We start from the raw sequence: 55,284 nt of genomic DNA, 5'->3' as shown, positions 1-55,284 counted from the left end.
GATTTTGACGAATACTTCAAAGCCGACAGCCAAACCGAGATGTACCACTTCATCGGTAAAGACATCCTCTATTTCCACGCCCTGTTCTGGCCCGCCATGCTGCATTTCTCCGGCCACCGCGCCCCGACCGGCGTGTACGCACACGGCTTCCTGACCGTCGACGGACAAAAAATGTCCAAATCGCGCGGCACGTTCATCACCGCCAAATCCTATCTGGAACAAGGTCTGAACCCCGAGTGGATGCGCTACTACATCGCCGCCAAACTCAACAGCAAAATCGAAGACATCGATTTGAACCTGCAAGACTTTATCAGCCGCGTAAACAGCGACCTCGTCGGCAAATACGTCAACATCGCCGCACGCGCATCAGGTTTCATCGCCAAACGCTTTGAAGGTCGTCTGAAAAACGTTTCAGGCAGCGCATTGCTGGCAAAACTCGCTGCCGAAAGCGACAACATAGCCGAGCAATACGAAAACCGCGAATACGCCCGCGCCCTGCGCGACATCATGGCATTGGCAGACGCCGTGAACGAATACGTCGATGCCAACAAACCGTGGGAACTCGCCAAACAAGAAGGTCAAGACGAACGCCTGCACGAAGTATGCAGCGAACTCATCAACGCCTTCACCATGCTGACCGCCTACCTCGCCCCCGTATTGCCGCAAACCGCCGCAAACGCCGCGCGTTTCCTCAATCTGGACGCGATTACCTGGGCGAACACGCGTGAAACCTTGGGCGAATACGCCATCAACAAATACGAACATTTAATGCAACGAGTGGAGCAAAAACAAGTGGACGATTTAATCGAAGCCAACAAACAAAGCATTCAGACGACCCCCGCGCCTGCCGCCGAAGAAAGTCAATACGAAAAAGTCGCCGAACAGGCAAGCTTCGACGACTTCATGAAAATCGACATGCGCGTCGCCAAAGTATTGAATTGCGAAGCCGTCGAAGGCAGCACCAAACTCCTGAAATTCGACCTCGATTTCGGTTTTGAAAAACGCATCATCTTCTCCGGCATCGCCGCGTCTTATCCCAACCCCGCCGAATTGAACGGCCGCATGGTCATCGCCGTCGCCAACTTCGCCCCGCGCAAAATGGCAAAATTCGGCGTATCCGAAGGCATGATTTTGAGTGCCGCCACGGCGGATGGGAAACTGAAGCTCCTCGATGTGGATGCAGGCGCACAGCCGGGCGACAAAGTGGGCTAAATGCTAAAAAGGCTACCTGAAATTTCAGGTAGCCTTTTTCTGATACGCTCCCCACTACTTCATTCTCCAACAAGCTCCCAAAGGCATAAACATGACAAACCAAACCTTCGCCCTCCCGCTGTTACTGGCCGCCCTCGCCATGTCTGCCTGCGTTCACACCCCACCCAATCCCAACCATGCCTCGCTGGCCGATGAGTGTGAGCAGCTCACCAAAGACATCAGTACCTTGGCCAACGGTTCGCTCTGCTATCAGGATAATGCGGAAGCATCTCGTTATTTCAACGACTTATCCAGAATACTGCAATTTAACCACCCAAAAACGGACCAATGCCGCCAGCAAGCCAGGCGCTCTCCCAACCCCAACCGCACAGTCCGTCCGCACAACAGCGACCTAGGCAAGCTCTGTGCCGACACGCGCGACGAACGCAACCGCCTGCGCCGCCAAGTGGAAGCCTTTGCCGACAGCAAAATGGCCGAATACGCTGCCGCAGAAGCGCCCAAACGCGGCATCTCCGCCGCAGAACTGCTGCGCCAAACCCGCGCCGAGGAAGCCGCACGCCGTGCCAGAGTGGATGCCGCCATCCGCCGGATAGAAGGCCGCTAAGCAGCATCCGCCCCAAGCAAAAAGCTACCTGAAATTTTCAGGTAGCCTTTCTCTATGCTCCAGCAACGATTTATTTTTGCTGCTGCGGTGTGGTTATCTGCTGCCAGCGCTGCATATTCTGCTCCAGCTGCGTTTGATTGATGATGCCGGCTGCAGCAAACAATACCATAATCGCCATGGCCGTTACCACCAGGGCGCAGAAACTGGCAATATAGCCCAGCAACACCTGCCACAGGCGCACGCCGCAGAGGCGGGCATAGCCCATCACGCCCACGGCAAACGCCCAAGCCATCCAAACTTGCAGCAACAGTGCCAGACTGGGTACGTACAGAATCAACAAAGCAGGCAAAGAGAGCACTTCAGTAAGCAGCGTGTAGCCCCACAAAGATTGCCGACGGCCGCCGAGCGCACCCATCAGCCGGGTCATCACTCCGGCAAACACCGGCCATTTCACCAAATTTAGGCTCAATACAAACGCTATCATGCCATATTGCCCGTTCAACACGGGCGAGAGCATCGCAGTATTCACCGCAGCCACCATCACCAGCGCCCCTAAGCAATCCAGCAACGGGTAGGTATATTCTTCGGCAGGGCGCAATCGCAGCCGCATCAGGTTGGCGGCATCACTCATCAATCGGTACATGGCAAGCAATCGTTGGTTGTGAAAAGGTGGCATTATATAGTGAATTAAATTTAAACCAGTACAGCGTTGCCTCGCCTTGCCGTAACGTGTGTACTGTCTGCGGCTCGTCGCCTTGTCCTGATTTTTGTTAATTCACTATAACGCCAAAGCCAGAGGCTACCTGAAAGCGGCAACGAAGTTAACCGTTTTTCAGGTAGCCTCTTCATCGCCCTACCCTAGCGCGCCCGATAATCCACTACCGGCGCCGGGTAGCCGTTGGTGTTCACTTCCGCCGCGGCCAGCCACGGGGCGTGGATACGGCGGCTGTCGAGGTGTGCCAACTGTGGCAGATGGCGGCGGATGAATTGGCCGTCGGGATCGAGCTTTTGCGACCACACCACGGGGTTGAAGGGCTGCCGCTCAACCTGCTTGCCACCCAAGCCGGCAGCCAGCTGCCAGTTGCCGCTGTTGGCAGCTGGCTCGAAATCCAACAACTGGCGGGCAAACCAGCCAGCACCATCCTGCCAGCGGCCGCCCAGCACGCGGCAGAAAAAGGCAGCGCAGAAACGGCGCAGGCTGTGTGGCAGCCAGCCGGTGTCGCGCAGCAGGCGCATGGCGGCATCGGCCAGCGGGTAGCCGGTTATGCCTTGCTGCCAAGCGGCCAGCAGCGTTTGGTTGGCCTGCCCGGCGGCGCGGTGTTCGGGCAGGTCTTGCCGCAGCACATCGGGATATTGGCGGAAATAATGCCGCCAAAATTCTCGCCGTGCCAAAGCTTCTTGCCAGGCAGCGGCATCGGGCGTATTGCTAGCGGCCGCCCACGCCCGGCGCACCGACAGCGTACCGAACACCAGATGCGGCGAGAGCTGCGAACTACCGTGTTGGGCGGGCAGACTGCGCAATACGGGGTAATACGGCAGGCGCGGCAAAAATTCGGCCAACTGCCGCCGGGCGGCGGTTTCGCCGCCGGGAATGGTAAGCACGGCGCGGGGCACAACTGGCAGCCCGGCGGTTTTCAGATTTTCAGGTAGCCTTTGCTGCTGCGCGGCCAAATCCGGCGGCGGCCAGGCCGATGCTTGCCAAGCGGCATATTGTTCAACACACGCGGCCTGCCAGGCTACCTGAAACGCGGCAAAGGCCGGCTCGTTAAAATACGGCGCACGGATAAATTGGAAGGGCGGCTGCAATAAGCCGTCGGCCACGCTGTGTAGCCGGCAGCCCTGCTTTTCCAGCACGGCGCGTAATGCGCCCTGCCCCGCCCCATCGCTTGCGCACACTACTTCCGCCGCGCGGCAATGTGCCGCCGTTTCGACCACCGCCTGCACGGGGTTGCCTTCGCGCACATGCAGCGGAATACCGCATTCGGCCAGCCGCGCCTGCAAATCGCGCAGGCTCTGCCAAATAAAATAGCGCCGCCGCGCCGTGAGCATGCCTTCGTTCGGCCACACATACAAGCCAAGCAGCGGGCGGCCACTACGGGCGGCAGCTTGCAGAGCGGGCTGATCGTCGGTGCGCAGGTCTTGGCGGAACCAGACTAAAGTGGTGGGCACACTCATTTTGCGGGAGTTTCAGATATTTGTTCGGGGAAGCGGGAGCAGATGGCACGGCAGCCTGCTTGGTGCACCAATTCCGGCTCGAGTTTGTTGAGGCAGTCGGTGTGGCCGAGCGGGCATTCGCGCTTGAAGCAGGGGCTGCACTCAAGATGCAGGCTCACCACCTGCGCATGCAGGCTCAGGGGCGGGGTATGCTCGGGGCTGGACGAGCCGTACACGGCAGCCAACGGGCGGCTCAGCGCGGCAGCCAGGTGCATCAGGCCGCTGTCGTTGCACACCACGATTTGCGCTAGGGCGAGCAAATCGATGGCTTCGGATAAGCTGGTTCGCCCGCACAGATTGGTGCAGAGGCTGCCTGAAAGCCGCTGTACTTCTTCGGCGGTTTCATGGTCTTTGGCCGAGCCAAACAACCAAATCTGATAGTCTTCGGCAGCATAGCGTTTGGCCAGCGCCGCAAAATGGCGCGGCGGCCAGCGTTTGGCCGGGCCGTATTCCGCACCAGGGCAGAAGGCGGCGATCGGCCGAGCGTTGTCCAAACCGTGCGCCTGCATGGCGGCTTCGCTGGCGGCAGCGGAAACGGCGAGGCGGGGGAAATCGCCGGGGCGCGGTTCGAACGGCACGCCTTTCGGATAGGCCAAGGCGGTGTAACGATCCGCCATCAGCAGCAGTGCTGCCTTATCCAGCTTGCGGATGTCGTTGAGCAGCGGATAGCGGCTCTCGCCCACATAGCCGGTGCGCTGCGCGATGCCACCGGCGCGGGCAATCAGCGCTGATTTAAACGAGCCGGGCAACACGATCACTTGGTCATAGCCGCGCCGCGCCAGCTCTTTGCCCAGCCGCCAGCGCTCGCGCAGCCGCAATGCGCCATGGGCGAAGGGGTTTTCCAAAATCTGGTTGATTTCGGGCATGCGCTCGAACACAGCCATCGACCACTTGGGCGCGAATACGTCGATCCGGCAGCCGGGGTGCAGTTCGTGCAGGCGGCGGTAGAGCGGCTGCGTCATCACACAGTCGCCGATCCAAGAAGGGGAAATAATGAGGATATTTTTGGACATGGCAAGGAGTCGGCAGGATATAGCGAATGAATCGACCTTTCGCTATCTAGCCAGCCAAATTGACTTTCAATGCAAGGCAGTAAGCCGTAAACAATACAGGAGTACGACCAAGCGAACCAACGCCGTAGCGAAAGTTAAGTTGGTTTGCTAGAGAACAATAGGCAGGCATTTTTCAGGTAGCCTCCGGCGGCTTTGATTTGCCGCAACAGAGAATTCCTGTGGAGAAGCTTAAGAGGGCACGAGCGGTAGCCATATATAGTGGATTAAATTTAAATCAGGACAAGGCGGCAATCCGCAGACAGTACACACGTTACGGCAAGGCGAGTCAACGCTGTACTGGTTTAAATTTAATTCACTATAGAAGCCCCGCTATACTAAAACTGTGCGTTAGTGATGCCGATCTACTTCACCATTGAGCTGATAAATGCTGCCACAATACGGGCATTCGATACTGCCGTTGGAAGTAATCGGCAAAAATACGCGCGGGTGGCCACTCCAGGCTTCGTGCGTGGGGCCGCTGCAGTGCAGAGGCAGGTCGGCAGGAGTAATAACGATGGGAGGCTGTGTTTGGTAGGGCATGGAGATTGTCCTTATTGGGCAGTTGGCGTGGTGGCTGGCACTTTCGGCAGCAGCCAAGCCGCCTCGGTTGCATACTATCGGCTTGATATATTGCCGTGCCGCCTTATGCCTTATGATGGAAATGTATTTGACTGGCTTACTGATTCAGCCAACATAACGGGATTATACCGATGCTTGAATGGGAGGTGTAGCATGCAGCTATGGTGGAGCACGTCCGTGTTGGTGGAAAGGCTACCTGAAAATAGGGGGCAATCAGACGGGCTTAGCGGAAACTTTCAGGTAGCCTCATCCTGCCATCAGCCAGCCCAGCAAACCGCTGCTGGCTACGGCAATCAGCACGGTGGGCAATATCGGCAGACGGCTAGCCGCCAATAGCGTGATGGCCAAAGCCACTAATTCATGCGGTTTGTTAGATACAAAATGGGGCGCGATGACTGAAATCAGCACGCAGCCGGGTGCTGCTGTCATCACACGCTTGGCCCTTGCCGACAACACGCGGTTGCGGAAGGCGAAAAAACCGATCAGCCGGGTGGAATAGGTTACGGCCAGCATGCCTAAAACGGCCAGCAGGGAGGCGCGGCTAATCATGCTGCGCCCCTTGGTCGAAAAACGCCCACGCCAAGCCGACAAACGTACCGGCCAGCACATACCAGCCGTTGTGCGGCAATAAGAGGTAAACACCGGCAGCACTTATCAGGCTGGCCAGCCACGGCAAGGCTGCCCGCCAAGTGCGCCACATTCCCCGTATCAGCACTAGAAACACGGCCGGGAAAGCCATACCGAAACCTAAGTTTTCCACATTTCCAAGCAAATAGCCAAATCGAGCACCGATGAAGCCGCAAGTTATCCACAGCAAATACAATGCAGCAGCCGTGCCGAAATAGTAAGGCAGACTAAACGCAGGCAACCCTGCCTGCTGCCGCTTCCCGGCATCGGCCAGGCTCATCGCCCAACTTTCATCGGTCATAAAGAACAATACCGGCAACAGCTTCTTCAATGGCAAATGCCGGATAAACGGGATAAATGCCACGCCCATCAAAATATGCCGGCTGTTAATGAGAAAAGTAGTGCCAATAATCAGCAGAACGGGCAGCGGACTTTGCCACAAACTGACTGCGGCAAATTCGGAACCGCCCGCAAAGTTCAGCCCCATCATCAATACCACCTCCAACCAACTCATTCCTTGCTGCGCAGCCCGAGTACCCAAAATCAATCCAAATGGCATCACCCCTATCAAGATAGGGGTAGCTTCAATAATACCGCGCCGGAATTCAGCAAAAGTGGAGGAATGGTGCATAATAATAAAACTTGATTAGATTAGGTGCATTAGATAAGTGCTATGAAAACTAGCGCTATTTTGATACAAGTATCCCTCTCTGCAATACAAGTGAGTACATAAAGAAGAATGACCGACTTTTGCTCTGCAACTATATTCACCAACAGCAACGACTCATCTATCGCTATACTTTATATACCGCATTCAGCTCGTCAGCTTGTATGAAAATAATTGCTCCAGCTATAACCAACTAAATTGGCTCTCAAACACAAGGCAGCGAGCTACAAACAGTACCGTAGTAAAAGTTCAGTTGACTTGCGCTATATACGTCAACTACAAAACCTAAACCCATATAAATTAAAGCTGAATCCCATGCAATCACACATAGGATCCAGCTTTTAACTTAATTATGCAGTTATGCTGCTTCAGTATTTGAGTCTTCAGCGGCCAAATCGGTCAACTGCACCAATGCTAACGGCGCATTATCGCCCTTACGGAAGCCATATTTCAAAATACGCACATAACCACCATTACGGTTGGCAAAACGAGTACCCAACTCATCGAATAGTTTAACTACAACATCTCTGTCGCGAGTTCTATTGAAGGCGGTACGGCGATTAGCCAAAGAAGGCTTCTTACCCAAAGTAATCAAAGGCTCTACTACTCGTCTCAACTCTTTAGCTTTAGGCAAAGTAGTCACGATAGTTTCATGGGTTAAAAGCGAGTTAGCCATATTACGCAACATCGCTGCACGATGGCTGCTTGTACGGTTTAATTTGCGGTTGGCATTACCATGACGCATAATTTTATTATCCTTTTCAATTAAATATTAAGGCTTATCCAAACCAACAGGTGGCCACACATCTAGTTTCGAACCCAAGGTCAAGCCTTTTGAAGCCAATACTTCTTTAATCTCGTTCAAAGATTTTCTGCCCAAATTCGGAGTCTTCAGCAATTCAGTTTCGGTTCGCTGAATCAAATCACCAATATAGTAGATGTCTTCAGCTTTCAAGCAATTCGCTGAGCGAACTGTCAATTCCAAATCATCTACTGGGCGTAGCAGAATCGGGTCGATAGGCGGTGCTTCTTCTTTCGACTCCTCGACCGGCGTCCCTTCCAAGTCAGCAAATACTGACATCTGATCAATCAGTATACGAGCTGCCCGACGCACAGCCTCCTCTGGATCAATTGCACCATTGGTTTCAATATCTAAAACCAAGCAATCTAAGTCCGTCCGCTGCTCCACACGAGCAGCCTGAACCTCAAAGCTAACACGATGAACTGGAGAAAAGTTGGCATCCAAATGAATAGCGCCAATTTGTTTGTGGTCATCATTCCTGCTGCTAACAGTTTGATAGCCACGGCCTTTTTCCACAGTAATTGTCAGTTCAATCTTGCCATTATCAGACAAGCGGCAAATAACATGTTCTGGATTAATTACTTCCACATCATGCGGCAATTCTAAATCAGCAGCAGTTACCACACCACTACCTGATTTATTTAAGCTAACCTGAACCGAATCACGACCCTGAAGCTTGAATACCACACCTTTAATATTCAGCAAGATATCTACAACATCTTCCTGAACACCATCTAAAGTAGAATATTCATGCAGTGCGCCATCAATTACTACCTCTGTAGGTGCAAAACCATTCATTGATGACAGCAATATACGACGCAATGCATTGCCTAATGTATAACCAAAACCCCGCTCAAATGGCTCCATAAAAACTTTTGCACGCGTTGCAGACAAGGCATCTACATCAATCTGTCGCGGCTTCAGAAATTCATAGGTGCTGTTTTGCATTTAACTGCCCCTTTTTTGAGCCAATGAAATTATTTTGAGTAAAACTCAACCACTAACTGTTCGTTAATATCGCTATACAAGTCAACACGATCAGGCATATTTCTAAATACGCCCTCTTGTTTATCGACATCTACAGAAACCCAACTTGGCAAGCCAATCTGAGTAGCCAACTGCAATGATTCCTGGATACGAACCTGCTTCTTAGCTTTTTCCCTCACAGAAACAGTATCTCCAGCTTTCACTTGGAAAGATGGGATATTAACTACTTCACCATTTACCAAAATTGCTTTATGAGACACCAACTGACGAGCTTCGGCACGAGTAGAACCAAAACCCATGCGATATACTACGTTATCCAACCGTGACTCAAGCAGTTGCAACAACAACTCACCAGTAGCACCCTTACGGCGTGAGGCTTCAGCAAAATAACGGCGGAACTGTCTCTCTAGCACGCCATATAATCTGCGGATTTTTTGTTTCTCACGCAGCTGGATACCATAATCAGATAAACGGCCTCTTCTTGCACCATGCTGACCAGGGGCATTTTCGAGTTTACATTTTGATTCAATAGAACGGCGCGCACTTTTCAAAAAAAGATCGCTACCTTCACGACGAGCTAATTTGCATTTAGGGCCAATATAACGTGCCATAAGTTAATTACTCCAGATTAAATACGACGTTTTTTAGGTGGACGACATCCATTATGAGGCAATGGAGTAACATCAGTAATACTTACAATCTTAAAACCAATAGCATTTAGAGAGCGAACAGAAGACTCTCGACCAGGCCCAGGCCCTTTAATGCGAACTTCCAAATTCTTCACACCATACTCCTGTGCGGCCTTACCAGCTGCTTCTGCAGCCACTTGAGCAGCAAAGGGAGTACTTTTGCGAGAACCTTTAAATCCTGCACCACCAGATGTAGCCCAAGACAAAACATTACCCTGTCGATCAGTGATAGTAATAATAGTATTATTAAAAGAAGCATGAATATGGACGATACCATCATTCACTACTTTCCGTACTTTTTTACGCGTACGCGCAGCTGTAGTTGCTTTAGCCATTTAACTTAATCTCCTAACCTTTTTTGCCTGCAATTGCCTTACGAGGACCTTTTCTAGTACGTGCATTAGTCCTAGTACGCTGCCCACGACACGGCAAACCACGACGGTGACGAAAGCCACGGTAGCAACCCATATCAATCAATCGCTTGATATTCATAGTAATTTCGCGACGCAAATCACCTTCAACCTCATACTGCGCAACCTGTTCACGCAAAGCATCCAACTGTCCCTCTGTCAAATCCTTTACCTTAGTATCAGGGGCAATAGCTGCATTATTACAAATCAATTTTGCACGACTTGCACCAATACCATAAATTGCCTGCAACCCAATTACAACATGGGCATTATTAGGAATATTCACTCCTGCAACACGAGCCATTCTTCGTTTCCTTTAAGACGAAAAGCTACACAAACATAGCATATTTTTATTTTAAAACAAATTAGCCTTGTCGCTGTTTATGACGCGGATCTGTACAGATCACCCTCACAACGCGATTGCGACGAATAACCTTGCAATTGCGACAAATCTTCTTTACCGATGGTTGAACACGCATTTATTTTCCTTTTTCATGATTTAACGAGCTCGAAAAACGATACGAGCACGGGATAAGTCATAAGGTGTCATTTCTACAGTAACCTTATCACCAGGTGAAATCCGGATATAGTGCATCCGCATCTTCCCAGAAATATGCCCTAATACTTCATGGCCATTTTCTAGTTTAATCTTAAAAGTTGCATTAGGCAAAGTTTCCAACACCTCACCCTGCATTTGTATAGTATCTTCTTTAGCCATAATCTCTTTTACTTACAGAGTACAATTACTTCTTAGCTGAACTCTTTCTCATTAAATGCTCATACTGTTGGTTCATACGGTAGGAGGCAACTTGAGTACCAAAGTCCATAGTAACAACAACTAAAATAAGAAGAGATGTCCCACCCAAATGAAATGGGATGCCTAGCACTCCTGTAACAAACTCTGGAATCAAGCAAATAATAGTTATATACAACGCACCAAAGAAGGTAAGACGCATAACTACTTTTTCCAAATAATTTGAAGTTTGCTCACCCGGCCGGATACCTGGGACAAAAGCCCCACTCTTCTTTAAATTCTCAGCCATTTCTCTTGGACTAAATACTAGTGCAGTATAAAAATAGCAGAAGAAAATTATGGCTGCTGTAAATACTACCAAATATAAAGATTTACCTGGGGAAAGGTTAGCAGAGATAAAATCAACAAACGCATTACCATCCACTCTTTTATCCAGCCATCCAATAATCTGTGATGGGAACAAAATTACGCTAGATGCAAAAATCGGAGGAATCACGCCTGCCATGTTTATTTTAAATGGCAAATGGGTTTTTTGCCCTTGTACAATTCGGTTCCCGATTTGTCGACGCGCATAATGAATAGGAATCTTACGCTGGCCACTCTCAATATAAACAACGATATAAATCAGGCACAACCCACCAAACAATACAAAAAGAATTGTCCCATAGCCACTAGCACCGGTAATTGCCAAATTTAACAAGTTACTAACCGCACTAGGGAGGGCCGCCACGATGCCTGCTGTAATTAATAGTGAAACCCCATTACCAATACCACGTTCAGTCATCTGCTCCCCAAGCCACATCAAGAACATGGTACCAGTCACCAGACATGTAATTGCAGAAATATAGAACTCTGTCCGCCCAATCACTACAAGATCTGGCCGCTGGTAAACAACTGCTGCCGCTGCAAATGCCTGTACGACCGCAACAAGCAAAGTTCCCCAACGAGTATATTTGGTTAAAGTTCGACGACCGGCTTCACCCTCCTTTTTTAAGGCCTTTAACGATGGAAGCACCTCAGCAACCAATTGAATAATAATAGATGCTGAAATATATGGCATAATTCCTATGGCAAAAATACTAAACCTCTCTAAAGAACCTCCCGAAAAGAGATTAAGCATTCCCAAAATACCAGCGTTACCTTCCTTAAAACTATTAGCTAGTGCTGCAGCATTGACTCCAGGCACAGGAATATGAGCCCCTACCCTAAAGACGATAAGAGCCCCGAGCAAAAATAACAGGCGTCTTCTTAAATCATTCATTCTTGCTAAATTCCTAATTATAGCCGCCGCTTGATATTTTTAAGAAATATCAAGACGGCTCTACAACTCCACCAACAGCTTCAATAGCTGCCTGAGCACCTTTTGTAACCTTAATGTCGCTACGGACAGTCAGCGCTTTAGAGATAGACCCAGTGGCAACCACCTTAACTGCGTTCACCCTAGAGTTTAATAAACCATTTTGTTTTAACGTTAGGATATCAACCTCTTTACCACTCACTTTATTTAAGTCAGACAAGGTAATAACTGCAACCTGTAAAGAAGAGATTGGCTTAAAGCCTCTCTTGGGAAGACGGCGCTGGAGAGGCATCTGCCCACCTTCGAAACCAACCTTATGGAATCCCCCAGCACGGCTTTTTTGCCCCTTATGTCCACGACCACATGTCTTACCAAGACCACTACCAATGCCGCGCCCAACACGACGCTTAGCATGAGAAGAGCCTACAGATGGTTGAATTGTATTCAAAAACATAATCAGCCCCCAACCTTCAAGAGATAACTTACTTTATTAATCATTCCACGATTTTCAGGAGTATCTAGCACTTCAACTGAATGATGCCGATGGCGCAAACCCAAACCACGGACACACTGCCGATGAGATTCAACCGTACCAATTAAGCTCTTAGTAAGCGTTACAGTAATTGTCTTTTGTGTACTCATCATTAAACCCCTAACTCTTCCACAGATATACCGCGCTTAGCTGCTACCTCACTTGGGGTATATAATTTTGCCAAGCCGTCCAAAGTGGCTCGAACGATATTATATGGATTAGTAGAACCATGTACTTTTGCTGAAATATTATGAACACCCATTGCTTCAAAAATTAGTCGCATTGGGCCGCCAGCCTTTACACCACTACCTTCTTTGGCAGGCTGCATAAACACCTTTGTAGCACCATGTTTACCAACCACCTCATGGTGAATAGTTCCATTATTCAATGACACCTTAATCATTGAACGTCTAGCCTGATCCATAGCTTTCTGAACCGCAACGGGTACTTCTTTAGATTTACCCTTCCCCATTCCAATGCGGCCATCACCATCGCCAACCACTGTCAGCGCTGAAAACGCCATAATTCGACCACCCTTAACTACCTTGGTGACACGATTAACGGCAACCATTTTTTCAATCAATCCATCATTACGCTCTTCAATATCTTGCTTTGCCATAATCTGATCCTCAACTCTGTAACTATTATTCTAAAAATTCAAGCCATTTTCACGAGCAGCCTCTGCCAACGCTTTGACACGCCCATGATACTGAAAACCAGATCTATCAAAAGCAACTCTCTCAATACCCAATGCTTTAGCTTTTTCTGCAATTCTTTTACCCACTAAAGATGCAGCTTGAACATTACTGCATGAGTCTAAGCTTTTCCTTACCTCTGACTCTAGCGTGGAAGCCTGAGACAAAACGACACCTCCACTCGCATCAATTATCTGCGCGTAAATATGGTTATTGCTTCGAAATACACACAGCCTAATCTCTCCAAGCTGCTTTATGCGTGCACGTGCTTTATGTGCACGACGAGCTCTTCTAGTATACTTATCCATGAATGCAATTCCTTAGCTATTTTTTCTTTGCTTCTTTCAAAACTACCACTTCATCCAAATAGCGTACACCCTTGCCTTTATAAGGCTCAGGAGGTCGAAAACCACGAATTTCAGCTGCTACCTGCCCTACAATTTGCTTATTGGCTCCCTTTAACACTATCTCTGTAGGAGTCGGTGTTTGAACAGAAACACCTTCTGGCATATCATAAACAACAGGGTGTGAGAATCCCAAAGAAAGATTCAAGGTAGAACCTTGAGCCTGCGCACGATACCCTACGCCAACCAACTGCAATCTTTTCTCAAACCCTTCAGCCAACCCTTTAACCATATTAGCTGCAATAGCCCGAATAGTACCTGACATTGCATCTGCTTCTTTAGTATTAGCAACAGCAGAAAATGCTAACTGCCCATCAGCAAACTGAACAGATATACTGCTAGGCACTGCAACACTCAACTTGTCACTCTTATTCTTTATTACCAACTTACCAGCCCCAAGCTCAACATCAAGACCAGTAGGGACATGCACTGGATTTTTTGCTATACGAGACATTTTAAATAAAGCTCCTTAATTGGCTACTTAAAGTTAAGCCACAACGCACAACAACTCGCCACCCACACCTGCGGCAAGAGCCTTATGCCCAGTCATCACACCCTTGGATGTACTAACGATAGCAATACCCAACCCATTCATAACTCGCGGAATTGAATCTGCACCCTTATATACTCTTAAGCCGGGACGAGAAACTCTCTTAATTTGCTCAATTACCGGCTTTCCTAGGTAATATTTCAACTGAATTTCCAAAATGGGCTTCACACCTGAAGACACCGAAAAGCTATCAATATACCCTTCCTCCTGCAGAACTTTAGCAATTGCACATTTCACCTTAGAAGAAGGCATAGCAACGGAAGCTTTATTTGCACGCTGCGCATTACGAATGCGAGTCAGCATATCAGAAATAGGATCATGCATACTCATTACTATTTATCCTTAAATTTACCAGCTGGCCTTAATAACACCAGGAATCTCACCACGCATCGCAATTTCGCGAATCTTAGTACGCCCTAAACCAAACTTACGGAAGGTGCCACGTGGTCGACCCGTTAAAGCACAGCGTCTTCTTTGACGAATAGGTGATGCATTTCGAGGAATAGCTTGGAGCTTTAAACGAGCCTCAAATCGCTCTTTATCACTTACCCCTGCATCATTAATTACTGCAAAAATTGCAGCCCTCTTCGCAGCATACTTTTTTGCAAGCGCAACGCGTTTAGCCTCTCGATTAATAAGAGCTTTTTTTGCCATGATTATCCCTTAAATGGAAATTTAAAAAGCGAAAGCAATGCTCTTGCCTCTTCATCTGTTTTCGCAGTAGTGGTAATTGTAATATTCAACCCACGAAGTGTATCAATCTTGTCGTACTCAATCTCAGGGAAAATAATCTGCTCACGAACACCCATATTATAATTACCTTGACCATCAAAAGATTTACCATTAACCCCTCGAAAGTCTCTAACACGCGGCAAAGCTACAGAAATCAATCTATCCAAGAATTCAAACATCCTCTCCTTACGGAGAGTAACCTTACAACCAACCGGATAGTCATCACGAATCTTAAACCCAGCAATTGATTTCCTAGCCAAAGTAACAACAGGTTTTTGCCCAGCAATTTTCTCCAAATCGCTAACAGCATGCTCCATCACTTTTTTATCAACAACTGCCTCACCAACCCCCATATTTAATGTTATCTTTTCAATACGAGGAACCTCCATGATGGACTTATATCCAAACTGCGACATCAACGCAGGAACAACCGTCTCAATATAAAACTCTCTCAACCGTGCCATACCTAAATTCCTTAGCTCAACTTAAGCCAACTCAGCACCGTTAGACTTAAACACTCTCACACGTCTAACCTTGCCATCATCATCAATCAACTTGACACCAACTCGATCCGCTTTCTGCGTCTCTTTGTTATAAATAGCGACGTTTGAAATGTGAATAGGCATATTTTTGATAACCACACCACCCTCAACATTACGCATAGGATTAGGCTTTTGGTGCCTCTTAACAAGATTCACACCCTCAACAACCACCTTATCACCTAACAAACGGGTAACTTGCCCCTGCTTGCCTTTATCTCTACCCGAGATAACAACAACATGATCGCCCTTAATAATTTTACTCATAATCTTATCTCTCAGATCACCTCAGGAGCCAACGAAACAATCTTCATGAACCGCTCAGTACGCAATTCACGCGTTACCGGCCCAAAAATTCGCGTACCCATAGGCTCAAGCTTAGCATTTAGCAGTACAGCAGCATTATTATCAAATTTAATTAACGCACCATCTGCACGGCGAATGCCTTTAGCTGTACGAACAACAACAGCATTATATACATCACCTTTTTTCACTCGGCCACGCGGAGCCGCATCTTTAACCGATACCTTAATAACATCACCAACGCTTGCATAACGGCGCTTAGAACCACCAAGCACCTTAATGCACATAACGCGACGAGCACCAGAGTTATCAGCCACATCCAAAATAGTCTGCATCTGAATCATGTCATTACCTTTTTAAAACCAACTTAACCTATCATTAGTCATTAAATAGATGACCAGCATCTACCAAAATAGATCAGTTTTGGCCCCGACAGGGAGAAACTCCTAGGAAACTAGAAGCTAGAAAGGCGAGGAGTTTACAGCTTTTTCTTTCCTACTGCAAGACCTCGCCTACAAAAATACCAAAATTACAACTAAATTTCTTGAGACTTCTCAAGCAGGCTTTGGACAACCCATGACTTTGTCTTGGACAAAGGGCGACCCTCAGCAATTACCACCACATCACCCACTTTGCACTCATTTCGCTCATCGTGAGCATGAATTTTAGTGGATCGCTGGATAATCTTACCGTACAAGGGGTGTTTTACTCTGCGCTCAATCAAGACGGTTACTGTTTTATCCATCTTGTCACTGATCACCCTACCTTGCAAAGTTCGAACAATTTTGGCATCACTCATTGCCAACCCCTTTCTCAGCTAACTTGGTTTTTACGCGAGCAATATCACGACGAACGCGCTTCAACTCACTATTCTTGCTTAGCTGGCCAGTAGCATGTTGCATACGCAAACTAAATTGCGTCTTTAACAAACCAACCAGATCAGCCTCTAGCTGCTCCAATGATTTGTCTTTTAAATCAATCATTTTCATCATTTACCTACCTGCCGGGACACAAAAGTTGTACGTATAGGCAATTTTGCAGCCGCTAAAGCAAACGCCTCTCTAGCCAAGGATTCTGATACTCCATCCATTTCATAGAGCACTTTGCCAGGCTTGATTTCAGCGACATAATACTCTACAGAGCCTTTACCGCCACCCATACGCACTTGGATTGGTTTTTCAGTAATAGGTTTATCTGGGAATACACGAATCCAAATACGCCCACCACGCTTAATATGACGAGTCATAGCACGTCGAGCCGCTTCAATCTGTCGAGCCGTTAATCTGCCACGACCAATTGCCTTCAAACCAAAATTACCAAAGCTGACATCGTATCCATTAGTAGCGACACCAGTATTGCGACCTTTATGCTGCTTGCGATATTTCATTCTAACCGGCTGTAGCATGGCGGCCACCTCCTTTTCTACGCTTATTCTCAGTGTTGGCATTTTCCAACAACTGTCCAGTCTCGCCCTTATAAACCCATACTTTCAGGCCTATAACACCATAGGTGGTATGCGCCTCGCTAGTGGCATATTCAACAGCTGCTCGCAAAGTATGCAACGGCACACGACCCTCACGATACCATTCGCTACGAGCGATATCCGCGCCATTCAGACGCCCTGAAGTCATGATTTTGATACCTTTAGCGCCAGCACGCATAGCATTTTGCATAGCACGCTTCATTGCGCGACGGAACTGTACACGTTTTTCCAACTGCTGAGCGATGCCATCAGCAATAACTTGCGCATCCAATTCAGGTTTGCGAATTTCTTCGATATTCACATGAACAGGAACACCAAGCAATTGTTGCAAATCTTGCTTCAATACCTCAATATCCTCGCCCTTTTTACCAATCACGACACCGGGGCGTGCAGTATGAATGGTGATGCGAGCAGATTTAGCCGGACGCTCAATCACTACGCGGCCTACTGAAGCATTGGCTAAGCGCTTACGCAAATAATCACGCACATCGATATCCTGCTTCAATACAGCAGCAAATTCTGTGCTCTTGGCAAACCACTTAGATGACCAGTCTTTATTTACAGCTAGGCGAAAGCCAGTTGGATGAATTTTTTGTCCCATAGCTTTTCCTTAGTTTCCTACTGTCACATTAATATGACACGTTTGTTTTTCAATACGGTTGCCACGACCTTTTGCCCGGGCACGGAATCGTTTTAAGCTCGGCCCCTTGTCCACAAAAATCGTTACAACTTTAAGCTCATCAATGTCAGCGCCTTCGTTATGCTCAGCATTAGCGATAGCAGACTCTAATACCTTTTTAATCAGCTCAGCACCTTTCTTTGTGCTAAACGTCAAAATATTAAGAGCTTGCTCTACCTCTTTGCCTCGAATTAAATCAGCAACTAACCGGGCTTTTTGAGCAGAAATACGGGCGTTTTTATGTTGTGCAGATACTCTCATGATTCACCTTATTTCTGAGCCTTTTTATCAGCCAAGTGTCCTTTAAAAGTACGAGTAAGCGCAAACTCACCCAACTTATGGCCAACCATATTATCGCTAATAAACACAGGCACGTGAGTGCGACCATTATGTACCGCAATAGTCAACCCAATAAAATCAGGGAGAATTGTTGAGCGGCGAGACCATGTTTTAATAGGACGCTTATCATTGCCGGCGCGAGCAGCATCAACTTTTTTCAGCAGGTGCAGATCGACATATGGACCTTTTTTCAATGAACGAGCCATATCAATTAACCTTTATTTGAATAGCGGCGACGAACGATCATATTGTCCGTACGCTTATTATTACGAGTTCGGTAACCCTTAGCCGGAGTACCCCATGGGCTGACAGGCTCACGAGCCTCACCGGTACGACCCTCACCACCACCATGCGGGTGATCTACAGGGTTCATTACCACACCGCGGACGGTCGGACGAATACCACGCCAGCGATTAGCACCAGCTTTACCAATTTTCTTCAGACTTTGCTCTTCATTGCCAACTTCGCCAACAGTGGCACGGCAATCAATATGGATCTTACGCACTTCACCTGAGCGCAGGCGAACTTGAGCGTAAACACCTTCTTTAGCCAGCAAAACCGCGGAAGCACCAGCTGAACGAGCAATCTGAGCACCTTTGCCAGGCTTCATCTCGATACAGTGGATGGTGGTACCAACCGGAATATTACGAATTGGCAAAGCATTACCAACTTTGATTGCAGCTTCTGCGCCAGAAACCAATACGGCACCCGCTTGGATACCGCGAGGAGCAATAATATAACGGCGCTCACCATCAGCGTAGCAAAGCAGCGCAATGAAAGCAGTACGGTTCGGATCGTACTCAATACGCTCAACTTTCGCAGGAATATTATCCTTATCGCGTTTAAAATCTACTACGCGGTAGTGATGTTTATGCCCACCACCTTTATGACGAGTAGTGATATGACCGTTATGATTGCGGCCAGCGATAGAGTTTTTCTTCTCCACCAGCGGCGCATAAGGAGCACCCTTATGCAGACCCTCTGCAACCACGCGAACCATGCCGCGGCGGCCTGCAGAAGTCGGCTTCATTTTTACAATAGCCATAATATTTATTCCTTATCTGCAGCTGCTGCAACAGATTCCAAATCCAGCTCCTGTCCGGCAGCCAAGCTGACATAAGCTTTCTTCACATTACTGCGGCGACCCAGAGTGCGACCAAAACGCTTTACTTTCCCTTTGATTGCAACTGTAGTCACAGAGGCTACCTGAACACCAAACAACAATTCAACAGCAGCTTTAACTTCTGCCTTGGTTGCATCAGGCAACACTTTAAAAGTCATCTGGTTGCGTTTCTCAGCCAACAAATTGCTCTTTTCAGAAACAACAGGAGCCAAAATTACTTTCATCAAACGTTGTTGATTCATACCCATTGCTCCTCAAGTTGTGCAACCGCTTCCTTAGTTACCACTACTTTTTTATAGCGAAGCAAGCTGTATGGATCAATCTGCTGAGCTTCCAGAACCAACACATTTGGCAGGTTACGTGAAGACAGATATACGTTTTCGTCCAGCTGATTGGTAACAAACAAAACCTGCTCCATACCCAAATTTTTCACTTGCTCAGCAAAAGCTTTGGTTTTAGGAGTAGCAACAGACAGCTCTTCAATCACAAACAAGCGCTCATCACGCACCAACTGAGACAAAATAGTCGCCATACCGGCACGGTACATCTTACGATTAACCTTCTGAGTAAAGTTTTCATCAGGCTTATTCGGGAATGTACGGCCACCCCCTCTCCACAGCGGAGAAGAAGACATACCAGCACGAGCGCGGCCAGTACCTTTTTGGCGCCACGGCTTTTTGGTGGAGTGCTTCACTTCAGCACGAGTCAGCTGTGCACGGTTGCCAGAACGGGCATTTGCCAAGAAAGCAGTAACCAGCTGGTGAACCAATGCCTCGTTATATTCACGAGCAAACAGTGCATCGGAAGCAGCAAGGCTACCTGAAACCTGGCCTTTAGCATCAATTACTTTTAATTCCATTACGCACCTACTTTCACGCTGGGGCGCACAACTACATCACCATTGGCGGCACCGGGAACAGCACCTTTAACCAACAGCAGATTGCGTTCCGCATCCACACGAACCACTTCCAAACGCTGCACGGTCGCAGTGGTATTACCATACTGACCAGCCATACGTTTACCCGGGAACACACGACCCGGATCTTGGTTCATACCGATAGAACCAGGAACACGGTGAGAACGAGAGTTACCGTGAGAAGCACGTTGCGCACCAAAGTTATGGCGCTTGATGGTACCAGCAAAGCCCTTACCTTTAGAGGTGCCGGTTACATCTACAAACTGGCCAGCTTCAAAAATAGCAACAGTTACTTCGTCGCCCACTTTCAATTCAGCCAATTTCTCTTCAGTCAAAGCAAACTCATGCAAACCGCGACCAGCCTCAACACCCGCTTTTGCAAAGTGCCCAGCTTCCGCTTTGTTTACACGATTAGCTTTCTTCTGACCAAAGGTAACCTGAACAGCCGCATAGCCGTCGGTATCTTTGGATTTTACCTGAGTGACGCGATTAGGAGACATTTCCAACACGGTTACCGGCACGGAAACACCTTGCTCGGTAAACACGCGAGTCATGCCCACTTTGCGCCCAACCAGACCTAAAGTCATGATTTTTCCTTATATAACAAGGGGTCAGCTACGATTGGCCGACCTTTTGGACAAAACAAAAAACTTGGCTAAAAATGCCAAGACGCACACTATACTATATTTTCACTAGAACTTTCAAGCAGAAACTTTGCCTTAGTTCTGCAGAATCAGGCTACCTGAAAATGCATATCATCCAAACGCAAACATATAGCCACGCGTTATATCGGTATAACAACAGGCAGGTTTTCAGGTAGCCTCAAGGTCGTTAAAATAATCATAGCGGTACAACACCTACCAGTTTTACTAAAACCAATCTCGAGGAACTCATCATGTGCCAGCTTTTGGGCATGAACTGCAACACCCCCACCGACATCGTTTTCTCTTTCGAAGGCTTCCGCCTGCGCGGCGGGCTCACCGACCGACATGCCGACGGCTTTGGCATTGGCTTTTTCGAAAACAAAGGCGTGCGTATGTTCCACGACGACAAGCCCAGCGCCAGCTCGCCGGTGGCCGATTTGGTAAAAACCTACCAAATCAAATCCACCAACGTCATCGCCCACATCCGCAAAGCCACCCAAGGCAGCGTCGGCTTAGCTAATACCCACCCCTTCATCCGCGAAATATGGGGCGAATACTGGCTGTTCGCCCACAACGGCCACCTTGGCGGCTTTCAACCTGAGGAAGGCCAATACTACCGCCCTGTCGGCAGCACCGATTCCGAACGTGCCTTCTGCTTCATACTGGAACAACTGCGCAACCGCTTTGAGCATAAGCCACCAGTGGGCAAATTGTTTGCAGAAGTGGCCGCACTCACAGCACAAATCCGCCACCACGGATTATTCAACTTTATGCTGTCTAACGGAGAAATCTTGTTTGCCCATGCCAGCACTCTGCTGTACTACATCATCCGCCAAGCCCCCTTTGGTGAAGCGCATCTTATCGATAACGATGTAGCTATAGATTTCGCCGCAGTAACCACTCCCAATGACCGTGTAGCCGTTATTGCCACACAACCCCTTACCGCCAACGAAACTTGGACGCAACTAGCCGTAAATGAATTGGTTGCTTTCCGCGATGGCGACATCATTCTGCGCGATTGCCCGGATAACCCTCGCTACCTCAGCCAGCAGGAAGGCTTGGCCATTGCCCGTGCTGCCGGCGTAGCCGCATAAATTCTCTCAATACTACAACAATCTGGCTGCCCTGCAGCCAGATTGTTGTCATTATTGCCATACCCCAAGCATTAACACTTGAAAATTTTTTGATTTAATCGCTTGACATACACCTTGCCTTTCCTTTACTTTACAGCCATGCCTTTGCATAAAGCTGCAGAGTTTCTCAAAAAGGAATATGCAAACATTGATTTTTGTCCAATTTGTGGCATGGGTCATTGATGCAATGGCATCTTCAGCAATGAAGTTTTTCAACCACTGAGACAAGCCACCAAATCCAAGAGTGCTGTCTCTCATTAATATATGGATGGATACCATGAATGAATCTCAACATACCGATACCCCCCAATTAGACGAAAGTCAGGTCATGGCAGTTCGTCGCGAGAAATTGGCAGAAATCCGCAAGCACGGCGTAGCGTTCCCGAACGACTTCCGTCGCAATGCTTTTGCCGGTGATCTGCAGAGCCAGTACGGCGAACTGTCTAAGGAAGAGTTGGAAGAAAAGAACGTAACCGTCAAGGTAGCAGGCCGCATGATGCTGCAACGCGATATGGGTAAGGCCAGCTTCGCCACCCTGCAAGACGTTTCCGGCCAAATCCAGCTCTACGTAAACGACCAGGGTGTTGGTGAGAAGATTCACGAAGAGTTCAAGCACTGGGACTTGGGCGATATCCTCGGCGCAGAAGGCGTGCTGTTTAAAACCAACCACGGCGAGCTGACCGTACGCGTAAGCCAAATCCGCCTGTTGGCCAAAGCCCTGCGCCCGCTGCCTGATAAAGTGCACGGCCTGAAAGACCAGGAAACCCGCTACCGCCAGCGTTATGCCGATTTGATCGTAAACGCCGAATCGCGCGAAATCTTCAAAAAACGTGGCCGCATCATCCAAACCATCCGCAACTTCATGACTGGCGAGCAGTATCTTGAAGTGGAAACCCCGATGATGCACCCGATTGCCGGTGGCGCAGCAGCCCGTCCATTCGTTACCCACCACAACGCGCTGGACATCCCGCTGTTTATGCGAATTGCTCCCGAGCTCTATCTGAAACGTTTGGTGGTAGGCGGTTTCGAGCGCGTGTTTGAAATCAACCGCAACTTCCGTAACGAAGGCGTGTCTGCCCGCCACAACCCCGAGTTCACCATGATGGAGTTCTACGAGGCATTCTCCGACTACCACCGCATGATGGACATGACCGAAGGCGTGATCCGCGCTTGCGCCAACGCCGTTTGCGGCAGCCTGCACGTTCCTTACAACGGTAAAGAAGTGGATCTGGAAAAACGCTTTGACCGCCTCACCATCGTGGACGCGATCAAAAAATACAATCCGCACTACACCGATGAGCAGCTGAACGATGAAGAATGGCTGAAAAAAGAAGTGGTAAAACACGGCGAAGACCTGCCCGCCGCCCCCGGCATCGGCAGCCTGCAGCTGGCCTTATTTGAAGGCTGCGCCGAAGGCAAGCTGTGGAACCCCACCTTCATCATCGACTATCCGGTTGAAGTGTCTCCCTTGGCCCGCGCTTCCGATACCAATCCGAAGCTCACCGAACGTTTCGAACTGTTTGCAGTAGGCCGCGAGCTGGCCAACGGCTACTCAGAGTTGAACGACCCGGAAGACCAGGCTGATCGCTTCAGATCACAAGTGGCTCAGAAAGAAGCCGGCGACGACGAAGCCATGAACTACGACGCCGACTACATCCGCGCCATGGAATACGGTCTGCCGCCCACCGGCGGTTGCGGTATCGGTATCGACCGCTTGGTAATGTTGCTGACCAACGCCCCGAGCATCCGCGACGTTATCCTGTTCCCGCATATGCGTCCGGAAGAAGGCCAGAACTAATCCTCAGGCTTAATCAAAGGCTACCTGAAATTTCAGGTAGCCTTTTTGTCGGCCCCTGCGCTTGTGAAGGCTATCTGAAAAATAGCTCTTTTCTGACAGTCTTCAACATTACATCAGCAAACTGTTTCATCGCACCTGCGAAGCAATGAAACCGGGCTGCAAGTCTCCGACAGCAAAGGTAGTACAACAAGTCTAGGGCACTGCATTCTTTAAGAGAATACCGATAGAGTTCGCTACCTGCCGACACATCCGCCATCACAGGCTACCTGAAACCACTCAGTAACAGGTAATGCCAATCCATCACGCCAGATAGTTTTCAGGTAGCCTGTTCAACCAAGAAGGCTACCTGAAAACATCTTCCTCAAAAACCCATAGGGAATGAAGACAAGACTGCGCTACTGCAGCTCATCTAGCCGAACTGCTTGCACATCCACCCCACCCGCCTTGTTCCACACTTTTTAACCCACTATAGTGGATTAAATTTAAATCAGGACAAGGCGGCGAGCCGCAGACAGTACAAATAGTACGGCAAGGCGAGCCAACGCTGTACTGGTTTAAATTTAATTCACTATATAAATCCTACCACTCCAAACAAAAGGCTACCTGAAACCCTGTATCCGGTTTTCAGGTAGCTTTTGATACCCAGTTTAAGCGGGGCTGTTTAGCTCAATTTGCCGTGGCACTGTTTGTAGCGCAGGCCGCTGCCGCAGGGGCAGGGGTCGTTGCGGTGTACCATTTGGCCACGGGCAGCAAGAGCTTCGGGGCTGAAGTCGTCTTCGGCAAAGTCAGCGGCTTCGGCGGCGTTGCCATTAGCAGCTAGATAAGTAATATCCGGCGCCGGAGCATGGTTTTCTTGATAAGCCATTTGCGCGGGAGCACTTTCCTCGGCCACCGGCTCATTCAGCTCGAAGCGCACTTGCGACAGAAGCCTTGCTGTTTCATTGCGGATGTTCTGCCACAGGTTTTGGAACATCTCGAAAGATTCCATTTTGTATTCCTGCTTCGGATTCTTCTGAGCGTAGCCGCGCAGGTGGATGCCTTGACGCAGATAGTCCATAGCAGAAAGATGTTCGCGCCATTGGCTGTCCATCACTTGCAGGAAGATATTGCGCTCAAACTGACGCATCAATTCGGCACCGACCATTTCGGTTTTAGCGGCATAGTCGTCTTGCGCCAGCTTCCAAACACGCTCCTTCACGTCTTGGTTGTCGAGGGTGGGGTCTTGCTTGAACCACTCGGTAACCGGAGCATGAATATGGAAGTCGGCAAACAGCTGTTTCTCCAGCGCCACCAAATCCCACTGCTCTTCGATGCTGTCGGCGGGCATATACAGATCAACCAAATTCTCGATTGCCTCTTGCCGCATCTCGGTCATCATGGCGGAGTTGTCTTCGGTTTCCAGCACTTCGTTGCGGCGGCTGTAGATAACCTTGCGCTGATCATTGGCCACGTCGTCGTATTCCAGCACTTGTTTACGCATGTCGAAGTTGCGGCCTTCCACTTTGCGCTGAGCGCTTTCAATCTGACGGGTAAGCAAATTGGCTTCAATCGGCACACCACGTTCCGGCGCCAGTTTATCGAGCAAGGCAGCGTGGCGGTCGAGCGCGAAGAGGCGCAGCAGCGGGTCTTCAAACGAGAGGTAGAAGCGGCTGGAGCCGATATCGCCCTGACGGCCGGAACGGCCGCGCAACTGGTTGTCGATACGGCGGCTTTCGTGGCGCTCGGTGCCGACGATGTGCAGGCCGCCGGCAGCGATTACGCGGTCGTGCTCTTCCTGCCAGCCGTCTTCCAGCTCTTTAATGCGGGCGGCTTTTTCTTCTTCGCTCAAATCGGGATTGTTGCGGATGATGTGGCTAAGATGTTTCACGTTACCGCCGAGTACGATGTCGGTACCGCGGCCGGCCATATTGGTGGCCACGGTAATCATGCCGGTTTTACCAGCCTGCGCCACGATATCGGCTTCGCGGGCGTGCTCTTTGGCGTTCAACACGTTGTGTGCCAAACCGGCGCGGGAGAGCATATTAGACACGAGCTCGGAGTTTTCGATGCTGGTGGTACCCACCAGGATGGGCTGACCTTTGGCATGACGCTCTTTAATATCGGCCACCACGGCTTCAAATTTTTCTTCGGCGGTGCGAAATACCTGATCGTTGAAGTCTTTGCGGATCATCGGCCGGTTGGTGGGGATAATCACGGTTTCCAAGCCGTAGATGCTTTGGAACTCGTAGGCTTCGGTGTCGGCGGTACCGGTCATGCCGGAGAGTTTGCTGTAGAGGCGGAAGTAGTTTTGGAAGGTAATGGAGGCCAAGGTTTGGTTTTCTTGGCGGATTTCCACGCCTTCTTTGGCTTCCACGGCCTGATGCAGGCCTTCCGACCAGCGGCGGCCGGTCATCAGGCGGCCGGTGAATTCATCCACAATCACGATTTCGCCGTCTTGCACCACATAATGCTCGTCCAAATTAAACAGGCTGTGGGCGCGCAAAGCGGCCATCAAGTGGTGCATCAGGGCGATGTTGGCGGTGGAATAGAGCGAATCGCCTTCCTGCAACAGGCCCATTTTGGTGAGGATTTGCTCAGCATGTTCATGGCCGGCTTCACTGAGCAATACGGTGCGGTTTTTCTCGTCCACCCAATAATCGCCCTCGCCCTCTTCTTCTTTCTGGCGTACCAGCTGGGCGGGCACTTTATTCATCACCAAATACAAATCGGTGTTGTCGTCGGCCTGGCCGGAGATGATGAGCGGGGTACGGGCTTCGTCAATCAGAATAGAGTCTACTTCGTCCACCACGGCAAAATTCAGCGCACGCTGCACTTTGTCGCTCAGCTGGTGCACCATATTGTCGCGCAGGTAGTCGAAGCCGAACTCGTTGTTGGTACCGTAGGTGATGTCGGCGTTATAGGCTTCGTGCTTGGCAGCCTGATCCATATTGGCCACAATCACGCCCACTTTCATGCCGAGGAAGTTGTAGAGCGGGCCCATGATATCGGCATCGCGGGCGGCGAGGTAGTCGTTTACCGTTACCACATGCACGCCTTTACCGGCGAGCGCGTTCAGATACACGGCCAGCGTAGCCACCAGGGTTTTGCCCTCGCCGGTTCGCATTTCGGCGATTTTGCCCTGGTGCAACACCATGCCGCCGATGAGCTGCACATCAAAATGGCGCATGCCCAGTGTGCGGCGGGAAGCTTCGCGGCACACGGCAAAAGCTTCTTCCAAAATGTCGTCCAAGGTTTCGCCCTTGGCGAGCCGTTGTTTGAATTCTGCGGTTTTGGCTTGCAGCGCCGCATCGTCGAGCTGCTGGATGTCTTTTTCCATGCCGTTGATGCGTACCACGGATTTGCGGTATTGTTTCAGAAGCCTGTCGTTGCGGCTGCCGAACACTTTCTTGGCCAGTGAAGTAATCATAAAATATTTAATCCCTTATGCGGTATTGCTGTTGCCCCGTGTGCTCGATTCAAACTGCGGCGGCATTCGCCTGCCGGCTTATTCCGGTTCAAATCTCATCCACTGCGATAGTAAAATAACGGGTAATTCTAGCATAATCAAACCTGTTCGCGCTTGGGAATATGGCTCGCCCTGGCAGGATTTCAAGCGCATCGGGCAGGCTTTTTTATCGGCAGCGGCAGTTTGCCTGTTTTCAGGTAGCCTCTTGATGAGGTTTTTAGGTGTATCCTGCCTGCTTTGCCATTGCCCAACTCCACTTTTCAGGTAGCCTTTATATGTCCGACCTCAACCGCCTCAACCCCGGCCGCCACAGCCTGCACAGCCGCGACAACCTCAGCCGCGGCGAATCGCGGCTGCACGACCTGATTATGCAGGCCGAAAGCTGGCGGCATACCGCCCAAGCACTGGAAGCACGGCTGCCGGCCAAGTTGCAGCAGCATTGCCGCGCGGTGCGGGTGCGCGAAGGGGTTTTGGTTTGGTATGCAAGCAACAATATGGCGGCGGCACGGCTGCGGATGCTCGCGGCGGGGCTGCTGCCGGCCTGGCGGGCGGTGTGCCCGGAGGTGCGCGAAGTGCAGGTGAAAATCAGCCCGCCGGAGCAGGAGCGGTCGAAAGAAAAACAAGCCAAACTGAGCCGCACCGCCGCCGAACAGTGCTTGGCCGCTGCGGATGATTTGGCACACCACCCGGAGCTGGCGGCGGCGCTGCGGCATTTGGCAAGGCATGCAGAGGAAGAAGGTGGTGAATAAGGCTGTGTTATCGATTCGGGAATAACAGCAACAGCGGTACGGGCTGCTTTTTTGCTGCGGTTGGGGTATGATAAGAGTTATGTATTTGTGTATAAGGAGAAAATAATGAAGAAGCTGTTTACTCTATTGCTGCTGTGTACATCCCTACCCGCCCTAGCCTATGAATACAAATATGGAGAATCGGTGGCATTCACAGGGAAATTACAAACGATGCGTGGCGGTTGGATGGCTATTGTGTTGGATAAGCCGATCACTGTTGTGCCAAAGCCTGGGGACGATGATGGTATAGACACCCCTGAAACAGGCGTGAGGACGATGCAGCTGGCTATGTCGTCTCCAGAGAACTTCCGACAGTATCAGCGGTTTAAAGGCAGGATGGCACGGGTACAGTGTGAAACGCTGTACCACTCTCACACTGCACACCATCAAACGCCTGTACTGTGCACGGTGGCCAGGATTTCTGCACCGGATAGACCGTAGGGTTGGTAATAAGACAACGTATGCCTACGCTATTGAGGTTGCTGATTGTTGCGTTTGCCTAGCCGTATATGGGACGCCCAATATCTTTCAGGTAGCCTCTCTCCTATATAAAAACAGCATGACACACCATCATGCTGTTTTTTGTTTTCCACTTCAGGCTACCTGAAAAGGCTACCTGAAATCTGAAACTCAATGTGCACAGCCGCAATGCCCGCCGCCGCAACCGCCGGCTGCGTGATGGTTTTCAGGTAGCCTTTCCGCCGCCTCGCCGGGTTCGGCATGATAATCCAGCGGCACCAAATCCAGCTTGGCCATCAGCAGGCGGTCGCCGTCTTCGTCGGGGTTTTCCGTGGTCAAGAGCTTGTCGCCGTAGAAAATCGAGTTCGCGCCCGCCATGAAACACATCGCCTGCATGGATTCGGACATATTGCTGCGCCCGGCGGAAAGGCGCACGAAACTCTTCGGCATGGTAATCCGTGCCACGGCAATGGTGCGGACGAACTCCGTCCAATCCAAATCTTCGGCATCGGCCAGCGGCGTGCCTTCCACTTTCACCAGCTGGTTAATCGGCACGCTTTCCGGCTGCGGGTCGAGGTTGGCGAGGCTGGCAATCAGCCCGGCGCGCTCGGCACGGGTTTCGTTCATGCCCACAATACCGCCGCAGCAGATTTTCAGGCCGGCGTTGCGCACCTTGCCCAGGGTGTCCATGCGGTCTTCGTGTTTGCGCGTGTGGATGATGTCGTTGTAACGCTCGGGGTCGGTGTCGAGGTTGTGGTTGTAATAGTCCAAGCCGGCTTTTTTGAAGTCTTCCGCCATGCCGTCTTCCAACATGCCGAACGTGCCGCAGGTTTCCATGCCCAAACCCTTCACGGCTTTAATGATTTCGGACACCACGGCCACATCTTTCGGCTTCGGCCCGCGCCATGCCGCGCCCATGCAGAAACGGCTGGCGCCGCGCGATTTAGCGATTTTGGCTTTTTCCACGATTTCGCCCACATCCATCATCTGCTCTTTGCCCAGATTGGTGTTGTGGTGCGCCGATTGCGGGCAGTAGGCGCAGTCTTCCGGGCAGCCGCCGGTTTTGATGGAAAGCAGGGTAGAGAGCTGGATTTCGCGCGGGTTGAAATTTTGGCGGTGGATTTCGGCGGCACGGAATACGAGGTCGAGAAAGGGCAGCCCGAACAGGGCTTCGACATCGCATTTTTTCCAATACTGCGCAGTGGGATGCGGCTTAGGCTCGGTTTGACGGCGCAAAGCCACCGGGGAGAGGGTGGTCATAGGAGAGTTCCTTCAATAAGAGTTTGCGGCGGCGCAATGTCGCCGACGGGCAACGCCGGGTCGCAATGTCCACGGCCTGCCCTGACTGATCGGAAGCTTTGTTCCGAAGGCGGCAAGTGTAGCCAAAAACCAAACGGCAGGCTACCTGAAATCCCCAAATCCCGTTTCAGGTAGCCTTGGGCTTAACAAACATGGGCTACCTGAAAATATCGGCAAAACCTATGCTGCGCAAGCAACAAGCCCACTATATTTGTTTTTCCCTATCTTACTCTGCCCGCTGTACTTCTTCGTATTTTCTATATGCTTCTTCTACCGCCTTTTTAGAAAGAGGTGCGCCGTATCGTGCACAATACTTAATAAATGGCGATACCCCTCTGGATACGGAAAATGACAAACCGGTAAATGAAACCACCTTTCCGTTTAGCCCCTGAGTTTTATGGCAATGCGGGCAGATTCCAAAAATAATAGTTGCAATAATAGTTATGGGCATGACTATAGGCATATAGTACATAAAAAATAAACCAATAGAATCTTTCTCTGTCAGAATCTCACCGGTATATATTTTTTGTATTAAAGCAATGATTCCTATAGCGGCAAACCCGTAAAAACCAAGCTTAGGGATCATCAACTTTCTCTGCATAGCATTGGCCAGCTTTAAATCCTGCTCTTTGTTGCTTTTGCTAATATCATATTTATAATTATATTTATCTATCTTATTCATGTTGCTTTGCCATTCGATAAATCATATCAAGTTTTATCATATCAGTTTCCCTTCCCAATCCGGCATGGCAGCCACCTATTTAAATTGGCAAGCTACGTCTGCCGCCTTTCAAATCTTCAGGTAGCCCCCAGCCGTCTTTAAAAAGGCTACCTGAAAATTTTTCAGGTAGCCTTTTTAGCGCTCCACCCCATCAATCCGCGCTGATTTCCTCCAGCGTGCGCCCCTTCGTTTCCTCACCCAGCAGCACGATCACCAGCACCACCGCCGCCAGCACCGCCGCAAACATCACGAAAATCCGCGCGAAACCGCCGCTGCCGCTCATACCGGCCACCACCATCGGCGCCACAATCCCGCCGATGCGCCCCACCGCGCCCGCCCAGCCCGAGCCGAAGGCGCGGAAGCGCACCGGATACAGCTCCGGCGTGTAAGTGTAGAGCACGCCCCACGCGCCCAGGTTGAAAAACGACATCAAACTGCCCCACAGCATGATTTCTAGCGTAGAGGCGCTTTGGCCGAAACAGTAGGCGCACACCGCACACGCGCCCAAAAAGCCCGCCAACGTGGCCTTGCGCCCGATTTTCTCCACCAGCACTGCCGCCGCAAAATACCCCGGCAGCTGCGCCAGAATCATCACCAGCACATATTCAAACGTTTTCACCACCGAATAGCCCTGCCCCGCCAACAGCTTGGGCAGCCAAGTGAAAATCCCGTAATAAGAAAACACGATGCCGAACCAAATCAGCCACAGCATCAGCGTGCGGCGGGCAAACGGCGGCCGCCACAGCTGCGCGAGGCGGATTTTCTCCTTCTTCTGCGCAGCCGGCACAATCATTTCTGCCGCCTGCGCCACGCCCGATTCCGCCTCCAAACGGCACACCAATTCGTGCGCCTCCTCCGCCCTGCCCGCCGCAATCAGATAAGGCACCGATTCCGGCAGCCGCTTCCACACCGCAAACGCATACAAAAGCGGCACCGAGCCCGCCGCAAACGCGCTGTGCCAACCGAATTTCGGAATCAGGAAATACGAAGCCAGCGCCGCTGCCAGCCAGCCCAAGCCCCAAAAACTCTCCAGCAGCACGATAAACCGCCCGCGCACCTTCGGCGGCGCATACTCGCTCACCAGCGACACCGCCACCGGCAGCTGTCCGCCCAAGCCGAAGCCCACCCAGAAGCGGAAAAACAGCAGCGCGGCCAAGTTCGGCGACAACGCGCACAAACCCGTGGCCGCGCCGTAGAGCACCATGGTGCCGGCAAACACATTGCGCCGCCCGAAACGGTCGGCCGCCCAACCGCTCAACACCGCGCCCAGCGCCATGCCCACAAAGCCGATGCTCACCACCCAGCCCGACTGCTGCGCACTCAAGCCCCACTCTTTAGCCAAAGTAACCAACACAAATGACACCATACCCGTGTCCATCGCATCAAACAACCAGCCCAGCCCGATTAAGACCAGCAGGCGGTAGTGGAAACGGCTTAAAGGCAGAGCATGAAGGCGCGACAAAATATCCATTGGGTTTCTCCTCGTGCAATGTGGAAAGGCTACCTGAAACACAGCGGCACAGTTTGAAAACATCGAAATGATATAGTTGAATTTATTTCAATTTCCAATAAGCCGTATCACTATATGCTTGGCATAAAAGCAGAATATGAATTGATAAATTTAACTGCACAAAAATAATAATAACTCGCATTATAACGAGCCATAACGGCACATGCCAGCCATTTGCCTCAAAGCGGCGGCAACCTGGCCAAGTTTCCCTTGCCCCAAATCCCCTCACCACCATGCTACACAAATTAAACATAATATCAATGTATTAAATAATGAAACACCTAATCCCAAACGGTTCTACCACGCAGAAAGGCTACCTGAAAATTCAGGTAGCCTTTCTCTTACCGCAAGCGGGAAACCAACCCGCAATGTGCGGTGTATCCGCCTTCCAAACGCTCTATTTGCCGATACAGAAGCGGCTGAAAATCACGCCCAGGAGGTCATCGGCGTTGAATTCGCCGGTGATGGTATTGCAGGCGTTTTGCGCCAGGCGCAGGTGTTCGGCGAAGAGTTCGAGCTGGTGGCGGCCGCACAGGGCGGCGAGTTCGAGCTCGGCTTGGGCGGCTTCCAGCGCGCGCAAGTGGCGGCTGCGGGCGAGAAACAGGCTTTCGCTTTCGCCCTGCCAGCCGATTTGCTGCAGCAATGCCTGTTTGAGCAAATCAAGCCCGGCGCCGTTTTTGGCGGAAAGTTTGATCAGGGTGTCGGCGCCGCTGGGCTGGCCGCTTTGCTCACAGCTTTCCGCCGCTTCGCCACTGAGGTCGATTTTATTGCGGATTTCGATGCGTTTGAGCCCGGGCGGCAGCTGGGCGAGGATTTTACAGGTAGCCTCGTTCAGCCCTTCGTTCGGGTCGATGAGAATCAAGGCCACATCGGCCTGCTGCACGGCTTGGCGGCTGCGCTCGATGCCGATTTGCTCCACCGGGTCGGTGGTATCGCGCAGGCCGGCGGTGTCGATGATGTGCACGGGGATACCTTCGAGCGTAATCTGCTCACGTACGGTGTCGCGGGTGGTGCCGGCGATGTCGGTAACGATGGCCACGTCCTCACCCGCCAAGGCGTTGAGCAGGCTGGATTTGCCCACATTGGGCGCGCCCACCAGCACCACGTTCATGCCTTCGCGCAAAATCGCGCCCTGCTCGGCTTGGGCAAGCACTCGGACAAGACGCTCCTGCAAGGCGGCGAGGCGCTCGTCCACCTTGGCTTCGGCCAGAAAATCGATGTCTTCTTCGGGAAAATCCAGGGTAGCCTCCACCAGCATGCGCAAGGTGATGAGCTCGTCCACCAGCTCGTGAATCTGTTGGGAAAACGCGCCTTTGAGCGAGCGCACGGCCAGGCGCGCAGCGGATTGGCTGGCGGCATCGATAAGGTCGGCCACGCTTTCGGCCTGCGCCAAATCAAGCTTGCCGTTTAAGAAGGCGCGTTTGGTGAATTCGCCCGGCTCGGCCGGCTGCGCGCCCAGCTCGAAGCAGCGTTGCAGCAGCATCTGCAACACCACGCGCCCGCCGTGGCCGTGCAGCTCGATCACGTCTTCGCCGGTGAAGCTGGCGGGGGCAGGGAAATAGAGCAGAAGGCCGTTGTCGATGGCTTCACCTGCGGCATCGACAAAATCGGTGTGGAGCGCACGGCGCGGCTGCGGGGTTTTGCCGCCGCTGATTTGCTGCGCCAGCGGCAGCAGCTGCTTGCCGGAAAGCCGGATAACGCCCACCCCGCCCTGCCCGGCGGCAGTGGCGATGGCGGCGATGGTGGAAGTGGATGGCGATGACATAAGGCTACCTGAAACCATAACAATAAAAAGCAATATAACACAACTACAAAAGGCTACCTGAAAACTTGAAACACGGTTTTCAGGTAGCCTTTTATATGAAGCGGCTTATTCGTCTTCTTCCTCTTCCTCGTCGCCCAAATCCACTTCCTCAAGCGGGATCACCCGGGTGCGGTAGCGCAGTTTGTGGTAGAGGTAGAAACCGAAGAATACAGGCAAGCCCATATAGGTCACCATAATCCGCTGCCAATCGATGGCGCCGCTCATCACCAGCTCGGTGTCCTGCCCCAAAATCACCAACACGCACAACACCAACGCAATCAGCGGGCCGAAGGGGAACCATTTGGCACGGTAATCCAAGTCTTTCAACTCAAAGCCCTGAGCGATATAGGCGCGGCGGAAGCGGTAGTGGCTGATGGCGATGCCAAGCCAGGCGATAAAGCCGGTGAGGCCGGAGGCCGCCACAATATACTGATACGCGCCATCGTTAAAAATCTCGATTAAAAACAGCGCTATCACCACCACGGCTGTGGCCAAAACCGCCCGCATCGGCACGCCGAAACGGTTTACTTTACGAAAACCTTTAAACGCCATGCCATTTTTACCCATGGCATACAGCATACGTGCCGAAGCATACATACCCGAATTGCCGGCGGAGAGAATAGAAGTGAGGATGACCGCATTCATCACTGCCGCCGCCATAGCCAAACCGGCGCGCTCAAACACCAACGTAAACGGCGATTTGGCGATTTCTTCCACGCTTTCCGCGCCCAACAGCTCCGGGCTGGTATAAGGCACGAGCAAGCCGATCACCAAAATAGCCAGGATGTAGAAAATCAGGATGCGCCAAAATACCTGTTTTACGGCTTTCGGGATGCTCTCTTTCGGGTTTTCTGATTCGCCGGCGGTGATGCCGATGAGTTCTGTGCCTTGGAAAGAGAAGCCGGCAATCAAGAACACACCCAGCATGGTTAAGAAGCTACCTGGGAAACCGCCGCCCAAAAACGGCGCTTCGCCCACGGTGAAATTGGTCAAGCCAACGTATTCGCCGCCCAACAGGCCGAAAATAGTGAGCACACCCACGCCGAGGAACACGATGACCGTAATCACCTTAATCATCGCAAACCAATATTCCGATTCGCCAAATGCCTTGACCGACAACAAGTTCAGCAACACAATCAGCCCAAAAAACAGCAGGCTCCAGCCCCAGGGCGGCATAAAGCGCATCGGTTCCCAATACGTGATCACCAGCGCGGCAATGGAAATATCCGCCGCCACCGTAATCACCCAGTTAAACCAATAGTTCCAACCCAAGGCATAACCCAGCGAGGGATCAACAAACTTGGCGGCATAAGTGGAAAACGAGCCGGACACCGGCAGATGGGTGGCCATTTCGCCCAAGGAAGTCATCAGGAAATACACCATCAGGCCGATGGCGGCATAAGCCACCAAGGCACCGCCCGGGCCCGCCATATGGATGGCGCTGCCGCTGGCCATAAACAGGCCGGTGCCGATGCTGCCGCCGATGGCAATCATAGAAAGATGGCGCGACTTTAAATGACGACGCACTTTGGTGCTGCCGGAAGAAGCCGGTGCGGGCGCCACGGCTACCGCCGCAGCAGAGTTACCATCGAAAGAACTCATTATTGGTTCCTTTCAAAAAAGCATATAGCCAAAATCTTTTCTGCCGCAAACCATTGAACGGCAAAGAAAAACGACTTTAGCTATACGTTATTACGCACACGCGGCGCGCCAGCACCGCAACTCAATTTTGGGCGGATTATAAACTCTGATCGCCCGCTGAAAAACCCATAATTTCCCCTAGCGGCCAAATCAGCCAAATTAGCTGCCTTTTTTAATTGACACATTACTCAACCAGCACCCAACCCGTTGCCCCGAAAGCCGCTTGATACCTGGCCTCACGCGCCAAGCAAGCCCCGCGCTGCCGCTGCGGCAAAACGTAACATAAAAACCACATTTGGCCAGCGGCCTCCGCAAAAATACTTGCAGGCTACCTGAAAATGCCCGGTTGGGTTTCAGGTAGCCTGCTTGATGTGGCGGCACGCGGTGCGGAACAATGCCGTTGCCGGTTGTCAAAGGGGAATAAAACAGCAAAGCCGATTAGTGTGGGCTCGACAAAAGGCTACCTGAAAACGCCGGCTCAAAATGAAAATGCCGCCCCGGCCGCACTTCCCAAATTTCAGGTAGCCTCCGCTTCTCCATCACGGCCTGCCGCGCATCACTGCTCGCCGCGTCGGAACACCCATTCGTTTTCCGAAGAAGCCGCCGCGCAGAAGGCGTAGCCCTCGCTATTGAAATCCAGCAGCTGCTCCGGCTCGGTGATGGCGCGTTCGGCGGCATAGCGCAGCATCAGGCCGCGGGCGCGTTTGGCATAGAAGCTGATGATTTTGTAGCGCCCGTTTTTCTCGTCTTGGAACACAGGGGTAATCAGGCGGCCGCCGAGTTTGGCCGGCTGCACGGCTTTGAAATATTCCTGCGAAGCCAGGTTTACCAACACATCGGTTTGCGCCTCGACCATGCGTTCGGCCAGCAATTCGGTAATCAGGCCGCCCCAGAAGGCGTATAAATCCTTGCCGCGCGGGTTGGTCAGCTTGGTGCCCATTTCCAAACGGTAGGGCTGGATTAAATCTAAGGGGCGCAACAGGCCGTAGAGCCCGGAGAGCAGGCCGGCATGGCTTTGCAGCCAATCAATTTGCGGCGGGGCAAGGCTCTCGGCATCGAGACCTTCATACACATCGCCGTTAAACAAATACACCGCCTGCTTGGCGTTTTGCAGGCTAAACGGCGGCTGCCAGGCCGCATTGCGCTCGGCATTGAGGCGGGCGATTTTGTCCGACACGCCCATCAGCGCCGACAAATCCTGCGGCGCCAGCTCACACAGTTGCGCCATCAGAATGGCAGACTGCTCAAGCAGCGCGGGCTGGCTGTGTTCCTTAGTGGGCGCGGCGGCGGTTTCGTTCAGGTTTTTAGCGGGCGAGAGGATGAAAAACATGGCGTTCTCTTTAATTAAGGTGTGCAAATTGGCGGGCAGTTTAGCCGCCTGCGGGGCAACAGGCAAACGACGGAATAAATCGGCGCGATAGTTTGCAGATAGTTTTCAGGTAGCCTTTACCCCGCCTACCTCATTAAAATAGCCGCCTCCATAAAAGGCTACCTGAAACCATGTTCGGCATCATCAACCCCCTCTCCTACCTGATCGGCACCATCATCCTCATCATCATGCCCGGTCCGAACAGCATGTTTTGCCTCTCCGTGGCCGCACAACATGGTGCGCGCAAGGCCTACCGCGCCGTATGCGGCGTGCTGCTGGGCGATTTAGTGCTAATCCTGCTCACCGTGCTCGGCGCCGGCACGGTGCTCAAGCTCTATCCCGCCCTATTTCACGCCATGAAACTCGCCGGCGGCCTCTATCTGGCCTACATCGGCTTCGGCCTCTTGCGCGGCGCAGTGCGCAAATGGTTTGCCCCGCCGCCCGTTTTGGCAGCCGGTTTGCCACCCACCCCGCCCGCCGGGCACATCTTCAAACGCGCCCTACTGCTCAGCCTCACCAACCCCAAAGCCATCCTATTTTTGCTGTCGTTTTTCGTTCAATTCGTCGATCCCGCCTATCCGCACCCCGCCCTCTCCTTCCTGCTGCTGGCACTGGTGATGCAAACCGTCAGCTTCAGCTATCTCACCCTGCTCGTTTTCGCCGGCCACCGCCTCGCCAACCTATTCCGCCGCCACCGCCGCGTTACCACCGCCTGCACCGCCGCCACCGGCCTGCTCTTTATCGGCTTCGCCGTGAGCCTGTGGCTGGCCGGAATCGAGTTTTAATTTAGCGTTTCAGCTAGCCTCATTCAGATAGAAATAACTGCTCAGGCTACCTGAAAAGCACAACAGATTGCCGTATAATTGGCAGCATTTGGCCTCGCGCTCCATCACTGCCGAATTAAGGAATCCCCATGCGCAAATTCATCCCCCTCCTCGCCGCCCTCGCCCTGTCCGCCTGCTCCAGCCTCGGCAACCAAGCCTTCAGCGGCGAAAGCGCCACTTTCGGCAGCGACAACATCCTACGCGACGACGTGCTCAAAGTCGTACGTACTGCCGAAGCCGCCTCGTTCAACTGCCGCAACATCGAATCCGTACACAGCAAAATCAACAGCGCCCACAAAGTGCACGGCCGTATGCAGGTGCGCGAAGTGTGGACCGTCCGCGCCTGCGGCCAAGCCCACCGCTACAACATCGGCCTCTTCGAAGACGCACGCGGCGAAACCGACTTCACCGTCGGCCTAATTTCCCGTTAAGCACCAAAGCAAGGCTACCTGAAAATAATGTCTTGCTGAGCAAGGCTGAGTTTCTGCGAGGCTAAAAAGGATTGGCCGATTTTCAGGTAGCCTCGTGAAGTAAACTAGTAGAATGTGTACCGCGTAACTCCCTCATGCGAGCTACGACTTGCTGAAGAATATCTTAATATAGAGCACAAGCAACCTAGTTACATATAGTTTTAAATAACTTGAAACCTCTAAGGTAAAACACCATGCCCAAACGTACCGACCTAAAATCCATCCTTATCATCGGCGCCGGCCCTATCGTTATCGGTCAGGCCTGCGAATTTGACTATTCGGGCGCACAGGCCTGCAAGGCTTTGCGTGAAGAAGGCTATAAAGTCATTCTGGTGAATTCCAACCCCGCCACCATCATGACCGACCCTGAAATGGCGGATGTTACCTACATCGAGCCGATTATGTGGCAGACGGTGGAGAAGATTATCGCCAAGGAGCGGCCTGATGCGATTCTGCCCACGATGGGCGGTCAGACCGCGCTGAACTGTGCGCTGGATTTGGCGCGCAACGGCGTGCTGGCGAAATACAATGTCGAATTAATCGGTGCAACCGAAGACGCCATCGACAAGGCGGAAGACCGTGGCCGCTTTAAGGAAGCGATGGAGAAAATCGGCCTCTCCTGCCCGAAATCCTTTGTCTGCCACACGATGAACGAAGCCTTGGCGGCGCAGGAACAGGTCGGCTTCCCGACGCTGATTCGCCCGTCTTTCACCATGGGCGGTTCGGGCGGCGGCATTGCCTACAATAAAGATGAGTTTTTGGCGATTTGCGAACGCGGTTTCGATGCGTCGCCCACGCATGAGCTGCTGATTGAGCAGTCCGTCCTCGGCTGGAAAGAGTACGAGATGGAAGTGGTGCGCGATAAGGCCGACAACTGCATCATTATCTGCTCGATTGAAAACTTCGACCCGATGGGCGTGCATACGGGCGACTCGATTACGGTTGCGCCGGCGCAAACGCTGACGGACAAGGAATACCAAATCATGCGCAACGCAAGCTTGGCGGTATTGCGCGAAATCGGCGTGGATACGGGCGGCTCGAACGTGCAGTTTGCGGTAAACCCTGAAAACGGCGAGATGATTGTGATTGAGATGAACCCGCGCGTGAGCCGTTCGTCCGCGCTGGCTTCAAAAGCAACAGGTTTCCCGATTGCGAAGGTGGCGGCGAAACTGGCTGTCGGCTTTACGCTGGACGAGTTGCGCAACGACATCACCGGCGGCCGCACGCCCGCGTCGTTCGAGCCTTCCATCGACTATGTGGTAACTAAAATCCCGCGTTTTGCGTTTGAAAAATTCCCCGCCGCAGACGACCGCCTGACCACGCAGATGAAATCGGTGGGCGAAGTGATGGCGATGGGCCGCACCATTCAGGAAAGTTTCCAAAAAGCCCTGCGCGGCTTGGAAACGGGCTTGTGCGGTTTCAATCCGCGCAGCGAAGACAAAGCGGAAATCCGCCGCGAACTGGCGAACCCCGGCCCCGAACGTATGCTCTTTGTGGCAGACGCGTTCCGCGCGGGCTTCACGCTGAAAGAAATCCACGAAATCTGCGCCATCGACCCTTGGTTCTTGGCGCAAATCGAAGACTTGGTGAAAGAAGAGCAGCAGGTAAGTGCAGGCTGCCTGCAAGATTTGGATTTCGCCGCCTTACGCCGTCTGAAACGCAAAGGCTTCTCCGACAAACGCATCGCCCAGCTTTTAGGCGTAAAAGAAAAAGCAGTGCGCGAACACCGCTACGCGCTGAAGCTGCATCCCGTGTATAAACGCGTCGATACCTGCGCCGCCGAGTTCGCCACCGAAACTGCCTACCTCTATTCCACTTACGAAGAAGAATGCGAGGCGCGTCCTTCCGACCGTAAAAAAGTGATGATTCTCGGCGGCGGCCCGAACCGTATCGGTCAGGGCATCGAGTTTGACTACTGCTGCGTCCACGCCGCTCTCGCCCTGCGCGAATCCGGCTTTGAAACGATTATGGTCAACTGCAACCCCGAAACCGTGTCCACCGACTTCGACACCAGCGACCGCCTGTATTTCGAGCCGCTGACGCTGGAAGACGTGTTGGAAATCGTCCGCACCGAAAACCCGTGGGGCGTGATTGTGCATTACGGCGGTCAAACTCCGCTCAAACTCGCCAACGCATTGGTTGAAAACGGCGTAAACATCATCGGCACGTCCGCCGACAGCATCGACGCCGCCGAAGACCGCGAACGCTTCCAAAAAGTGTTGAACGACTTAGGCCTGCGCCAGCCGCCCAACCGCATCGCCCACAACGAAGAAGAAGCGCTCGTCAAAGCCGAAGAAATCGGCTATCCGCTGGTCGTGCGCCCGTCTTACGTCCTCGGCGGCCGCGCTATGCAGGTTGTCCACTCCGCCGAAGAGCTGCAAAAATACATGCGCGAAGCCGTGCAGGTATCCGAAGACAGCCCCGTATTGCTCGACTTCTTCCTGAACAACGCGATTGAAGTCGATGTGGACTGCGTTTCAGACGGCAAAGACGTCGTTATCGGCGGCATCATGCAACACGTCGAACAGGCGGGCATCCACTCCGGCGACTCCGGCTGTTCGCTGCCGCCTTACTCGCTCAGCGAAGAAATCCAAGACGAAATCCGCCGCCAAACCAAAGCCATGGCGTACGCGCTGGGCGTGGTCGGCCTGATGAACGTCCAGTTTGCCGTGCAGGACGGCGTGGTGTTCGTGTTGGAAGTGAACCCGCGCGCCAGCCGTACCGTTCCCTTCGTCTCCAAAGCCACCGGCGTGCCGCTCGCTAAAGTCGGCGCACGCTGTATGGCGGGTATTTCCCTGCAAGAGCAAGGCGTGGAAAAAGAAGTCGTCCCCGATTTCTATGCCGTTAAAGAAGCCGTGTTCCCCTTCATCAAATTCCCCGGCGTAGACACCATCCTCGGCCCGGAAATGCGCTCCACCGGCGAAGTGATGGGCGTGGGCGAAACCTTCGGCGAAGCCTACCTCAAAGCCCAGCTCGGCGCAGGCGAACGCATGCCCGCCACCGGCAAAATCTTCCTTTCCGTGCGCGAAGAAGACAAGCCGCTTATCGTGAAAACCGCGCAAAACTTCCAAGCACTCGGCTACGGCGTTTGCGCCACACGCGGCACGGCAGGCTACCTGAAAGAGCACGGCGTGGTGGTGCAGGCAGTCAATAAAGTGCCCGAAGGTCGCCCGCACATTGTGGACGCGATTAAAAACGGCGAAATCGCGCTGGTGGTGAACACTGTCGCCAGCAGCCCGCAGTCCGTGGCCGACAGCCACAGCATCCGCCGCAGCGCCCTCACCCAACGCGTGCCGCAATACACCACCGTGGCCGGTGGCGAAGCCATGAGCGAAGGGATGAAAAGCTTCAACCTCCTCGGCGTATATAGCGTGCAGGATTTACTCGCCCGCTTGAAAGGATAAGAGGCTACCTGAAAATAGTAAAAAGGCTATCCGGAATATTACCGGATAGCCTTTTTGTTTCAATTTTGTAGCACGGGAGCATGAATGAGACACCTGCTGGGTGTGTTGGGGATGATGGGCATTATGGCAGGGTTGTTAAGAGCCTCTGGAAGTAACATGTTATCTAAATTGTCTTGGGATTAGGATAAATGGATAATATGGAATACTAAATCCGATATAAGCCTTGGCTGGCAAAAATTGGGCTCCCGGCAATCTGAAAGCCCATCTCCTCTACAAATTGCAGTTTTCAAAGCCGAGTTTACGTTTCTGATTGGAATCAGCACTCCCTGGCCAATAGCCACCTCTTTTACCCACTTCAATAGGAGCTCCAAGCCATGACCGAAACCGTCAAAGCCTATGCCGCCCAATCCGCCACCAGCCCGCTCACCCCCTTCTCCTTCGAATACCGCACGCCGCGCGCCGACGACGTCGTTATCGACATCCTCTACACCGGCGTCTGCCACAGCGACCTGCACACCGCCCGTAACGACTGGGGCGGCACGATATACCCCGTGGTGCCGGGTCATGAAATCGTCGGCCGCGTGCGCAGCGTCGGCGCGAAGGTCAGTAAGTTCAAGGCCGGCGACCTCGTCGGCATCGGCTGCCTCGTCGACAGCTGCCGCCACTGCGAGCCCTGCAAACACGATCTCGAGCAATACTGCGAAAACGGCTTCGTCGCGACTTACAGCAGCATCGACAAACACGACGGCCAGCCCACCTACGGCGGCTATGCCAAAACCATCACCGTCAGCGACGCCTTCGTGCTGAAAGTGCCGGAAAACCTCGATACCAAAGCCGTGCCGCCCATCCTCTGCGCCGGCATCACTACCTGGTCGCCGCTGCGCCACTGGCACGTCGGCAAAGGCAGCAAAGTCGCGGTCATCGGCCTCGGCGGCCTCGGCCATATGGCGATCAAACTCGCTCACGCCCTCGGCGCAGAAGTCACCCTCTTCTCGCGCAGCCCCGGCAAAACGGCAGACGCCAAACGCCTCGGCGCGCACAACGTGGTGATTTCCACCGATGCCGCGCAGATGCAAAGCGTGGCGAACCAGTTTGAACTCGTCATCGACACCGTCCCCTATGCGCACGACGTCAACCCCTACATCCCGACGCTGAAACTCGACGGCACGCTGGTGTACGTCGGCCTGCTGGGCGAAGTCACCCCGCCGCTGAATACCGTGCCGATGATCCTTGGCCGCCGCACAGTCGCCGGTTCCCTCATCGGCGGCATCAAAGAAACGCAAGAGCTGCTGGATTTCTGCGGCGAACACAACATCACCGCCGACGTGGAAATGATCAACATGGCCGACATCAACACCGCCTACGAGCGGATGCTGAAAAGCGATGTCAAATACCGCTTCGTGATCGACATCGCCACGCTGTAAAGATTGTCTGACATGAAAAAGCAGCCCAAAATTTTGGGCTGCTTTTTGAGTGTGGTGCGGACAAAAAGACGAACTTTTTAGAGCAATATGCACTGCGCCCAGATTTCCCGCCACGAATACCCGTGTCAAAGAAGCATTTTTGGTGGTAAAGGGCAGAGATTGAAGGGGTGGCTAGACCGCCAAAAAGAAAAACGCCCGATGATGTGATTTGCACCACACTTACACCAAGCGTTACATAACATAATGAAAAATATAAAAATATTGGTGCGGACGGAGAGACTCGAACTCTCACACCTCTCGGCGCCAGAACCTAAATCTGGTGCGTCTACCAATTTCGCCACGTCCGCAGGAAAGGCGGCATTATACTGCAATATGCCGGTTTGGCAAGATGCTGTTTGAAATCGGATTATATTGCGGAATAACAAATCAACCGACACTGATACAGCTTTGGCCTGCCCTGCATGAAAAAAAATGTGCAGCGCCCTACTCTTTTTCTTCAGGCTTCGGCCGCCACAGCACCAGCTGTTTGCCGATGTGCTGCACCAGTTCGGCACCGGTGGCGGCGCATAGGGCTTCGGCGATGGCGATGCGCTCCTGCCTGTCGTCGCCGGCCACTTGCACTTTGATCAGCTCGCGGGCGGTGAGGCGGGTGTCGGTTTCTTTAATCACGGCCTCGGTGAGCCCTTGTTTGCCGATAAGCACGGTGGGGCGCAGTTGGTGGGCTTGTTGTTTGAAGCGGCGGATGTCTTCGTTGCTGAGTGTTGCCATTTTATCGATTGGTATTTGCTAAGTGATTGGAAAAGGCTACCTGAAAATGCCGAACGGGCTTTCAGGTAGCCTGTTTCATCAGGCAGGCGCTTAGGCGGCCACGCTTTCAAAACGGCGGGCGGCTTCGTCCCAGTTAACTACTTGCCAGAAGGCTTTGATGTAGTCGGGGCGGCGGTTTTGGAATTTCAGGTAGTAGGCGTGTTCCCACACGTCCAAGCCGATAATCGGGTAGCCGGATGTGCCGGATACGGCCTGACCCATCAGCGGGGAGTCTTGGTTGGCGGTAGAAACGACTTTGAGCTTGCCGTCTTCATACACCAGCCAAGCCCAGCCTGAACCGAAACGGGTGGCAGCGGCTTTTTCAAACTCGGCCTGGAAGGCTTCCACGCTGCCGAAATCGCGCTCGATGGCGGCTTTGAGCTTGCCTTGCAGGGTGGTGCCGGTTTTCAGGATTTGCCAAAACAGGCTGTGGTTGGCGTGGCCACCGGCGTTGTTGCGCAGCGGGATGCGCACATTTTCGGGCAGTTCGGCCAAACGGGCGATCAGCTCTTCAGCAGACAGTTTTTCCCACTCGGACAGGTTGGCCAACACGGCATTGGCGTTATTTACATAGGCCTGATGGTGCTTGCTGTGGTGGATTTCCATGGTTTGCGTATCGAAATGCGGCTCTAGCGCGTCATAGGCGTAGAGCAGTGCGGGCAGTTGGTATGCCATAATCAGTTTCCTTTTTCAGATGTGTTTTGCATGGCTGGGGCATTGATTCCTTCCTATTGTGTTGGCTTGCCTTGCTGCACAACTTGTACTGCCTGCGGCTCGCCACCTGAGGAGGAGAAATAATTGCTTCAGCTATAAAAGCGGTAATGATAAGTGCTATCCATTGGCAATTCAAGGTTTTTTTTTATCGTTTCCTCATCAGGGCAATACAGCCACGACTTGCCTCATCACTATTGATAACAACGATACATAGATAAAAGGCTACCTGAAAATTTCAGGTAGCCTTTTGCTTATTCGATCAAATCATTTATCTACGACAAGGGGCGCGGCGTAAGTGCGAGTAACGGCTGATAACGCTGCTGATACCGGCGGCGGCGTTATCATCTACGTTCATAAACGTTATCTGCATTTTGGATTCGCCCAATTCGGCAGATTGTTCGCCGCCGCTTGAGCCGGTACGGATGATTTGCGGATTGAGGCCGGCTTGGCGGGCTCTGGCGGCAGTTTGCTCAGCCTGCTGTTCGCTGCTAAACGAGCCGAGGCTCATGCGGCCGCCGGCGACGCTGGCGTTGCGGAAGCCCTGCGAACGCACTTTGGAGGTGAATTCTTGCACATCGCCTTCAATGGTTACGCTCACTTGGTAGCGTTCGCTGCCACGCTGGGGGCGGCCGGAATCGCGGCGGCGCTCCACCACGCGGGTGGCGGCGTGCGGCCAGCGGGCGAGCAGGCCTTTGATGCGGTGGTAGTCGTCTTCCGGCAACACAGCCACGGCGGTGCAGGCGGTGTTGGGCGCGCGAATGCCGCTTTCGGGGGTAGGCTTAGGCTGGGCTTCGCCGGCAGGTTTGGCCGGGGTGTTGGGGCGGCCGGGGGCAGCAGGTGCGTTACGGGGACGGCCTGCATCCACCGGCAGTACAGGCGTAGCCGTCTGCTGCGGAGCAACTGGCTGGGCGGGGGCGGCATGCACCACTACGGTGGTGGGCTGCGGCTGTTGCGGCTGCACAACGGGCGCGGGCTGCTGTTGTTGCGCCATACGCGTTACCAGCATCCCGCCGAAGACGATTATGTTTAATGCCACCAAAACAGCAAACAGCCACTTCATGTTTGTGCAGCCCAGTTGAGTAATCCGTGAAGCACGAGATTATCCACAATTTGAATGGGGTTGTCCAAAGCAAATTGTTCAGGTAGCCCTTGTTTTACTTTGGCAGCGCCGCCGCCGGTGATGATCACGGCCACGGTTTGGCCGGGGTGTTTCTGCTGCAGGCGGGTATGCATCAGCAAAACCGCGCCGCAAATAGCATCGAGCATGCCGCCGGCCATGGCGTTGGCAGTGGTGGTGCCGAAGGAGTAGGCGCGGCCGGTGGGGCGGTTAAGGTTGGCGGTGTGTTGCGCCATCGCCTCTTTCATCAGGTTGAAGCCGGGCATGATGCTGCCGCCCAAGTAATGATTGTCGGCGGTGAGGGCGTCGATGGTTACGGCGGTGCCGCAGCTAACCACCACGCAGGCGTGTTCGGTGAAAAGGCGGCTGCCGAGGATATTGAACCAGCGGTCGGCACCATGCTCGCTCACGCGACGGTAGTGGTTGCGGATGCCCAAAGCCTGCGGCATGGAGCCGAGCCATTCCGGCTCGCAGCCAAGTTGTTCGGCCACGGCTTGCTGTTTGGCTTCGCCGCACACTGCCGAGCCAATGATGCGCACGTGTTCGCCGCCGTGCTCCTGCCAACTGTGGGCAAGTGACTCGAGATTCCAATAGGCAGCTTTGTCTGCCGCCGTGATGCGGCCGTTTTCCACCCATGCCCATTTGAGTTTGCTGTTGCCGGCATCGAGCAGCAGCATTTTGTCTTGTTTGCCATCGGGCGGGGCGGTATTTTGGCTGTGCAGCGGGCGCAGGCTGATTTCGCCGCTCACTACATGATGTTCCGTGCCTTCGGCATCGCGAATACGCAGCGTACCGCCCTCATCCACGCCCAAGGCTGTGCCTTGCAGCAGGGTTTGTCCGTCGCGCAGCAGGCGAACGGGCTGGTTTTGGTCGCGGTGACAGGCGTGGTAGCCCGCGAGGAAAGGGGAGAGGCCTTCGCTGTCGAACTGCTCGAAAGTATCCGCCAACTCGGGCAGCAGGCGTTCGGTGAGACGGCTTACGGCGATATTGGGCGCGCTGCCCTGCACGGCTTCGGCATCGGCCACCGCTTTAGGCTGCACGAAATTGATGCCGATGCCGATCACAACCGCAGTTTGGCCGTTACAACGCACGGTTTCCGTCAGGATGCCGCCGAGCTTTTCGCCACCGATGACCAAATCGTTTGGCCACTTAATCTGCGCGGGCACGCCCAACTCACGCAGCACGCGGCAGCAAGCCAGCGCAGCAGCGAGCGTGAGGCCGCCCAACTCGGCCGGCGGGCGGGAAAAACACCAGCCGGCGCTGAACATTAGGCATTCGCCGATGCGGCTCTGCCAGCTGCGCCCCTGGCGGCCGCGGCCTTGGGTTTGATCGTGCACGAACACGATGCGGCGGTGGATCGGGCTGCCGGCTTTGGCTTGGGCGATGAGATAGCTGTTGCTGGAAGGATGTTCGTGCAACAGTTCGGCTTGCCAGCCGGCGGCTGCCGCCTGCTGTTGCAAAACGGCGTTGTCTAAAATCGCCAGCGGGCGCACCAGCCGCCAGCGGCCGTCTTGCTGGCGCAGCAGGCCGCGGATGTGCGGCGGCACTTGCTGCCAGAGCGCGTTGAGCTGCGGCGGCTTGCGGCTGATGCGGCGCGCCAGTTCGGTAACGTGGTGCAACCGGCCGTCTGCCAAGGCGGCCAGCAGCTGCCAGTGCACGGCCTGCATCATGAGCCTTGCTCCGCGGCACGGATTTTGGCCAGGGTTTGGGTGGTAGAGGTTTGGTGCAGGAAGGGGATGGAATACACTTGGCCGCCGCGCGCCAAGGTTTCGGCGGCACCGACGATGTTTTCAGGTAGCCAGTCGCCGCCTTTCACTAAGATATCGGGGCGCACCAGTTCGATGAGTTCGGCCGGGGTATCGCTATCGAACCAAGTCACCAAATCCACGCTCGCCAGCGAGGCGGCCACGGCGGCGCGGTTGGCCAGCGGGTTGATGGGGCGGTCGCTGCCTTTGCCCAGCCGGCGCACGGAAGCATCGGTGTTGAGCGCGAGCACCATCGCCGCGCCGAGCGCGCGGGCTTGGGCGAGGTAGGTAACGTGGCCGCGGTGCAGGATGTCGAAGCAACCGTTGGTGAACACCAATGGGCGCGGCAGCTCGGCCAATTTCCCGGCCAGCGCCTCGGGCGGGCAGATTTTGCGTTCGAAATCGGGGGTGGGCCAGGCAGTCATGGCAGCTCTTCCAAGATAATAAAGCGCGGATGATACCATTTCTACGCCGCTGCTTGGTGTTGGGCGGGCGGGAATTACCGTATAATCTGCAGGCTTGTTTTCAGGTAGCCTCAAACGGCGTTTTCCTAAAGGCTACCTGAAACCCATTCACTCCCAAGCTCACATCATGATCCGTTTCGAACAAGTTTCCAAAACCTATCCCGGCGGCTTCCACGCCCTGCAAAACGTCAGCTTCAAAATCAGCAAGGGCGAGATGATTTTCGTGGCCGGGCATTCCGGCGCGGGCAAATCCACCGTGCTCAAGCTGATTGCCGGCATCACCAAGCCCACCTCCGGCAAAGTGTGGATGAACAACCAAGACCTCGGCACGCTCAACGACAGCCGCCTGGGCTATCTGCGCCAGCACATCGGCCTGGTGTTTCAAGACCACAAAATCCTGTTCGACCGCAACGTGCTGCAAAACGTATTGCTACCGCTGCGCATCATCGGCTACGACCGCGCAACCGCCGAAAAACGCGCCCGCATCGCCATTGAAAAAGTGGGCTTGGGCGGGCGCGAAACGGCCGATCCGATTACCCTGTCCGGCGGCGAGCAGCAGCGCCTGTGCATTGCCCGCGCCGTGGTGCACCAGCCCGGCCTCCTGATTGCCGACGAGCCTTCCGCCAACCTCGACCGCGCCTACGCGCTCGATATTATGGAGCTCTTCAAAACCTTCCACGAAGCCGGTACCACCGTCATCGTGGCCGCCCACGACGAAACCCTGATGGCCGACTACGGCCACCGCATTTTGCGTTTGCAGGAAGGCAGGTTTGCCGCATGAAACACTATCTCTCACTGCATCTGGAAGCCGCCTGCCAGGCCTTTGTCCGACTCGTGCGCCAGCCCTTGGGCACATTGATGGTGCTGCTGATGCTGGCCGCCGCCATGACCTTGCCGCTGATGCTTTATTTAGGTGTGCAAAGCAGCACCGAAGTGCTCGGCCGGCTCAACCAAGCCCCGCAGATGACGATCTACCTCACGCCCGAAGCCGCCGAGGCCGACATCGCCGCCATCCGCGCCAAGCTGGCGGAAGACAGCCGCATCGAAAAAGCCGAATACGTGAGCAAACAGCAGGGCATGGCCGAGCTGCAGCAGGCGTTTCAGGGGCAGGATTTGGTGTCGATGCTCGATGCCAACCCGCTGCCCGACGCCTTCGTGATCACGCCCAAAGACGGCGCCACCCCCGAAGAGCAAACCGCCCTGCGGGCCGATTTGGCCGCGCTGCCCAAGGCCGAGAGCGTGCAGATGGATGCCGAATGGATGCAAACCCTGTTCCAAATCAACGAATTCGTGCATCAAGTGTTCCGCTTTTTGGTGATCACGCTGGGCGCGGCGCTGGTGTTGGTGGCGTATAACACCAGCCGCCTGCAAATCCTCAGCCGGCGCGAAGAAATCGAAATCACCAAGCTGTTGGGCGCGCCCGCTTCCTTCATCCGCCGCCCCTTCCTCTATCAGGCCTTGTGGCAGGGCGTGTTGTCTTCCGCCTTGAGCCTGGTGCTGTGCGGCTGGCTGATGCGCACCACCCGCCCGCTGGTGGACCGTATTTTCAGCCCATACGGCCTGAACTTAGACTGGCGCTTCTTCCACGGCTGGGAAATGGCCGTGATTATCGCCGTGGTGTGCGGCCTGGGCATGGCCGGCGCCTGGCTGGCCGGCAGCCGGCATTTGCAGGAATTCAAAGCCAAGAGCCATTAACAGCCAAAGGCTACCTGAAAGCTCTAAAAACATTTTTCAGGTAGCCTGATGCCATACCGATAAAGGCTACCTGAAAAACCAAAAGCTGCGGCAAAACGCAGCCCCTTTGGCTTATAGTGAATTAAATAAGAATGCTACTGCGTTGGCTCGCCTTGCCGTATTGCTCATACTGTCTGCGGCTCGCCGCCTTGTCCCATTCTTATTTTAATCCACTATAAAGCTTCAGGTAGCCTTTGATCACGCCATGAGGCTACCTGAAAAGCGGAAACCCTTTGCCAATCAATCTTCAGCCCACCCTATACCTTCCCGTTTCCCAGCCCTCCTTTTTGCCCTCAAACGGCAATCTGTTACAATCGCTCCCCCTTTTTTTTCGTGAGGCTACCTGAAAAGGTGGTCGCAGTTTTTCGCACATCCGCTGCCGGCTCTGGCCGGAGCAACAAAAAGGAAGCCTATGTTCACACGCAAACCCCGACACACGCTACCTGAAACCATCAGCCGCGCCGCCGCCGAAGGCAATGCGCTGCGCGTGTTACAGGCAGTGGTGACTTGGCTGCGGCAGGGCGGCGCGGCAGGCGCGCAGGTGCGCTTCGGCATCTTGTGCAACCATTTGCGGCAAGAAGGCGGCGAAGGCAAAGCCATCGCCACCCTGCTGTGCCGCTGGCTCTCCAGCGTGCGCGTGTACCCCACCCTGATCACCATCGGCATCTTCTCCCGCTCCGGCTTCGGCCACGAATTCCGCCACCGCCTCTACGAGCGCCTCAATCCCGCCTATAAAGACTGCAACGACCTGCGCGACGTGCTCTCGCTGCTGTTTTGCAGCAGCAACGACGGCGCATGGCTCGCTGCCATCCCGCTTTCCGCCTGGTTGCGCCTCCTGAGCACCATCCAGCGGCAAACCGAGCCCGCCGTGCGCGAAATGTGCGGCCGCCACCTGCGCGACGAAAGCCTGTATGCCGTGGAAATGCTTTCCATATGGGTGGCCGCCGAAGACCTCGACCACGACCTGATCCGCCTCGAGCCCAGGCTGCTCGATGTGGATTCGCCCTTCGTCAGCCTGATGCGCGAAGTATCCGACTGGCTCGATTTCCAGCGCAGCCGCCAACCCGGCTCCCGCACCACCTACGATGCCGGCCATTTAAACGTGATGCTGGCGCAATGCCGCACCCTCATCGAACGCCTGCAACGCAAAGGCACCGGCGCCGGCGCCGGCTCTTCCATGGCCGTGGCACACCTATTGCAACGCCTCCAGCAAACCCTGGCCCGCATGGAACGGCTCATGGCGCTGTTTGCCGCGCGCAACCGCACCCAAAGCCTGCTGCGCACCCTACTCCTGGCCAATGAAATCGCCGTGGCCGTGGTGGCACAGCGGCGCATCATGCCCTTGTGGCGCAGCAACGTGAAAATGCTCGCCCGCAGCATCAGCCAAAATTCCAGCCGCCACGGCGAACACTACATCACGCGCAACCGCAGCGAATACTGGGGCATGCTGCGCTCCGCGGCCGGCGGCGGCGTACTCATCGCCCTGATGGCGCTGCTCAAAATCCACATCGGCAGCCTGCCCGGCGGCCACCTCTACCACGCCGTGCTCGCCAGCCTCAACTACGGCATCGGCTTCGTACTCATCCACATGCTGCACTTCACCGTGGCCACCAAACAGCCCGCCATGACCGCCGCCCGCTTCGCCCAAGCCGTGGAACGCAGCAGCAGCGGCCGCGCTGTGAACCAGAAGCTCGCCCAGCTATTGATTGACGTAATCCGCTCGCAGGGCGTGGCCGTGTTTGGCAACGTCATCGTGTCTGTGCTGCTGGCCGTCTTCATCAGCCACGCCTTCGCCCACCATTTCGGCAGCCCCCTGCTGGATACGGCCACCACCGCCTACCAGCTCAAATCCCTCGCCGTGTTCAGCACCCCCGCGCTCTTGTTTGCCGCCATCGCCGGCGTGTGGCTGTTTTGCTCCGGCATCATCGCCGGCTTCTTCGACAACCGCGCCGACTACCTCAACCTCAAACTGCGCCTGCGCGAACACCCCCTGCTCAAACGCATCCTGCCCGCCGCCTGGCGGCAGCGTTTGGCCGACTACATCCACAACCACTACGGCGCCATCATGGGCAACTTCTGTTTCGGCTGGCTCCTCGGCATGACCGGCTACCTCGGCCATCTTACCGGCCTGCCGCTCGACATCCGCCACGTTGCCTTCTCCTCCGCCAACCTGGGCTACGCCGCCGTGAGCGGCGACATCGGCTTCTTCTCCTTCACCGCCAACTTATTGATGGTGCTGCTGATCGGCGTGGTGAACCTGCTGGTGAGCTTCTCCATCACCCTCTGGGTAGCCCTGCGCTCGCGCGACGCCGTGCTGGACAACCCGCTGCAAATCATCGGCAGCACCATCTCGCTGGTGAAACAAAAACCCAAAAGCCTGTTCTTCCCGCCGAGCGACACGCCCGAAGCCGAGAAAAAGCCCGCTGCGCCGAGCAAATAGCGGCATAGCGGGCAGGGAAAGGCTACCTGAAAACGGTTTGGACGAAGCAGCCGCAGGTCGGATTCTTGAACCCGACATTTCAAGTATGGTGATAACGGGTAATAATGACAGCGGTGCAGGTTTGTCGGATACCAGTATTCGACCTATGCTTACTGCCGAGGGGAAAAAGGCTACCTGAACTTTTCAGGTAGCCTCTCTTCTCCGCAGAATCTATTCGTTCCAAGCCATTGCTTCGATTTTGTGCCCGTCCAAATCGCGCACGAAGCAGCCATAGTAGGCGTCGCCGTAGTGCGGGCGTTTGCCGGGCGCGCCGTCGGGCTTCGCGCCGTGGGTGAGGGCGGCGACGTAGAAGGCGTCCACTTGTGCGTTGTTTTCTGCCAAAAAGGCGATGTGCACGCCGTTGGCGGTTTGCGCGGGCTGCCCGTCGTGCGGTGCCTGAATCCAAAGTTCAGGGAAGGCGCGACCATAGGCGATGGCACGATGTTCGCTCAAATCCAGCACGCGGCGGATGCCCAACGGCGCGAGCACGGCATCATAAAAGGCGACGGCCTGCTCAAATTGATTCGTGCCGAGGGAAACATGCGATAGGGCGCTTTGCAGTTGGGTCATGGTAAACTCCTTTTGCGATGGGGAAACTATTCAATAATTTTAATTGATTAGGAAGGGTGGATTCAAGAATCCGGCCTGCACCCAAGTAAAGGCTACCTGAAAAAGATTTGGACGAAGCAGCCGCAGCTCGGATTCTTGAATCCGACACCCATCCCTAAAATTACCTAAAAACCGTACGGGTATAAATATCCGCCCTAAGCTCGCTATGCTTATCTAGATATACAAGGAAATAAAATGGATAGTATAGATATATTTATTGATTCTTACCTTGATATTTCATTTAGGGCAATGACAAGGGAAGGGATTACTGATGATGACTGCGATAATCTGATAAATTCTTTATCGGTTGTAAAAGGAGAATATCAGGATAAAGACTGCATTCCTAAAAAACTTGTGAACGTATTTATTGATATGCTGTTATATCTTTGGCATTGTTGAGAACAACAAGAAAATATCTATAACAATATAGAGCAGGCAAATAAACTAAAATATTTAGTAAACCAATTACAATATATTGCGTCATCCATAACAGCAAGCTAGGACGGGTACTCGCTGCCTACTACATATTCCCTGCAGGCTACCTGAAAACCATTATGAGCATAAATTCCAGCTTATACCATTCCACCCGCGCTACGTTCGCCGCATAGTTTTCAGGTAGCCCGTACGAGGAAAGAAATGATTGAAGAAACCAAACCGGGCCAACCGCCTCTCCGCCTCCAAACCGCCGTATGCGTGGTGGGTACTGATTATTTACAGCCTGTTCGGCCCGCCCTTGGGCATAGTGTCGGTCATGCTGTTCATCATAGTGGTGTTCCATGTTGTCGCGTCTGAGCCGCTACCTCCCTCAAATCAGTTTTTCAGAAACATGCCAGAACTCTTCCTGGCCAGTTACTGGGTTGGCGGCATTCCCGCCATCCTTACCGGCCTCTTGGCTATGCTGCTGCGCCTGAAGCGCAACCTGCCCGGCATCGCTGCCGTAACGGCAGCAGGCGCCCTGCTGTCGGTCATCTGTCAGGCCGTCATGTTCGACTTGTCTGGTTCTGATAACTGGATGTTTTTGGGTTGCGGTGCGGCAGCGGCTTTCGTGTTATCCGTATTCCTGCCCAAGCCGTCAAAATAAATTTTCAGGTAGCCTTCTGCCGGCCGCATGAGGCTACCTGAAACCCATCTGAAAAAGGATATCTATGAAATACTGGATCGGCACGGTTTCCAAAGAGCACGTCCTGCGCGGCGTGGCAGGCGACTTCTGCCAAGTGTGCCACGGCAAAGCCGCGCCGCTCAACCGTATGCAACGCGGCGACTGGCTGCTCTACTACAGTCCGAAAATCCGCTTGGACGGCCACGACAAACTGCAAGCCTTCACCGCACTCGGGCAGATTACCGACGACCAGGCCTACCCGTTTCAGATGAGCGCAAGCTTTATCCCCTTCCGCCGCAACGTGGCCTATGCCGAAATCCGGCGCGAATGCCCGATTGCCGTTATCCGCACACATCCGGAATGGAAAAAATATGCCGCCCGGCTGCGCTACGGCCATTTTGAAATCAGCGAAGACTTCTTCAACTTCGTGCGCACTTATATGCTGGCGCAGCCCGAAACACCGGAAACCAACGCCCGGCAGGAAAGCCTGTTTTAGCTGGCAGCCATGCCGAATCTGCCCCTCCATTCTTAATCTACTCAATCTAAGGCTACCTGAAAGCTTCAGGTAGCCTATAATCTGCCCGTTTGATTTATACCCTCCGCACACAAGGAATCCCCCCATGCCTGCCGATATGATTGCCCACGCCCGCCGTTTTTCCCTTTGGCTATCGCGCCAGCTGGATAGCGGGCAAATCGATGTTGCACGTTTGCAGCCCATGCTCGCGCAGCCTTTGCAGCCGCAGGATTTGGCCGCCTTCGCGCCGTGGGCAGACATCGCGGCAGCGGCGGATGAGGCCGAGCTGGCACGGCAGTTGCGGCTGTTACGCCGTTATGTGCTCGCGCAGATTATGGTGCGCGATTTGTGCGGCGCGGCCGAACTGGCGGAAGTAACGGCTTCCATCACGCATCTGGCCGATTTTGCGGTGAACACCGCGCTCGCTTTTGCCGAAGCGCACTACACCGCGCTCTACGGCACGCCCATCGGCCGCTATAGCGGCGCGACGCAGCATTTGAGCGTGGTGGCCATGGGCAAGGCGGGCGGGTTTGAATTAAACGTATCGTCTGATTTGGATTTGATTTTTGTCTATCCCGAATCGGGCGAAACCGACGGGCGGCGCAGCCGCAGCAATCAGGAATTTTTCACCAAGGTGGGGCAGAAGCTGATTGCGCTGTTGAACGACATCACCGCCGACGGCCAAGTGTTCCGCATCGATATGCGCCTGCGCCCCGACGGCGACAGCGGCGCGCTGGTGTTGAGCGAAACCGCACTGGAGCAATATTTGGTGGCGCAGGGGCGCGAATGGGAGCGTTATGCCTGGTGCAAAGGCCGCGTGGTCACGCCACATGCCAACGGCATCCGCAGCGTGGTGCAGCCTTTCGTGTTCCGCAAATATCTGGACTATGGCGCCTACGAAGCCCTGCGCGGGCTGCACCGCCAAATCCGCAGCGAAGTGAGCAAAAAAGGCATGGCCGGCAACATCAAGCTCGGTGCGGGCGGCATTCGCGAGGTGGAATTTATCGCGCAGGTGTTCCAGATGATCCGCGGCGGGCAAAACCGCAGCCTCCAGCTCAAAGGTACGCAGGAAACGCTGGC

The 55,284-nt window shown here is 53.4% G+C and carries 65 protein-coding genes, 1 tRNA gene and 1 pseudogene (2 of these 67 running past the window's edge); 18 read left to right on the top strand and 49 right to left on the bottom strand.

Translation table 11 applies throughout. The features are described 5' to 3' along the window. Together metG and CKV94_RS06245 are read left to right on the top strand one after the other, a co-directional pair. Positions 1–1,212, top strand: partial view of a methionine--tRNA ligase gene (metG, locus tag CKV94_RS06250; RefSeq protein ID WP_035580943.1) — the 3' portion only. It extends 858 nt beyond the left edge of the window; the window shows 1,212 of its 2,070 coding nt (coding positions 859–2,070); its start codon lies off the left edge, out of view; it ends in the stop codon at positions 1,210–1,212. Between the two features lie 91 nt (positions 1,213–1,303). Further along, entirely contained in the window at positions 1,304–1,816 is a 513-nt protein-coding gene (locus tag CKV94_RS06245) for a hypothetical protein (RefSeq protein WP_003823837.1), read from the top strand. Between the two features lie 70 nt (positions 1,817–1,886). Here the strand turns inward: CKV94_RS06245 and CKV94_RS06240 are convergent, their stop codons facing one another. The 34 genes from CKV94_RS06240 to rplC all read right to left on the bottom strand — a co-directional run bounded on the left by CKV94_RS06240 (position 1,887) and on the right by rplC (position 20,776). Further along, a complete protein-coding gene (locus CKV94_RS06240; protein ID WP_003823835.1) occupies positions 1,887–2,459 on the bottom strand; it encodes a hypothetical protein in 573 nt (190 codons plus the stop codon). 215 nt (positions 2,460–2,674) lie between these two features. Further along, the gene (locus tag CKV94_RS06235) at positions 2,675–3,985 is read right to left on the bottom strand and encodes an FAD-binding domain-containing protein (protein ID WP_169303232.1); all 1,311 of its coding nucleotides are present in this window, start codon (positions 3,983–3,985) and stop codon (positions 2,675–2,677) included. 2 nt (positions 3,986–3,987) lie between these two features. Beyond that, on the bottom strand, positions 3,988–5,043 hold the full coding sequence (gene waaF, locus CKV94_RS06230; RefSeq protein ID WP_003823832.1) for a lipopolysaccharide heptosyltransferase II: 1,056 nt from the start codon (positions 5,041–5,043) through the stop codon (positions 3,988–3,990). A gap of 387 nt (positions 5,044–5,430) precedes the next feature. After that, a complete protein-coding gene (locus CKV94_RS06225; protein ID WP_035580669.1) occupies positions 5,431–5,622 on the bottom strand; it encodes a zinc-finger domain-containing protein in 192 nt (63 codons plus the stop codon). Positions 5,623–5,907: 285 nt separating this feature from the next. Beyond that, positions 5,908–6,210 (bottom strand): AzlD family protein, encoded by a 303-nt coding sequence (locus tag CKV94_RS06220; protein WP_003823829.1) that lies wholly within the window; start codon positions 6,208–6,210, stop codon positions 5,908–5,910. Further along, positions 6,203–6,919 carry an AzlC family ABC transporter permease gene (locus CKV94_RS06215; RefSeq protein ID WP_003823827.1) on the bottom strand — a complete coding sequence of 239 codons (717 nt, stop codon included), beginning with the start codon at positions 6,917–6,919 and terminating at the stop codon, positions 6,203–6,205. The genes CKV94_RS06220 and CKV94_RS06215 overlap by 8 nt, the downstream gene beginning before the upstream one ends. Positions 6,920–7,313: 394 nt before the next feature. Continuing rightward, positions 7,314–7,700 (bottom strand): 50S ribosomal protein L17, encoded by a 387-nt coding sequence (rplQ, locus tag CKV94_RS06210; protein ID WP_023887670.1) that lies wholly within the window; start codon positions 7,698–7,700, stop codon positions 7,314–7,316. Between the two features lie 27 nt (positions 7,701–7,727). Beyond that, positions 7,728–8,705, bottom strand: coding sequence for a DNA-directed RNA polymerase subunit alpha (locus tag CKV94_RS06205; RefSeq protein WP_003823825.1), 978 nt, complete (start codon positions 8,703–8,705; stop codon positions 7,728–7,730). Between the two features lie 29 nt (positions 8,706–8,734). After that, complete coding sequence (rpsD, locus tag CKV94_RS06200; RefSeq protein ID WP_023887669.1) at positions 8,735–9,355, bottom strand: 30S ribosomal protein S4; 621 nt, start codon at positions 9,353–9,355, stop codon at positions 8,735–8,737. Positions 9,356–9,372: 17 nt separating this feature from the next. Further along, positions 9,373–9,768, bottom strand: coding sequence for a 30S ribosomal protein S11 (gene rpsK / locus CKV94_RS06195; protein ID WP_003823823.1), 396 nt, complete (start codon positions 9,766–9,768; stop codon positions 9,373–9,375). 13 nt (positions 9,769–9,781) lie between these two features. Continuing rightward, a complete protein-coding gene (gene rpsM, locus CKV94_RS06190; protein ID WP_003823821.1) occupies positions 9,782–10,147 on the bottom strand; it encodes a 30S ribosomal protein S13 in 366 nt (121 codons plus the stop codon). A gap of 61 nt (positions 10,148–10,208) precedes the next feature. Further along, positions 10,209–10,322, bottom strand: coding sequence for a 50S ribosomal protein L36 (gene rpmJ, locus CKV94_RS06185; RefSeq protein ID WP_049259016.1), 114 nt, complete (start codon positions 10,320–10,322; stop codon positions 10,209–10,211). A gap of 20 nt (positions 10,323–10,342) precedes the next feature. Continuing rightward, positions 10,343–10,561 (bottom strand): translation initiation factor IF-1, encoded by a 219-nt coding sequence (infA, locus tag CKV94_RS06180; protein WP_049259017.1) that lies wholly within the window; start codon positions 10,559–10,561, stop codon positions 10,343–10,345. Positions 10,562–10,586: 25 nt separating this feature from the next. Then, a complete protein-coding gene (gene secY / locus CKV94_RS06175) occupies positions 10,587–11,858 on the bottom strand; it encodes a preprotein translocase subunit SecY (protein WP_003823820.1) in 1,272 nt (423 codons plus the stop codon). Positions 11,859–11,907: 49 nt separating this feature from the next. Then, positions 11,908–12,348, bottom strand: coding sequence for a 50S ribosomal protein L15 (gene rplO, locus CKV94_RS06170; RefSeq protein ID WP_035580663.1), 441 nt, complete (start codon positions 12,346–12,348; stop codon positions 11,908–11,910). A 2-nt stretch (positions 12,349–12,350) separates the two neighbouring features. Further along, on the bottom strand, positions 12,351–12,536 hold the full coding sequence (gene rpmD / locus CKV94_RS06165; protein ID WP_049259028.1) for a 50S ribosomal protein L30: 186 nt from the start codon (positions 12,534–12,536) through the stop codon (positions 12,351–12,353). Between the two features lie 2 nt (positions 12,537–12,538). Beyond that, the gene (rpsE, locus tag CKV94_RS06160; RefSeq protein WP_003823818.1) at positions 12,539–13,045 is read right to left on the bottom strand and encodes a 30S ribosomal protein S5; all 507 of its coding nucleotides are present in this window, start codon (positions 13,043–13,045) and stop codon (positions 12,539–12,541) included. Between the two features lie 30 nt (positions 13,046–13,075). Further along, positions 13,076–13,429, bottom strand: a complete 354-nt coding sequence (rplR, locus tag CKV94_RS06155; protein WP_035580660.1) for a 50S ribosomal protein L18 — start codon at positions 13,427–13,429, stop codon at positions 13,076–13,078. Between the two features lie 16 nt (positions 13,430–13,445). Beyond that, entirely contained in the window at positions 13,446–13,979 is a 534-nt protein-coding gene (gene rplF, locus CKV94_RS06150; RefSeq protein WP_003823815.1) for a 50S ribosomal protein L6, read from the bottom strand. Positions 13,980–14,012: 33 nt separating this feature from the next. Next, entirely contained in the window at positions 14,013–14,405 is a 393-nt protein-coding gene (gene rpsH / locus CKV94_RS06145) for a 30S ribosomal protein S8 (protein WP_003823814.1), read from the bottom strand. 18 nt (positions 14,406–14,423) lie between these two features. Then, the gene (gene rpsN, locus CKV94_RS06140) at positions 14,424–14,729 is read right to left on the bottom strand and encodes a 30S ribosomal protein S14 (RefSeq protein ID WP_049259020.1); all 306 of its coding nucleotides are present in this window, start codon (positions 14,727–14,729) and stop codon (positions 14,424–14,426) included. 2 nt (positions 14,730–14,731) lie between these two features. Continuing rightward, on the bottom strand, positions 14,732–15,271 hold the full coding sequence (rplE, locus tag CKV94_RS06135) for a 50S ribosomal protein L5 (RefSeq protein ID WP_003823812.1): 540 nt from the start codon (positions 15,269–15,271) through the stop codon (positions 14,732–14,734). A gap of 21 nt (positions 15,272–15,292) precedes the next feature. Then, entirely contained in the window at positions 15,293–15,613 is a 321-nt protein-coding gene (rplX, locus tag CKV94_RS06130) for a 50S ribosomal protein L24 (protein ID WP_003823811.1), read from the bottom strand. Between the two features lie 11 nt (positions 15,614–15,624). Continuing rightward, complete coding sequence (gene rplN, locus CKV94_RS06125) at positions 15,625–15,993, bottom strand: 50S ribosomal protein L14 (protein WP_003823810.1); 369 nt, start codon at positions 15,991–15,993, stop codon at positions 15,625–15,627. Positions 15,994–16,184: 191 nt separating this feature from the next. Then, positions 16,185–16,448: a 30S ribosomal protein S17 gene (rpsQ, locus tag CKV94_RS06120; protein WP_003823809.1), complete on the bottom strand. Its 264-nt coding sequence runs from the start codon at positions 16,446–16,448 to the stop codon at positions 16,185–16,187. Continuing rightward, positions 16,441–16,638 carry a 50S ribosomal protein L29 gene (rpmC, locus tag CKV94_RS06115; protein ID WP_035573964.1) on the bottom strand — a complete coding sequence of 66 codons (198 nt, stop codon included), beginning with the start codon at positions 16,636–16,638 and terminating at the stop codon, positions 16,441–16,443. The genes rpsQ and rpmC overlap by 8 nt, the downstream gene beginning before the upstream one ends. Continuing rightward, entirely contained in the window at positions 16,638–17,054 is a 417-nt protein-coding gene (rplP, locus tag CKV94_RS06110) for a 50S ribosomal protein L16 (RefSeq protein ID WP_003823806.1), read from the bottom strand. Before rplP ends, rpmC begins: the two co-directional genes overlap by 1 nt. Beyond that, positions 17,038–17,733: a 30S ribosomal protein S3 gene (rpsC, locus tag CKV94_RS06105; protein ID WP_023887663.1), complete on the bottom strand. Its 696-nt coding sequence runs from the start codon at positions 17,731–17,733 to the stop codon at positions 17,038–17,040. Before rpsC ends, rplP begins: the two co-directional genes overlap by 17 nt. A gap of 9 nt (positions 17,734–17,742) precedes the next feature. Beyond that, positions 17,743–18,072, bottom strand: a complete 330-nt coding sequence (gene rplV / locus CKV94_RS06100) for a 50S ribosomal protein L22 (RefSeq protein ID WP_003823802.1) — start codon at positions 18,070–18,072, stop codon at positions 17,743–17,745. Between the two features lie 8 nt (positions 18,073–18,080). Beyond that, positions 18,081–18,356, bottom strand: coding sequence for a 30S ribosomal protein S19 (gene rpsS / locus CKV94_RS06095; RefSeq protein WP_003823801.1), 276 nt, complete (start codon positions 18,354–18,356; stop codon positions 18,081–18,083). A 5-nt stretch (positions 18,357–18,361) separates the two neighbouring features. Continuing rightward, positions 18,362–19,195 carry a 50S ribosomal protein L2 gene (gene rplB, locus CKV94_RS06090; protein WP_003823800.1) on the bottom strand — a complete coding sequence of 278 codons (834 nt, stop codon included), beginning with the start codon at positions 19,193–19,195 and terminating at the stop codon, positions 18,362–18,364. A gap of 5 nt (positions 19,196–19,200) precedes the next feature. Beyond that, complete coding sequence (gene rplW / locus CKV94_RS06085) at positions 19,201–19,515, bottom strand: 50S ribosomal protein L23 (RefSeq protein ID WP_023887662.1); 315 nt, start codon at positions 19,513–19,515, stop codon at positions 19,201–19,203. Next, a complete protein-coding gene (rplD, locus tag CKV94_RS06080; RefSeq protein WP_003823798.1) occupies positions 19,512–20,132 on the bottom strand; it encodes a 50S ribosomal protein L4 in 621 nt (206 codons plus the stop codon). Before rplD ends, rplW begins: the two co-directional genes overlap by 4 nt. After that, a complete protein-coding gene (gene rplC / locus CKV94_RS06075; RefSeq protein WP_003823796.1) occupies positions 20,132–20,776 on the bottom strand; it encodes a 50S ribosomal protein L3 in 645 nt (214 codons plus the stop codon). The genes rplD and rplC overlap by 1 nt, the downstream gene beginning before the upstream one ends. Positions 20,777–21,084: 308 nt before the next feature. On the opposite strand from rplC, the gene CKV94_RS06070 reads away from it, so the two are divergent. Then, positions 21,085–21,927: a class II glutamine amidotransferase gene (locus CKV94_RS06070; protein ID WP_003823793.1), complete on the top strand. Its 843-nt coding sequence runs from the start codon at positions 21,085–21,087 to the stop codon at positions 21,925–21,927. A 51-nt stretch (positions 21,928–21,978) separates the two neighbouring features. Here CKV94_RS06070 and CKV94_RS06065 read toward each other — a convergent pair whose 3' ends face one another. After that, positions 21,979–22,224: a hypothetical protein gene (locus CKV94_RS06065; protein WP_141744154.1), complete on the bottom strand. Its 246-nt coding sequence runs from the start codon at positions 22,222–22,224 to the stop codon at positions 21,979–21,981. Positions 22,225–22,243: 19 nt separating this feature from the next. Here CKV94_RS06065 and lysS point away from each other — a divergent pair, with 19 nt between their 5' ends. Together lysS and CKV94_RS11365 are read left to right on the top strand one after the other, a co-directional pair. Continuing rightward, the gene (gene lysS / locus CKV94_RS06060; RefSeq protein ID WP_003823791.1) at positions 22,244–23,764 is read left to right on the top strand and encodes a lysine--tRNA ligase; all 1,521 of its coding nucleotides are present in this window, start codon (positions 22,244–22,246) and stop codon (positions 23,762–23,764) included. 461 nt (positions 23,765–24,225) lie between these two features. Continuing rightward, positions 24,226–24,338, top strand: a pseudogene (locus CKV94_RS11365) (IS5/IS1182 family transposase); the annotation flags it as partial. An 87-nt stretch (positions 24,339–24,425) separates the two neighbouring features. Here the strand turns inward: CKV94_RS11365 and secA are convergent. Further along, a complete protein-coding gene (gene secA / locus CKV94_RS06050) occupies positions 24,426–27,170 on the bottom strand; it encodes a preprotein translocase subunit SecA (protein ID WP_003823790.1) in 2,745 nt (914 codons plus the stop codon). A 260-nt stretch (positions 27,171–27,430) separates the two neighbouring features. On the opposite strand from secA, the gene CKV94_RS06045 reads away from it, so the two are divergent. Both CKV94_RS06045 and CKV94_RS06040 read left to right on the top strand, forming a co-directional pair. After that, a complete protein-coding gene (locus CKV94_RS06045; protein ID WP_155733674.1) occupies positions 27,431–27,958 on the top strand; it encodes a DciA family protein in 528 nt (175 codons plus the stop codon). Positions 27,959–28,063: 105 nt separating this feature from the next. Further along, entirely contained in the window at positions 28,064–28,438 is a 375-nt protein-coding gene (locus CKV94_RS06040; protein WP_035580651.1) for a DUF4431 domain-containing protein, read from the top strand. A gap of 189 nt (positions 28,439–28,627) precedes the next feature. Here the strand turns inward: CKV94_RS06040 and bioB are convergent, their stop codons facing one another. The 6 genes from bioB to yaaA all read right to left on the bottom strand — a co-directional run bounded on the left by bioB (position 28,628) and on the right by yaaA (position 36,761). Further along, the gene (bioB, locus tag CKV94_RS06035) at positions 28,628–29,716 is read right to left on the bottom strand and encodes a biotin synthase BioB (RefSeq protein WP_003823784.1); all 1,089 of its coding nucleotides are present in this window, start codon (positions 29,714–29,716) and stop codon (positions 28,628–28,630) included. Between the two features lie 265 nt (positions 29,717–29,981). Next, positions 29,982–30,437, bottom strand: a complete 456-nt coding sequence (locus CKV94_RS06030) for a hypothetical protein (protein ID WP_003823782.1) — start codon at positions 30,435–30,437, stop codon at positions 29,982–29,984. Between the two features lie 190 nt (positions 30,438–30,627). Then, entirely contained in the window at positions 30,628–31,947 is a 1,320-nt protein-coding gene (locus tag CKV94_RS06025; protein ID WP_003823780.1) for an MFS transporter, read from the bottom strand. A gap of 436 nt (positions 31,948–32,383) precedes the next feature. After that, entirely contained in the window at positions 32,384–33,751 is a 1,368-nt protein-coding gene (gene mnmE / locus CKV94_RS06020) for a tRNA uridine-5-carboxymethylaminomethyl(34) synthesis GTPase MnmE (RefSeq protein ID WP_003823778.1), read from the bottom strand. Between the two features lie 105 nt (positions 33,752–33,856). After that, positions 33,857–35,284 carry an amino acid permease gene (locus CKV94_RS06015; RefSeq protein ID WP_003823777.1) on the bottom strand — a complete coding sequence of 476 codons (1,428 nt, stop codon included), beginning with the start codon at positions 35,282–35,284 and terminating at the stop codon, positions 33,857–33,859. Between the two features lie 703 nt (positions 35,285–35,987). Continuing rightward, positions 35,988–36,761 carry a peroxide stress protein YaaA gene (gene yaaA / locus CKV94_RS06010; protein WP_035580935.1) on the bottom strand — a complete coding sequence of 258 codons (774 nt, stop codon included), beginning with the start codon at positions 36,759–36,761 and terminating at the stop codon, positions 35,988–35,990. A gap of 170 nt (positions 36,762–36,931) precedes the next feature. Here yaaA and leuE point away from each other — a divergent pair, with 170 nt between their 5' ends. The 4 genes from leuE (at position 36,932) to CKV94_RS05990 (ending at position 42,922) form a co-directional block, all read left to right on the top strand. Continuing rightward, a complete protein-coding gene (gene leuE / locus CKV94_RS06005; RefSeq protein WP_003823771.1) occupies positions 36,932–37,585 on the top strand; it encodes a leucine efflux protein LeuE in 654 nt (217 codons plus the stop codon). A gap of 128 nt (positions 37,586–37,713) precedes the next feature. Beyond that, entirely contained in the window at positions 37,714–38,055 is a 342-nt protein-coding gene (locus tag CKV94_RS06000) for a hypothetical protein (protein ID WP_003823770.1), read from the top strand. A 233-nt stretch (positions 38,056–38,288) separates the two neighbouring features. Continuing rightward, a complete protein-coding gene (carB, locus tag CKV94_RS05995; RefSeq protein WP_003823769.1) occupies positions 38,289–41,498 on the top strand; it encodes a carbamoyl-phosphate synthase large subunit in 3,210 nt (1,069 codons plus the stop codon). A 374-nt stretch (positions 41,499–41,872) separates the two neighbouring features. After that, complete coding sequence (locus tag CKV94_RS05990) at positions 41,873–42,922, top strand: NAD(P)-dependent alcohol dehydrogenase (RefSeq protein WP_035580647.1); 1,050 nt, start codon at positions 41,873–41,875, stop codon at positions 42,920–42,922. 262 nt (positions 42,923–43,184) lie between these two features. Here the strand turns inward: CKV94_RS05990 and CKV94_RS05985 are convergent. From CKV94_RS05985 to CKV94_RS05960, 6 genes are all read right to left on the bottom strand, one after another. Beyond that, positions 43,185–43,269, bottom strand: a tRNA-Leu gene (locus tag CKV94_RS05985). 136 nt (positions 43,270–43,405) lie between these two features. Continuing rightward, on the bottom strand, positions 43,406–43,690 hold the full coding sequence (yhbY, locus tag CKV94_RS05980; protein WP_003823765.1) for a ribosome assembly RNA-binding protein YhbY: 285 nt from the start codon (positions 43,688–43,690) through the stop codon (positions 43,406–43,408). Positions 43,691–43,780: 90 nt separating this feature from the next. Beyond that, positions 43,781–44,404 (bottom strand): superoxide dismutase [Mn], encoded by a 624-nt coding sequence (gene sodA / locus CKV94_RS05975; RefSeq protein ID WP_003823764.1) that lies wholly within the window; start codon positions 44,402–44,404, stop codon positions 43,781–43,783. Positions 44,405–44,711: 307 nt separating this feature from the next. Next, positions 44,712–45,503 (bottom strand): SPOR domain-containing protein, encoded by a 792-nt coding sequence (locus CKV94_RS05970; RefSeq protein WP_003823762.1) that lies wholly within the window; start codon positions 45,501–45,503, stop codon positions 44,712–44,714. Then, positions 45,500–47,230 (bottom strand): biotin--[acetyl-CoA-carboxylase] ligase, encoded by a 1,731-nt coding sequence (locus tag CKV94_RS05965; RefSeq protein ID WP_003823761.1) that lies wholly within the window; start codon positions 47,228–47,230, stop codon positions 45,500–45,502. The genes CKV94_RS05970 and CKV94_RS05965 overlap by 4 nt, the downstream gene beginning before the upstream one ends. Then, complete coding sequence (locus tag CKV94_RS05960; protein ID WP_003823760.1) at positions 47,227–47,730, bottom strand: adenylyltransferase/cytidyltransferase family protein; 504 nt, start codon at positions 47,728–47,730, stop codon at positions 47,227–47,229. The genes CKV94_RS05965 and CKV94_RS05960 overlap by 4 nt, the downstream gene beginning before the upstream one ends. 166 nt (positions 47,731–47,896) lie before the next feature. On the opposite strand from CKV94_RS05960, the gene CKV94_RS05955 reads away from it, so the two are divergent. From CKV94_RS05955 to CKV94_RS05945, 3 genes are all read left to right on the top strand, one after another. Continuing rightward, entirely contained in the window at positions 47,897–48,550 is a 654-nt protein-coding gene (locus CKV94_RS05955) for a cell division ATP-binding protein FtsE (RefSeq protein WP_003823759.1), read from the top strand. Further along, positions 48,547–49,464, top strand: a complete 918-nt coding sequence (gene ftsX, locus CKV94_RS05950) for a permease-like cell division protein FtsX (protein WP_003823757.1) — start codon at positions 48,547–48,549, stop codon at positions 49,462–49,464. The genes CKV94_RS05955 and ftsX overlap by 4 nt, the downstream gene beginning before the upstream one ends. 451 nt (positions 49,465–49,915) lie before the next feature. Continuing rightward, positions 49,916–51,943 (top strand): site-specific recombinase, encoded by a 2,028-nt coding sequence (locus CKV94_RS05945; protein WP_035580643.1) that lies wholly within the window; start codon positions 49,916–49,918, stop codon positions 51,941–51,943. 210 nt (positions 51,944–52,153) lie between these two features. Here the strand turns inward: CKV94_RS05945 and CKV94_RS05940 are convergent, their stop codons facing one another. Beyond that, positions 52,154–52,552: a VOC family protein gene (locus tag CKV94_RS05940; RefSeq protein WP_003823752.1), complete on the bottom strand. Its 399-nt coding sequence runs from the start codon at positions 52,550–52,552 to the stop codon at positions 52,154–52,156. A 234-nt stretch (positions 52,553–52,786) separates the two neighbouring features. On the opposite strand from CKV94_RS05940, the gene CKV94_RS05935 reads away from it, so the two are divergent. The 4 genes from CKV94_RS05935 to glnE all read left to right on the top strand — a co-directional run. After that, positions 52,787–52,990, top strand: a complete 204-nt coding sequence (locus CKV94_RS05935; protein WP_003823751.1) for a hypothetical protein — start codon at positions 52,787–52,789, stop codon at positions 52,988–52,990. A 241-nt stretch (positions 52,991–53,231) separates the two neighbouring features. Further along, entirely contained in the window at positions 53,232–53,672 is a 441-nt protein-coding gene (locus tag CKV94_RS05930) for a hypothetical protein (protein WP_003823750.1), read from the top strand. Positions 53,673–53,736: 64 nt separating this feature from the next. Next, complete coding sequence (locus tag CKV94_RS05925; protein WP_003823749.1) at positions 53,737–54,186, top strand: EVE domain-containing protein; 450 nt, start codon at positions 53,737–53,739, stop codon at positions 54,184–54,186. Positions 54,187–54,310: 124 nt separating this feature from the next. Continuing rightward, positions 54,311–55,284, top strand: partial view of a bifunctional [glutamate--ammonia ligase]-adenylyl-L-tyrosine phosphorylase/[glutamate--ammonia-ligase] adenylyltransferase gene (gene glnE / locus CKV94_RS05920; RefSeq protein ID WP_003823748.1) — the beginning only. It continues 1,711 nt past the right edge of the window; 974 of the gene's 2,685 nt are visible here — the first part of the coding sequence; its start codon is at positions 54,311–54,313; the stop codon falls past the right edge of the window.

Source organism: Eikenella corrodens, assembly GCF_900187105.1.
Lineage (GTDB): Bacteria > Pseudomonadota > Gammaproteobacteria > Burkholderiales > Neisseriaceae > Eikenella > Eikenella corrodens.
This window is presented reverse-complemented; position numbering and strand designations above follow the sequence as displayed.

Excerpts from the sequence above, each read along its gene's own strand:
- CKV94_RS06245 (WP_003823837.1), top strand. The coding sequence starts at position 1,304 with ATGACAAACCAAACCTTCGCCCTCCCGCTGTTACTGGCCGCCCTCGCC.
- CKV94_RS06240 (WP_003823835.1), bottom strand. The coding sequence starts at position 2,459 with ATGTACCGATTGATGAGTGATGCCGCCAACCTGATGCGGCTGCGATTG.
- waaF (WP_003823832.1), bottom strand. The coding sequence starts at position 5,043 with ATGTCCAAAAATATCCTCATTATTTCCCCTTCTTGGATCGGCGACTGT.
- CKV94_RS06225 (WP_035580669.1), bottom strand. The coding sequence starts at position 5,622 with ATGCCCTACCAAACACAGCCTCCCATCGTTATTACTCCTGCCGACCTG.
- CKV94_RS06220 (WP_003823829.1), bottom strand. The coding sequence starts at position 6,210 with ATGATTAGCCGCGCCTCCCTGCTGGCCGTTTTAGGCATGCTGGCCGTA.
- CKV94_RS06215 (WP_003823827.1), bottom strand. The coding sequence starts at position 6,919 with ATGCACCATTCCTCCACTTTTGCTGAATTCCGGCGCGGTATTATTGAA.
- rplQ (WP_023887670.1), bottom strand. The coding sequence starts at position 7,700 with ATGCGTCATGGTAATGCCAACCGCAAATTAAACCGTACAAGCAGCCAT.
- CKV94_RS06205 (WP_003823825.1), bottom strand. The coding sequence starts at position 8,705 with ATGCAAAACAGCACCTATGAATTTCTGAAGCCGCGACAGATTGATGTA.
- rpsD (WP_023887669.1), bottom strand. The coding sequence starts at position 9,355 with ATGGCACGTTATATTGGCCCTAAATGCAAATTAGCTCGTCGTGAAGGT.
- rpsK (WP_003823823.1), bottom strand. The coding sequence starts at position 9,768 with ATGGCTAAAGCAACTACAGCTGCGCGTACGCGTAAAAAAGTACGGAAA.
- rpsM (WP_003823821.1), bottom strand. The coding sequence starts at position 10,147 with ATGGCTCGTGTTGCAGGAGTGAATATTCCTAATAATGCCCATGTTGTA.
- rpmJ (WP_049259016.1), bottom strand. The coding sequence starts at position 10,322 with ATGCGTGTTCAACCATCGGTAAAGAAGATTTGTCGCAATTGCAAGGTT.
- infA (WP_049259017.1), bottom strand. The coding sequence starts at position 10,561 with ATGGCTAAAGAAGATACTATACAAATGCAGGGTGAGGTGTTGGAAACT.
- secY (WP_003823820.1), bottom strand. The coding sequence starts at position 11,858 with ATGAATGATTTAAGAAGACGCCTGTTATTTTTGCTCGGGGCTCTTATC.
- rplO (WP_035580663.1), bottom strand. The coding sequence starts at position 12,348 with ATGTTTTTGAATACAATTCAACCATCTGTAGGCTCTTCTCATGCTAAG.
- rpmD (WP_049259028.1), bottom strand. The coding sequence starts at position 12,536 with ATGAGTACACAAAAGACAATTACTGTAACGCTTACTAAGAGCTTAATT.
- rpsE (WP_003823818.1), bottom strand. The coding sequence starts at position 13,045 with ATGGCAAAGCAAGATATTGAAGAGCGTAATGATGGATTGATTGAAAAA.
- rplR (WP_035580660.1), bottom strand. The coding sequence starts at position 13,429 with ATGGATAAGTATACTAGAAGAGCTCGTCGTGCACATAAAGCACGTGCA.
- rplF (WP_003823815.1), bottom strand. The coding sequence starts at position 13,979 with ATGTCTCGTATAGCAAAAAATCCAGTGCATGTCCCTACTGGTCTTGAT.
- rpsH (WP_003823814.1), bottom strand. The coding sequence starts at position 14,405 with ATGAGTATGCATGATCCTATTTCTGATATGCTGACTCGCATTCGTAAT.
- rpsN (WP_049259020.1), bottom strand. The coding sequence starts at position 14,729 with ATGGCAAAAAAAGCTCTTATTAATCGAGAGGCTAAACGCGTTGCGCTT.
- rplE (WP_003823812.1), bottom strand. The coding sequence starts at position 15,271 with ATGGCACGGTTGAGAGAGTTTTATATTGAGACGGTTGTTCCTGCGTTG.
- rplX (WP_003823811.1), bottom strand. The coding sequence starts at position 15,613 with ATGAGTAAAATTATTAAGGGCGATCATGTTGTTGTTATCTCGGGTAGA.
- rplN (WP_003823810.1), bottom strand. The coding sequence starts at position 15,993 with ATGATTCAGATGCAGACTATTTTGGATGTGGCTGATAACTCTGGTGCT.
- rpsQ (WP_003823809.1), bottom strand. The coding sequence starts at position 16,448 with ATGAGTGATGCCAAAATTGTTCGAACTTTGCAAGGTAGGGTGATCAGT.
- rpmC (WP_035573964.1), bottom strand. The coding sequence starts at position 16,638 with ATGAAAATGATTGATTTAAAAGACAAATCATTGGAGCAGCTAGAGGCT.
- rplP (WP_003823806.1), bottom strand. The coding sequence starts at position 17,054 with ATGCTACAGCCGGTTAGAATGAAATATCGCAAGCAGCATAAAGGTCGC.
- rpsC (WP_023887663.1), bottom strand. The coding sequence starts at position 17,733 with ATGGGACAAAAAATTCATCCAACTGGCTTTCGCCTAGCTGTAAATAAA.
- rplV (WP_003823802.1), bottom strand. The coding sequence starts at position 18,072 with ATGAGAGTATCTGCACAACATAAAAACGCCCGTATTTCTGCTCAAAAA.
- rpsS (WP_003823801.1), bottom strand. The coding sequence starts at position 18,356 with ATGGCTCGTTCATTGAAAAAAGGTCCATATGTCGATCTGCACCTGCTG.
- rplB (WP_003823800.1), bottom strand. The coding sequence starts at position 19,195 with ATGGCTATTGTAAAAATGAAGCCGACTTCTGCAGGCCGCCGCGGCATG.
- rplW (WP_023887662.1), bottom strand. The coding sequence starts at position 19,515 with ATGAATCAACAACGTTTGATGAAAGTAATTTTGGCTCCTGTTGTTTCT.
- rplD (WP_003823798.1), bottom strand. The coding sequence starts at position 20,132 with ATGGAATTAAAAGTAATTGATGCTAAAGGCCAGGTTTCAGGTAGCCTT.
- rplC (WP_003823796.1), bottom strand. The coding sequence starts at position 20,776 with ATGACTTTAGGTCTGGTTGGGCGCAAAGTGGGCATGACTCGCGTGTTT.
- CKV94_RS06070 (WP_003823793.1), top strand. The coding sequence starts at position 21,085 with ATGTGCCAGCTTTTGGGCATGAACTGCAACACCCCCACCGACATCGTT.
- CKV94_RS06065 (WP_141744154.1), bottom strand. The coding sequence starts at position 22,224 with ATGAGAGACAGCACTCTTGGATTTGGTGGCTTGTCTCAGTGGTTGAAA.
- lysS (WP_003823791.1), top strand. The coding sequence starts at position 22,244 with ATGAATGAATCTCAACATACCGATACCCCCCAATTAGACGAAAGTCAG.
- secA (WP_003823790.1), bottom strand. The coding sequence starts at position 27,170 with ATGATTACTTCACTGGCCAAGAAAGTGTTCGGCAGCCGCAACGACAGG.
- CKV94_RS06040 (WP_035580651.1), top strand. The coding sequence starts at position 28,064 with ATGAAGAAGCTGTTTACTCTATTGCTGCTGTGTACATCCCTACCCGCC.
- bioB (WP_003823784.1), bottom strand. The coding sequence starts at position 29,716 with ATGACCACCCTCTCCCCGGTGGCTTTGCGCCGTCAAACCGAGCCTAAG.
- CKV94_RS06030 (WP_003823782.1), bottom strand. The coding sequence starts at position 30,437 with ATGAATAAGATAGATAAATATAATTATAAATATGATATTAGCAAAAGC.
- CKV94_RS06025 (WP_003823780.1), bottom strand. The coding sequence starts at position 31,947 with ATGGATATTTTGTCGCGCCTTCATGCTCTGCCTTTAAGCCGTTTCCAC.
- mnmE (WP_003823778.1), bottom strand. The coding sequence starts at position 33,751 with ATGTCATCGCCATCCACTTCCACCATCGCCGCCATCGCCACTGCCGCC.
- CKV94_RS06015 (WP_003823777.1), bottom strand. The coding sequence starts at position 35,284 with ATGATTGCCATCGGCGGCAGCATCGGCACCGGCCTGTTTATGGCCAGC.
- yaaA (WP_035580935.1), bottom strand. The coding sequence starts at position 36,761 with ATGTTTTTCATCCTCTCGCCCGCTAAAAACCTGAACGAAACCGCCGCC.
- leuE (WP_003823771.1), top strand. The coding sequence starts at position 36,932 with ATGTTCGGCATCATCAACCCCCTCTCCTACCTGATCGGCACCATCATC.
- CKV94_RS06000 (WP_003823770.1), top strand. The coding sequence starts at position 37,714 with ATGCGCAAATTCATCCCCCTCCTCGCCGCCCTCGCCCTGTCCGCCTGC.
- carB (WP_003823769.1), top strand. The coding sequence starts at position 38,289 with ATGCCCAAACGTACCGACCTAAAATCCATCCTTATCATCGGCGCCGGC.
- CKV94_RS05990 (WP_035580647.1), top strand. The coding sequence starts at position 41,873 with ATGACCGAAACCGTCAAAGCCTATGCCGCCCAATCCGCCACCAGCCCG.
- yhbY (WP_003823765.1), bottom strand. The coding sequence starts at position 43,690 with ATGGCAACACTCAGCAACGAAGACATCCGCCGCTTCAAACAACAAGCC.
- sodA (WP_003823764.1), bottom strand. The coding sequence starts at position 44,404 with ATGGCATACCAACTGCCCGCACTGCTCTACGCCTATGACGCGCTAGAG.
- CKV94_RS05970 (WP_003823762.1), bottom strand. The coding sequence starts at position 45,503 with ATGAAGTGGCTGTTTGCTGTTTTGGTGGCATTAAACATAATCGTCTTC.
- CKV94_RS05965 (WP_003823761.1), bottom strand. The coding sequence starts at position 47,230 with ATGATGCAGGCCGTGCACTGGCAGCTGCTGGCCGCCTTGGCAGACGGC.
- CKV94_RS05960 (WP_003823760.1), bottom strand. The coding sequence starts at position 47,730 with ATGACTGCCTGGCCCACCCCCGATTTCGAACGCAAAATCTGCCCGCCC.
- CKV94_RS05955 (WP_003823759.1), top strand. The coding sequence starts at position 47,897 with ATGATCCGTTTCGAACAAGTTTCCAAAACCTATCCCGGCGGCTTCCAC.
- ftsX (WP_003823757.1), top strand. The coding sequence starts at position 48,547 with ATGAAACACTATCTCTCACTGCATCTGGAAGCCGCCTGCCAGGCCTTT.
- CKV94_RS05945 (WP_035580643.1), top strand. The coding sequence starts at position 49,916 with ATGTTCACACGCAAACCCCGACACACGCTACCTGAAACCATCAGCCGC.
- CKV94_RS05940 (WP_003823752.1), bottom strand. The coding sequence starts at position 52,552 with ATGACCCAACTGCAAAGCGCCCTATCGCATGTTTCCCTCGGCACGAAT.
- CKV94_RS05935 (WP_003823751.1), top strand. The coding sequence starts at position 52,787 with ATGGATAGTATAGATATATTTATTGATTCTTACCTTGATATTTCATTT.
- CKV94_RS05925 (WP_003823749.1), top strand. The coding sequence starts at position 53,737 with ATGAAATACTGGATCGGCACGGTTTCCAAAGAGCACGTCCTGCGCGGC.